Consider the following 57045-nt stretch of genomic DNA (forward strand, 5'->3'; position numbering starts at 1 on the left):
AGCAGGAGAGCCCGGTGACCGACGCGGCCCTGCCGCCCCCGCCGCTGACCACCGAGATGGTGGGCGGCACGGACCCGGCCGCACAGCCCGTCACGCCCGCTCCGGCTCCGGCGGCCACCCCCGCGCCCGGCGCCGCGCCGCAGGGCGCGCCGACGACGTCGCCCACCACGCCCGCACCCGCGACGGCCGCGCCCGCCCAGGCGGACACCAGCCACACGGCGCACGCGGACTCCGGCCATACCGGCCATTGAGCAAAGCGCCTCGCGTGGGGCCAGCGGAGCCGGCGGAGACCAACTCCGCTCACTCCGTCGGCTCCGTGTGAGGCCCATCTTTTCCTGGACTGATGAAGCGAATCTGCGTGTTCTGCGGCTCCAGCCCGGGCGTGCGGCCGGAGTACGCGGACGCGGCCCGGGCCATGGGGCGTGCGCTGGCCGGGCAGGGGATGGGGCTGGTGTACGGCGGCGGCCGCGTGGGATTGATGGGGATCGTCGCGGACGCGGTGATGCAGGCGGGCGGTGAGGCCGTCGGCGTGATTCCCGAGGCGCTGATGCGGCGCGAGGTGGGGCATGCGGCGCTCACCGAACTGCACGTCGTGGGCTCGATGCACGAGCGCAAGGCGCTGATGGCGGACCTCAGCGACGGCTTCGTCGCCATGCCGGGGGGATACGGGACGTTCGAGGAGTTCTGCGAGGTGATCACCTGGTCGCAGCTGGGCATCCATCCCAAGCCCTGTGCCCTGCTGAACGTGGCCGGCTACTACGATGCGCTGCTGGCGATGTTCGACCACGGCGTGGCGGAAGGCTTCATCCGCCCCCAGCACCGCGCCATGGTGCTGACGGAGGCGGACCCAGACCGGCTGCTGGAGCGGATGCGCGGCTTCGTGCCGCCGGACGCGGAAAAGTGGATCCAGCCCGGCGAGCGCTGATCGCCGCACTTGGAGCGCGCGCCCCGACGGAGTAGACTTGTTCCAGCCACCACGTCCCTTCCCTCCCGATCCCATGCGCCTGACTCTGTCCGCCGCCGCGCTGCTGACGATGGTCCCCACGGCCGCCCACGCCATGCCGCCGGCGCTGGCCGGGGCGCTGGGGCTGGCGCCGTGGATGCCCGCGCTGCTGGTGGTCGCGGGGCTGCTGTTCATGGCGGTGGAGGTCTTCCTGATCCCCGGGCACGGCGTGGCGGCGCTGCTGGGGCTGGTGGCGGTGCTGGTGGGGATCGTCCTGTCCATCATGGGGCCGGTGCCCGGGCCCATGGACGTGGCCATCGCCGTGGGCGCGGTGGTCTCGAGCCTTACACTGGTGGGCGTGGCCATCTGGGGCGTGGCGTCGCGGATACGCGCGGGCGACCCGCTGCTGGGCGGCATGCTGCGCCGCGAGGACGGCTACATCGCCGCGCTGCCGCGCCCGGAGCTGGAGGGGGTGGACGGCATCGCGCTCACCGACCTGCGCCCGGCGGGAAAGGCGGAGATCGCGGGCGAGCGGCTGGACGTGGTGAGCGAGGCGGGGTGGATCACCGCCGGCTCGCCCGTGCGCGTGCTGCGCGCGGAAGGCTACCGCCACGTGGTGCGCGCCGTCCCCCTTCCGCCGCCCCCGCCCGCGGACGAGACGCTGCCGGGCTGAAGCTTCGCCCGTTCCGGATCGAGGAGCAGCAGCTACTCGCAACTTCTTCCGCCCCATCCACGTACGACCGATCCGCGCCGGACGGATGTTCGTCTCCGGTGCCGGTTCCGCCCCCTGGCGGGCCCCCGACCCCTGACCCGAGACCGCGACCATGGACCCGATCGCATCCACGCTGTTCCTGATCTTTCTGGCCTTCATCGGCATCATCATCTTTCTGCAATTCGTCCCGCTGGGGCTGTGGATTCAGTCGGTGTCGTCGGGCGTGTACGTGGGGCTTACGCGGCTGTTCGCCATGAAGCTGCGGCGCGTGAACCCGGCGCGCATCGTCCACCCGCTGATCACGGCCCACAAGGCGGACCTGCCGCTGAACGTGACGCAGCTCGAGGCGCACCACCTGGCCGGCGGCAACGTGGAGCGCGTGGTGCAGGCGCTGATCGCCGCGCAGAAGGCCGGCATCACCCTCACCTTTCAGCAGGCGACCGCCATCGACCTGGCCGGGCGCAACGTGCTCGAGGCGGTGCAGACGTCGGTGAACCCCAAGGTCATCAGCACGCCGCGGGTGGCGGCCATGGCCAAGGACGGAATCCAGCTCATCGCCATCGCGCGGGTGACGGTGCGCGCCAACATCAACCGCTTGGTAGGCGGCGCGGGCGAGGAGACCATCCTGGCGCGCGTGGGCGAGGGCATCGTGTCGACGATCGGCTCGGCGGCCAGCCACAAGGCGGTGCTCGAGAACCCCGACAACATCAGCAAGACGGTGCTCAGCAAGGGGCTGGACGCGGGGACGGCGTTCGAGATCCTGTCCATCGACATCGCTGACGTGGACGTCGGCAAGAACATCGGCGCCGAGCTGCAGACGGACCAGGCCGAGGCCGACAAGCGCATTGCCCAGGCCCGCGCCGAGGAGCGCCGCGCCATGGCGGTGGCGCTGGAGCAGGAGAACCGCGCCCGCGTGGAAGAGATGCGCGCCAAGGTGGTGGAGGCCGAGGCGCAGGTGCCGCTGGCCATGGCCGAGGCCTTCCGCAAGGGCAACCTGGGGGTGATGGACTACACCCGCATCCAGAACATGCAGAGCGACACCTCCATGCGGCGCGCGCTGGCGGCGCCGGCGGGCCCGGTGCCGGGCAACGGCGGCGGAGCCTGACGGATGGAGTTCCTGGTCCTCCTGTTCTTTTTCTTCATCATCTTCTCGGTGGTGAAGTCAGAGGCGGGAAAGAAGACGCCCAAGCTGCCGCCCCCGGCGTTCTACGACGTGTCGCAGGTGCCGCCGGAACACGTGCTGCGCGTGGGCGGCGCGCCGGCGGCCACCCTCCCCGCGCGGACCGGCAGCCTGGAAGAAAGCACGTCGGAGCTGATGTGGGACGAGCTGGCGGGCGACGCCGAGCGGGACGCCACGATTGAGACGCCGGTGGAGGTGGTGTCGCTGGAGCGGACGGAGGGGATGTCGGTGGAGGCCCGCCCCATGCCCGAGGCGGCGGTCACGCTGGAGCAGGAGGTGGACTGGGAGGCGGAGCACGACCGCTTTCACAAGCGCTACGTGGACGTGCACTCCACGGGCTCGGCGGCGCGCCACGGGCTGCTGGACGAGCTGCGCGACCCCGCCGCCCTGCGCCGCGCGGTGCTGATGGCCGAGATCCTGGGTCCGCCCAAGTCGCTGCGGAAGTAGCCGTCCCTTATCGAGGAACAACACCGTTAAGAGTACAGAGGAACCGAGTAGACAGAGGAACCACGATGATGTCTCGGCTCGCTTTCTCTGTCTGCCTCTGTTCCTCTGTACGATTATTCTGTTTCAGGATCTGGAATCACGCGGAGACATGGAAGGAAAAGACGAGGACGTGGATGAAGCCTTCATCCGCGTCCTCTCTTCGCTTCCTGCGCGTGGCCGCGTGACGTCAGTGCGCCTCGTCCGCGCCGCCGTGGAAGCCGTAGTCGGCGCCGCGCAGGGCGTACTCGTCATCCCGGCCGTAGCCGGCGGCGGTCTCGCGCGGCAGGACGTAGCCGTCCTGGGGCACGTAGCCGGGGGCGCCGCGCGACGTGTAGTCGTCGCTGCGCATCTCCAGCTCACCGGCGGGAACGTCCAGCCGGTCGCCCGCCATCGGGCGGCCGGCGAACGGAAGGTCGTCCGCGACCCCGTGCACGTCGACGGCCGTGCGGCCGCGACGGCGGACGTTGCTGGCCAGCAGCACGCTCAGCGCGCCCACGGCGGCCAGCGCCAGCGCGGTGCGCGGCGGGTTGAGCGCGGCGCGCGTGTAGGCGCTGGTGCGCATCACGTACCCCTCGTAGTCGCCGTGCAGCCGCCCGTTCTCCAGCGGCGGCTGATAGAGGGTGTCGCGGCGGCCGGGGCGCGCCGGCTCGTCCTTCATCTGCCCCCGGAACATGTTGCGCTCCATCATGCGGTCGGTGAGCCGCGGGGCCAGAATGCCCATCATGGCGTTCATCCGCCCGCCGCCGCCCACGGTCACGGAGCGCCGCGGGTGCTCGGCGCAGTACAGGATGGCGCGCGCCACCGTCTCCGGCCGGTAGACCGGTGGCGGAAAGTCGGGCTCGCGCTCCATGAGGTTGCGCGCGTGCTGGGTGAAGGGGGTGTGGATGGAGCCCGGCTTGACCAGCGTGACGGCGACCGGCGCGCCGTCGTGCTCCAGCTCCATCCGCAGCGCGTCGGTGAACGCCTTGACGGCGTGCTTGCTGGCGCTGTAGTGCCCCTGCAGCGGAATGGCGCGGTCCGAGACGATGCTGCCGATGTTGATGAGCGCGCCGCCGCTCTGCCGCAGGTAGGGGAGCGCGGCCAGGGCCCCGTTCACCATCCCCCAGTAGTTGGTCTGGAACAGCCGCTCCGCGTCTTCTACCGGCACGTCCGTCAGGCGGCCGTAGATGGAGACGCCGGCGTTGTTCACCCAGGTGTCGAACCCGCCGAACTCGCGCAGCGCCGTCTCCACGATGCCGCGCACGTCGGCGGCGTTCCCCACGTCGGCCACGGCGAAGGTCGCCTCGCCGCCCTCACCCCGGATCTCTGCCACGATGCGGCGCAGCGCCTCTTCGTCGCGCGCGGCCAGTACCACCCGCGCGCCGCGGCGGGCGGCGGCGCGCGCGGTGGCCAGCCCGATGCCGCTGGAGGCGCCCGTCACCACCATCACCTGCTCGCGAACCGGCTTCAGCGTGATCTGCATCTTGCGTTCTCCCATGCACTTGAGGCCCGTCTGCAGCAAGCCGGCAGGCGGATGCAAGCGATGGGCCGGAGGGGGACGGAGAGTGCGGGAGTGCGGGAGTGCGGGAGTGCGGGAGTGCGGGAGTGCGAAAGTGCGGCGCTTCGGACGATGCAGCGCGGGCGCCCCCTCCGCTCGCTCAGGCTCGCACCTCCCCCAAGTTTGGGGGAGGTTGGGGTGAGGCGGGGTTTGAGGCGGTCGAACGGCATCCCGCTGCGTCCGCGGGGGGCCTCACCCGCTCGCTTAGGCTCGCACCCTCTCCCACAAGTGGGAGAGGGGTATAGACGGCGCGAATACCTCCGGGTGCGTTCCGCAGTCCAAGCCCCGTTCGGCGAGCGCAAGCGAGCTGAGACGGGGCTTCTGGCCTTTCTAGCCGCGGGCTTTAGCCTGTGGCGGCCGTGCGCACCCGCCGGCGGATCCGGCGCACCCACCCGTTCACCCCTTCACCCGCTCACCCGCTCACTCCATCCCCTCCCGCATCACCTTTGCAGAGGCTAGCTTCCCGGCGAGCCAAGGGAGGCGGATTGATCGCGATGCTGTGGATGGCGGCGGCGCTGCAGGCGGGGAGCCCGCCGGCGCAGGTGCCGGAGATGCTGGTGGAGCGGCGGCTGGCGGAGGCGGTTCCGCTGGCCGTGGGCGACACGGTGCGCGCGCGGGCGCTGGCGGGCACCGGCCCGGCGCGCCCGTTCGTGGTGGCCGGCGTCTTCGAGCGCGAGGCGGACCCCAACCGCATCGCCCGCAACGACTACGAGGTGCGCCTGCACCTGCCGGACCTGGAGGCCATGCTCCCCACGCACGACCGCGTGGACCGCTTCGCCATCGTCCTGGCGCCCGGCGCGGACGCGGACTCGGCGGCGCGGTGGATCGAGGGGGTGGCGTTCGGCACGCGGGCGTACGGGAGCGCGGCGCTGGCGGAGCAGACCAGCGCCACCTTCGCCGTTGTCTCGCGTTTCCACGACGCCATCGGCATCGTCACCATCCTGGCGAGCGCCATCTTTTTGCTCTGCGTGATGGTGATCCGCGTGGACGAGCGAAAGCGCGACATGGGCGTGCTGCGGCTCATCGGCGTCAGCCGCGGCACGGTGTTCCGCGCCATCGTGCTCGAGGCCATCGGCATCGCCATCGTGGGATCGGCGGCGGGGGCGGGGCTGGGGATCCTGGTCGCGAAGGTGGTCAACGCCTACTACGCGCGGGTCTACGACACCACGCTGCGGTTTGCGCTGGTGACGCCGCGCATCGTCCTCCTCGCCGCGCTCCTGGGGCTGGCGCTGGGGGCGGCGGCGGGCGCGCTGGCGGCGTGGCGCGTGGTGCGCGTGGCGCCGCAGAAGCTGGGCGAACGGTGATCGTATCCGCCTTTCTGCGCTCGTTCTTTCGCCGCGGGGGGCGTACGGCGCTGGCGCTGTCGGGGATCGCCGTGAGCGCGGCGCTGCTGCTGGACATGACCATGCTGGCCAGCGGCCTGACCGGCTCGTTCGGCGAGCTGCTGGGGGTGAGCGGATACGCGCTGCGGGTGACGCCGCGCGGCAGCCTGCCCTTCGACAGCGAGGCGGGGATCGTCGCGGGCGACGACGTGGGGCGGCGGATCGCGGCGGTGCCGGGGGTGCGCGCCGTGGCGCCGGTGCTGGGCGCGCAGTTCTACCTGGCGCGCGGCGACAGCGCCGGCGAACCGCTGTTCACCAGCGGCGTCGACCCGGCCTCGCAGTTCCTCTACCGCATCGTGGACGGCCGCGAGCCCGGCGCGGGCGAGGTGGCGGTCAGCGAGCCGCTGGCGCGCGACGAAGGGCTGGAGGTGGGCGACACCCTGCGGCTGGCGGCGGACCTGGACGTGTCGTTGGGGCGCGCGCGGCAGACGCGGGCGTACCGGATCAGCGGCGTGGCGGACTTTCTGTACGACTATGCGGACCAGCGCTCCCTCGCCATGCCCATCGGCGAGGTGCAGCGGGTGACCGGCCGGACCGGCGAGGTCTCGCTCTTTGGCGTGGCCACGGACGAGGGGGTGGACGACGACGCGCTGGCGGACCGGATCACCGCGGCGGTGCCGGAGGTATCCACCTACTCCACGCGCGAGCTGATGGCCGAGATGGACCGCCGCCTGCTCTACTTTCAGCAGCTGGCGACCATCCTGGGAAGCATTGCGCTGGTGGTGACGGCGCTGCTGGTGTCCACCATCATCACCATCGGCGTGCGCGAGCGCTTTGGCGAGATCGCCACGCTGCGGGCGATCGGGGTGGCGCGCGGGCGGGTGCTGCTGGCGATCGTGGTGGAGGGGCTGGTGCTGGCGGGGATCGGGTGCCTGCTGGGGCTGCCGCTGGGGCTGTGGATGGCGGGCCGGCTGGACCGCATTCTCCTGGGGTTTCCCGGCATCCCGGCGAAGATGACCTTCTTTGCCTGGGAGCCCGGCCGCGTGCTGCTCGCAACCGGCATCGTTATCCTCGTCGGCGCGCTCGCCGGCCTGCTGCCGGGGTGGAACGCGGTGCGAACGCCGCTGGGGCGGGCACTGCGCGAGGAGGCGGAGTGAGGGGCTTCGGTGGGGTTCGTCGCGCACGGCAGTCCCCGGGTTGAGCCGCCCCGGGTTGAAACCCGGGGCTAGAAGGGCCATAAGCCCCGCCCAAGGCTCGCAAAGCTCGCCAGGCGGGGCTTCACCCGCTCGGGAGGGCGGGGGCCGGCGCGGGGTAGCGGGATTCGGCCCGTGATTCGCCACGGCAGCGGGAGCGCCACCCATTTCCGCGCACCGGGATCCGTGGCTATTTACGTCTGACGCACTAACGCACTAACGCACTAACGCACTAACGCACTAACGCACTAACGCACTAACGCACTAACGCACTAACGCACTCTCGCACTTCGTCTTGCAGATCATCCAGGCCCGCGGGCTCATCAAGGAATTCCCCTACCAGGGCGACGCCGTGCACGCGCTGCGCGGGGTGGACCTCACCGTGGCGCGCGGAGAGCACGTGGCGGTGGTGGGGCCGTCGGGGTGCGGAAAGAGCACGCTGCTCAACGTGCTGGCCGGCATCGAGCCGCCCACCCGCGGGTCCGTGGAGCTGCTGGGCGAGGCGGTCTACGCGCTGGACGAGGGGCGGCGGTCGGCGCTGCGGCTGCGAAAGGTGGGCTTCATCTTTCAGCGATTCCACCTGCTGGCGGTGCTCACGGCGGCGGAGAACGTGGAGCTGCCCATGGCCGAGGCCGGCGTGCCCCGCGGCGAGCGGCGCCAGCGCGCGCGGGAGCTGCTGGAGTACGTGGGGCTGGGCCACCGCGTCACCCACCGCCCGCCGCACCTGTCCGGCGGCGAGCAGCAGCGCGTCGCCATCGCGCGGGCGCTGGCCAACCGGCCTGAGATCGTCTTTGCCGACGAGCCCACGGGCGAGCTGGACCGCCGCACCGGCGACGAGATCATCACCCTGTTCGAGCGCTTGAACGCGGACGGCACCACGCTGGTCATCGTTACCCACGATCCGCACGTGGCGCAGCGCGCGGGGCGGCGCGTGGAGATGGCGGACGGGCTGGTGGTGCGCGACGGCGGACCGGAAGCCGGCCCCGCATCCCATCCTCCACATCCCGCATGATGCGTTCGATCTCGCGGCGCGCCTCGATGGTCGCGGCGCTGGCCCTTTCGCTCGTTTCCGGCGCGGCCGCGGCGCAGCCGTACTCCATCGACACACGCCCCTTCCACGAGCGGGAGGTGGTGCTGGACGGCGTGCCCCGCGAGTGGGAGGCGGCGCCCTGGATCAGCGGCGGACGCCGGCAGGCGCACCGCCACGGCGGCCTTCCCGCGCATCCGCAGCCCGTCCCCGTGTACCCGCCCCTGCGCGGAATGCAGGTGCGGCACGACGCGGACGCGGTGTACCTGCGCATCCAGCTGGCCCAGGAGGCCGCGCTGCAGAGCCTGCCGGGAACGCTGGTGCTGGTGATGGACGCGGACGGCGATCCGGCGTCCGGGTGGAGGGCGCACGGCGTCGACGGTGTGGACGCGGCGGTGGAGTTCTCGCCGGTGTGGCAGGAGGGGATGCACGCCGGGATCGGGGTGCGGACGCGGAGCGCGGGCGAGGACACGACGCGCCTCGTTCCGGCGTACGCCGCGGGCGTGATAACGGCGCCGTCGCACGCGTCGGAGTTCTTCGAGATGCGCATCGCCCGCGGCGGCGCGGTGCCGTTCGGCGCGCGGATGACGGCGCGGCTGCTGTCGCTGGATTCCGCCGGCGCGGTGGTGGATTCGCTCCGTGCGTTCACGATGGATCTGGCCGATCCCGCGCCGCGACCCGTGACGCGCGGCGAAGGCCCGGCGGACCCGCTGGCGCGGCGGGCGGCGGCGGAGTTCCGCATGGTCTCGTGGAACGTGGGGCGCGAGACGATGTTCGAGCGTCCGGAGGCGTTCGGCGCCGCGCTGCGCGCCCTGAACCCCGACCTGCTGGTGCTGGACGAGGTGGCCGGCGGGCACTCGGCGCGGGAGGTGGAGGCGCTGCTGAACCGCATGGTTCCCGGCGGCCAGCCGTGGCGCGCGGCCTACGGCACCTCCGGCGGCACGCAGCGCGGGGTGATCGCCACCCGCGGGGCGGCGCCGGTGGTGGCGGCGCCGTTCGCCGACATCCTTCCCTATCCCGATTCCGTGCTCGATCTGCTCCCCGCGGACGCCCCGCCCCAGGCGCGGCAGGCGATGGAGCGGCGGCGGGCGGAGGGCGTCCCCGCGCTGGGCGCGGTAGTGCAGGTGGCCGGGCAGCCGCTGCTGGTGGTGACGATGGACCTGGAGAGCGGCGGCACGCCGGGAAGCGCCAGGGACCGGCTGCGGCGGATGGAGGCGCTCGCCATCCGCGAGGCGGTCGTCGCGGCGATGCGCGCGGGCGGGGTGGACGGGCTGGTGATGGCGGGTGACCTGAACCTGGTGGGGAGCCCGGAACCGCTGGAGCTGCTGACGCGGGAGCTGGACGTCGACGACCGCCGGCTCTGGGTGGCGCAGCCGCTGCGGCTGGACGACGTCTCGTCCGCCACCTGGGAGAACCCGGAGGAGCCGTTCGCGCCCAGCCGGCTGGACTACGTGCTGTACAGCCAGGCGTCGGTGGGCTGGGTGGGCGGCTTCGTCTTTCGCTCCGGCGACCTCTCCCCCGAGTGGCAGGCGCGGCACGGGGTGACGGACGACACGTCGCGCGTGACCGACCACCTGCCCGTGGTGACGGACCTGCGCTGGGGCGCGGGGCGCTGATGATCGTTCGCCTTGCCCTGGCGGAGCTGCGCAACCGTCCGGGGCGCGCGCTGTTCCTGCTGGGCGGCTACGCGCTGGGCGTGGCGGTGATGGTGGTGCTGCTCGCGGTGGGTGAGGCGATGCTGGAGCAGGCGCGCGACCGCGAGCTGGTGGGCGGCGGCGACGTGGTGGTGGTCCCCGCCGGCATCAGCGCCGAGATGCTGAAGGCCGGCGGCGTTTCGTCGCTCTTCCTGGGCATCGACCACGCGCGCTTTCTTCAGCGCAACCTGCTGGAGTCGCCGCGTGGGCTGCGCGAGCATGGCATCCGCTCCGCGAGCCCCATCCTGGACGGCAAGCCGGTGGAATTGTTCGCCGGCGAGCGGCGCATCGGCGTCATCGCCACGGGCGAGATCCCGTCGCGCGCCCGGGCGGCGGGCGCATCGCCCAACCTGCTCTCGGGGCGGTGGATGGATTCGGACGCGGACCGCCGCTGGACCGCGCCGGATCGATCCACCCTGCTGCGGGAGATCGACCGCTTCCACGTTCCGCCCGTCCGCGACAGCACCTGGGCGGAGTGGCACTACTTCAACGTGGTGCTGGATGACGCGCGGTGGGTGTACGTAACGCTGATGGTGGCGGGCGAAGTGGGCGTGCCGGGCCGCTGGGGCGGGCGCATTTTGCTGACCGTGCGCGAGCCGGACGGCACGCACCGCTCGCTGACGCGCGACCTCCCCGGCGAGCAGGTGCGGTTCGATACCACGTCGCCTGACCTGCGCTTTGGCGAGCGGGCTTTCGTGCGGCTGGAGGGGGACGCGTACCGGGTGGCGGCGGACGCGGGGGGCGTGCGGGTGGACCTGCGCGTGCAGCCCTCGCCGCGCCGCTACTTTCCGCCCACGGACCTGGGGGGCTCGGAGCTGATCTCGGGGTACGTGGCGCCCGCGCTGCACGCCCGCGCCGAGGGCACCGTCTGCCTCCCCGCGTGCGAGGCCGTGCGCGGCGCGCAGGCGTACCACGACCACAACTGGGGCGTGTGGCGCGACGTCTCGTGGGAGTGGGGATCGGCGTCGGACGCGAACCTGTCGCTGCTGTACGGCGTGGTGCGCGGCGGGGGCACCGCGGCGGCGGAGGGGCTGTTCGCGTACCTGGTGGATGGGGACGGCGTGCGCGGCGTCTATCGCCCCGGCGACATCCAGGTGCTGGAGATGCAGACTGCCACCGCGGAGGGGCGGCGGATCCAGGTGCCCCGCCGCTTCGCCTTCGAGGATGCGCGGCAGGGCCTGCGGGTTACCGTGGACGTGGCCGCCGTGCACGTGACGGACATGAACCGCCCCGCGCGCCGCTGGTTCGTGCAGATGCGCGGCGTGGCCACGGTTCAGGAGCGTGGCCGCACCGTCGGCCGCCTCACCGGCTTCTTCGAGACGTACGTGGACTGACGGCGCAGGCGACGCATTCCAGACAGCGAATCGCGGCCGCCCCCTCCAGGAGCGAATGAATTCGCCGCTGGAAAATCGCGAAATCCGCCTTCGCGGATTGTGGCCGCAGGCCCGTCGCGTCACCGGCAGGCCACGAGCATTCCGACGGTAGATTCCTCAGTCGGCGCCAGAGTATCCCGCGAGAGGACGGATCGGTGCGGCGCCTCCTTCGGAATGACAGATTGGATGCGCGCATGTTCTAGGCGTGGTCATCAATCCACACGGCGCTCAGGTGTGGCTTGAGGTGCCCTCCGTCACCTTCCGGCCGTGCCGCAACGAGATCGCCCCGGCTTCCACGTGGAAGCCGGGGCGATTCTGCGGGAGCCGTTGCAGGCTATTCCCTATTACCTATTCCCTGTCCCCTGTAACCTATCCCCTATTCCCTCTCCTCATCCTCGTTCCGCGCCCCCGAGCCCTGCCACGTAATCGGCATGGACACGGTGGCGCGCACGGGCTGGCCGTCGACGCGCGCGGGGTTGAAGCGCGCGGAGCTGATCGCCGCCTGCGCCGCGGCGCGGAAGGCGGGGTGCGACGCCTGCTCCACGCTGATGGACGAACGCTCCACGCGCCCGTCCGTTCCCACGGTGAACGAGACCAGCGCGTTGCCCCACACGCCGCTGCTGCGCAGGGTCGCGGGATACGTGCGGTTCACGGCGCTGCGGAACGACGAGCCGTTCGCCAGCGACGGCGCCTGGTCCACCTCGCCGCCGCCGTAGACGCGGCTGGCGTCCACCCGCGGACGCGCGGGCGCCGGAGCGGGCGCCGCGGTTTCGGCCGGTGCGGGGGCGGAAACCGCGGGCGCGCGCTGCTCGATCTGCGGCGCGGGCGCCGAGGCGGCGGGGCGGGCGGTGGCCAGCGCCACCTGCTGCGGCGCGATCGGTTGCGCCTGCGCCTGCGACGCCAGCTGCTGTGCGGCGCGAAGCGAGTCGCGCTGGCGCAGCTGCAGGCGGCGTTGCTCCTCCAGCTTTTTGCGCTCCTCGTCCTGCCGCCGCTGCTCTTCGGGCGTAAGCGCCGCGCGCGCGGCCGAATCCACCGGCGGAAGGGGCTGCACGGCGGCCGGATCGGCCACGGCCGGCTGCTGGGGCCGCACCGTGCCGCCCGCACCGGGCATCATCGCCGCGGCGGCGAGCCGCTGGGCGGCGGGCGCCGTGGCATCCGCGCCCGCCAGCACCGTCTTCGCGATCACGCCGCCGCCCACCAGCACCGCCGCGGCGATGCCGGCCGCGATCAGCCCGCGCCGCTGGCTGCCCGCGGGCTGCCCCAGCCTTGCCAGCCCTGGCCTGCGGCGCCGCTCGGCAAACTGGACCACGGCCGTCTCCGCCGTATCCACCGGCACCAGGGCGACGGACTCCGCCGCCGGCAGCACCGTCAGGGTCCTGGCGATCGGGACGAGCGGCGCCTCAATCGCATCATCCAACTCCCGCACCGGCCGAACGGGCGCGGCGATCACCGGCTCCGCCTTCGCCAGCACGGGCTCCGGCTTCGGCGCCTGAGCGGCGGGTGCGGATACGGCAGGTGCGGATACGGCGGGAGTGGAGACGGCCGGCGCGGAGACGACGATGGGCGCGGAGACGGGGGCTTCCACCGGGGTCGCGGGGCGGGGTGCCTCGGAAGCGGCGGCAGCCTTCTGCAGCACGGGCGGGATGTACAGGCTGTCGGCCAGGTCCGTCTTTGCCGCGACGAGCGGCGCGCGGCGGGCCGGCGGCTGGCGGCGCGGTGCGGGCGCCGCGACCGGCTCCGAAACCGGCTCGGCGGCCGCTTCCACGACGGGCGCGGCGGGCACCTCATCCACCACCGACGCGGCGATCGGCTGCGGCTCATCCGCCACCACTGCGACGACGACGGGCGCCGGCTCCGCTACGACGGCGACGACCGGCTCCGGCTCTTCCACCACGGCCGGCTCGACCTCGGCCATCACGGGATCGGCCTGGGCGACGGGCGCGGCGGCTTCCACGCTCTCAGACTGCGCCGCGGCTTCGACCATCTCCGGCTTGGCCGCGGCTTCAACGACCTCGCGCTCGGGCAGGGCCGCGATTTCCACCACTTCGGACGGAGACTCGGCTTCGACAGGCTCCGGCGCGGCCGCGGCTTCCACCCGCTTCGACTGCGCGGCGGCTTCGGAGACGGTGGCGGCGAACGAGGCGGTGGTGACGGGGGCCACCGGGGTCACGGCCGCCACGAGTGCGGGAGCCGGCGCTGCGGCGCTCTCGGCGATCAGGTGGGCGGCCAGCTCGCCGGCGTCGGGCCAGCGCTGGGCGGGGTCGGCCAGCAGGGCGCGGCGCACCGCCTGGGCCACGTGCGCGGGAAGCTCCGGCCGCGCATCGCGCAGCGACGGCGCCATGACGGCCTGCCCGCGCGCCATCGACAGCAGCATCGACGTCCATTCCGCGGGGAGCCCCGCGAACACCTCGTACGCCACCACGCCCAGGCTGAACACGTCCGCCGCCGGCGGCAGCACCTTGCCGCGTCGCAGCCGCTCGGGCGAGGCGTAGCGGGCGGTGGCGCGCGAGGGCGGCGCGCCGCCGGGGTTCAGCCCCAGCCCCAGCACCTGCACGCGCAGACGGCCCTCCTCGCGCGAAAGCCACAGCACGCCGGGGTGCAGGTCGCCGTGCACCAGCCCCGCGCGGTGCGCCGCCGCCATTCCCGCCGCCGCCTCCTGCACGATGCGCGTCGCCAGCGGAAGCGGGGGCATGCCGCGCTGGGCCAGCAGCGCCGCCAGCGACCCGCCCGTGCCCAGGTCCGCCACCACGAACTCCAGCCCCAGCGCCGCATCCAGGCCAAAGTCCAGCACGCGCGCCACGTTGGGGTGCACCAGCCGCGCCGCCGCCTTGCCCTGCTGCGCCCCGTCGGCCGGGGCCAGCGCGCGCAGCCCCACCGCGCGCTCCAGGCGCAGGTCGGTGGCGCGGTACAGCGCGCCGCTCGCTTCGCCGCCCAGGGACTCGTCGATGCGGTAGCGGTCGGCGACGACGGTGCCGGGTTCCATGATTCCGGTGCTGGACATCACTGCGTGACCGGGACAGGGTTGCCGGACGGCGCGTCCATGGCGTCGGGCCGTGGTGCGCTCACCGGAAATCGGGGTGCCGCGGCCCTCCACATCAGAGGACGCAGGCCGTGGATCCATCCATGGAGCCGCTCGGCACGCCGGGCGTGCTGGCGCAAACGAACGGCGAAGTTTGGGGTTGGGGGGCGCAAGCTAGTGCCGTCGTTGGCGTTGGTCAACGTTTTTCGTCCGCATCCCGCCGTAGCAGCCAGACCGTGTGCTGACACCTTTGGGCCGCCGTGCCCGTATTGTCCCACCAGGGCGTCCCACGGACGGTACACATGTCCCAGCGCCCGATTCGCGAGGGTGTGCCCCGCGGCGGCGAATCGTCAGAGATACAAGGGTTTACGCGTTCTTGTACACCGGCCCGCGCGGGGCACGCGGGATGCTTTGGTACAGGGGTGCGCACCCGGTCCCCGGGTGCCGGAAAGGAGTGGATGATGGAGATACTTCGTCGGTTCCTGGAAACCTCGCCCACGCGGTTCGATGCGTACGTGGCGCTGCAGTGTGCCCTGATGCGCCGCTACGTGAACCGAGGCGGCACCACCGAGGAGTTCTGCGAGCGGCTGGCCCCGGTGTATCACCGCCGGTACGCGCCGGTCCTGCTGGATTCGCGTTGAAAGTGCGTGAGTGCGGAAGTGCGTGAGTGCGGAAGTGTGACCAACGAGAGAGCCGCCCCGGTGCATCGGGGCGGCTCTCTTGTAACGAAAGGTTGCAGCGGACAGCTTACAGGATACAGCCTGCGACTTCGAGAATTCCAAACTTCCGCACTCACGCACTCACGCACTCACGCACTCACGCACTCACGCACTCACGCACTTCACTTGGAACGCTGCGCCCTGATCTCGGCGGGCGGCTCGAACTCCGCCGCGGGGATGAGATCGTGGCTGATGGAGCTGACGGTGAGCACCACCTGCTGCCCGCCGGCGGTGACGACGGTCCGCCCCGGCAGCGTAAGCGCGCCGAAGGGGCGGTAGTCGCCGAACGTAATCGTGGTCTGCTCCGGCGCAGTGACGGCGATGGAGAGCAGGTAGCCGTCATCGACGCCGAAGCAGCCGAGCGCCTCGTCGTTCTCCGGCGTAACCATCCGCACCTGCCAGCAGGCGCGCCCGTCCACCTCGGCGCGCCCGATGGTTTCCATCACCGGGTACTCGTCGAACCGCAGGTTGCTGTCGAACTTCGCCTGATTCTGCACCTGCTGCAGCTCCGGCCCCTGCAGCAGACGGGCGCCCTGTCCGGGGAGCACCATCCAGCCGATGGTACCGTCGAAGCCCTGCTCGACGGTCCCCAGGCCGGGGATCTCGCCGCGCATCACCATCTTGTCGGGTCGGGCCTGGATGAAGTTCACCGACATCGTCAGCCCGTCCGTGGTCATCTCTCCGATGGTGCGCCGGAACTGCGGCGCCGACACCGCCTGTACGCCGCCGATCGCGTTCCAGTACCGGGTGACGACCTCCTGCGCAGGCGGCAGCTCCTGTGCGCGAGCCGGCCCCGCGGCCAGCGCGAGCGCGATGCCGGCCAGCGAGAGCCTGCGCGTGCATGTCGTGCGCATCGGGATGGGTGCTCGGCTAGAGTGAATCACGGCCACATACGTGTATCGTCAGGTCGGGAGGCGGGCGATCACCAGCTCCCGCACTCCCGCACTTCCGCACTCCCGCACTTCAGTACGGATTCTCCTCCGTCGTCGCGGCGCTGGGCTCCACGAACTTCGCGGCGATCTTCGCCACGTGCACGTCCAGCTCGCGGGCGCGCACCTTGTCCATGATCTCCAGCACCACGTCGGCCACCGGCAGCACGCGCTGCTCCTTGACCTTGTGGCGGCGGACGGCCGCCGTGCCCTGCTCCTGCTCGCGCTCGCCCACCACCAGGATGTACGGTACCTTCTGCTTTTCGGCCTGGCGGATGCGGTAGTTCAGCGACTCGTACTGCACCATCTCGACCCGCACCCCCGCCTTGCGCAGCCGCGCCGTGACGTCGACGGCGTAGTCCAGGTGCTTTTCGTCGCTGATGGGGAGCACCACCGCCTGCACCGGCGACAGCCACACCGGGAACGCCCCCGCGAAGTGCTCCACGATCACGCCGATGAAGCGCTCGATGCTGCCGAAGATGGCCCGGTGCACCACGATGGGCGTCTGCCGCGTGCCGTCCTGCGCCGTGTACTCCAGCTCGAACCGCTGCGGCAGCTGAAAGTCCAGCTGAATCGTGCCGCACTGCCAGCGGCGGCCCAGGCTGTCCTGGATGCTGATGTCGATCTTGGGGCCGTAGAAGGCGCCGTCGCCCTCGTCGATCGTGTACTCGCGCCCCGCCGCGTCCAGCGACGCCTTGAGCGCCGCCTCGGCCGCGTTCCACTGCTCGATGGCGCCCATGAACTTTTCAGGGCGCGTGCTCAGCTTCATGCTGTACTCCAGCCCGAAGACGGAGTAGAAGCGCTCCACCAGCTCCAGCAGCTGCCGGATCTCGTCCTGCACCTGCTCCGGCGCCAAAAAGATGTGCGCGTCGTCCTGCACGAAGCTGCGCGTGCGCATCAGCCCGTGCAGCGCGCCCGTGACCTCGTTGCGGTGCAGCACCTGGCTCTCGGCCACGCGCAGCGGTAGCTCGCGGTAGCTGTGCGCCTGCGTCTTGTAGTAGAGCATCGTGTCGGGGCAGTTCATCGGCTTCAGCACGAAGTCGGGGTCGCCCGCCTCGTCGCGCACGATGAACATGTCCTCGTGGTAGTGCTCCCAGTGGCCCGACGTGTGGAACAGGTCCGGCTTGTACAGCACGGGGTTCAGGATCTCGACGTACCCGTACTCCGGCTGCAACTCGCGCCAGAAGCGCCCCAGCTCGTTGCGGATGATGAGCCCCTTGGGGTGCCACAGCGCCGACGCCGCCCAGGGGTGAAAGCTGAACAGGTCCAGCGTCTGTCCCAGCACGCGGTGGTCGCGCGCCTTGGCCTCTTCCACGAACGACAGGTAGTTCTTCAGCGCGTCGCGGCTGTCCCACGCCGTGCCGCTAACCCGCTGCAGCGACGGGTTCTGCTCGCCGCGCCAGTGCGCCGGCGACGCCGCCAGCAGCTTTACGTGGTGGCAAAAGCCCGTGTCGGGCACGTGCGGCCCCGCGCACAGGTCCACGAAGTCGCCGTTGCGGTAGAACGTCACCGTCTGGTCCACCAGGCGCTCCAGGATCTCCAGCTTGTACTGCTCGCCCTTGTCGCGAAAGAACTCCACCGCGTCGGCGTGGGGAATGACGGCCACCTCGAAGGGCTGCTTCTCCTTGGCCACCTTCCCCATCCCCTCCTGCACCGCCGCGATCTCTTCGGGCGACAGCGGCGAATCCAGCTTTACGTCGTAGAAAAAGCCGTGCTCCGTGGCCGGCCCGATGGCGAACCGCGCCTCGGGGCGCACGTGGCGCAGCGCCGTGGCCATCACGTGCGCGCTGCTGTGGCGAATGCGGCGCAGCTTCTCGTCCGCCGGAAGGCCGCGGAACTCGTCGGCGGCAACCGGCTGCCACTCGCGTTCCTGCAGCCACTGATCCCAGTCTCTCATGGTCCTTGGTCTCCGTCTATGTGCCGTGAGCCGCGCCGATGGGGCGCGGCGTGTCTTGTCGGTCCGTTGTCCGTGAAAACGTCAGAGTAACGGCGTGCACCGCCCCGCGCCACTGGTCCGCCAACGAAAAAGCCGCCCTCTCGTGGAAGGCGGCTCGTGCGTACGGCGAAGTGGATGCTCACCCTGCCGCTCGGGCGAGCTCCGCCGGGACGGTGCCGGTAGTCGTGGTGGTGACGCCGATCTGCTGCTGCAGCAGACGGACGTACGTATCGGCGATGGCGGGCCAGCCAAAGTGCCCCGCCGTGTACGCCGAGGCCCTGCGAGAGGCCTCCGCCACCAGACCGCGATCTCCTCGATAGCGCATCACCCGCTCCACGAATGCGTCCGCGTCTTCGCTGCGCACCAGGTGCCCGTTCTCACCCTCGCGCACCACGTCGCTGATCCCCTCCAGGTCCGCCGCCAGCACCGGCATCCCGCACATCCCCGCCTCGAGCATCACCACGCCAAAGCCCTCGATGTCACCCTTGACGTGCACGTTGGGCATCACGAACAGGTCGGCGCCGCGGTACAGCCGGACCAGCATGTCCTCGGGCACCTTGCCCAGCATGCGCACGTTGCCGTGCAGCCCGTGCCGGTCGATGGCCTCGCGAATGCGCGGCGTCATGGGCCCCTCGCCCGTGACCAGGTACACCACGTCCTTCGGCAGCCGCGGCATCACCTGGTCCGTGAACCAGGCAAAGCCCTTGCGCTCCTGGTGCCGCCCCACGCTCACCAGGATCAGCGCGTCGTCCGGAATGGTCTCGGACGACTCGCCGATGGAGCGCAGCAGCTCGCGGCGGGTGGCCTTGCGGTCGCGCGGCGCGCTGAACAGCTGGCCGTCCACGCCGCAGGGAACAACGTGCATCCGCGCCGGCGGCAGGCCGCGCTGCAGGCACTCGTGCGCCGTCGCGCGGCTGATGGGGAACACCGCGTCCAGCGAGCGCAGCACCCGCCGCACGTACCACTGGTAGCCGATGGTGGGCAGCGTTACGTCGCGCCCCACGGGAACCGCCGCAACGATCGCGCCCGCCGCGCGGATGGCGCGCGTCATGGTGGGCGTGAGCGACGCCGTCACCATCGACGAGTGCAGGACCACGTCGATCTTCTCGCGCCGGACGATGGCGGGAATCCGCCACAGCAGCCGCGCCATGTAGCCGGGCATGCGGTACGGCGTGGCCTTCCACGACGTCTCCAGCAGCAGTGAATGCATCTCTACCGCCGGGTGCTCGGCGAGCGCGGCGTACTGTCCCTGCGCCAGGCGCTGCATGCCGCCCACGTTGCTGAGCGGGTCGCCGGCGAGCGGGAACGAGTGGGAGACGTAGAGAATGCGCAACAGCGGCTGCTCCGAGGGGGCTCCGAACCGGGGTAACTGGTTGGAAGCCCTAAGTATACACCTTTCGCTGGACGGCTGTCCAGCTTTTCGTGTAGTACGCCCCGGATGGGACGGGAGTTTCGCCGCGTCCGTTCACCCCTTCCGGAGCGGCGGAGGGCTGATCGAACGCAGCGCTCGCGGAGCAGGAGCGGAGAGGACGCGGATGGAGCCCTTATCCGCGCCCTTGTCGTTTTCTTCCTCCGCGTACTCCGCGTTCAGGTCGCCATACGTCCGGAAACGCACTGCCGATCAAGGGAGCCGGGTCAGTCCGCCGCCATCGCGGCGGGGACCGCCTCCACCTCCACCGCGTTGTCGTAGAAGGTGGCGCCGCCGCCCATGTCCGTCACCCGCTGCGAGGTGGTGTCGTTCACCGTGTGCCCGCCTTCGGACCGCATGGCCCAGCGCACGCCGTAGCTCACGGCCACCCCCGGCCGCACGTCGTCGGTCACCACGGCGCGGCCGTAGAAGTGGCCGCGGTCGTTCCAGCAGCGCACCGGGTCGTCCGCGGAAATGCCGCGCACGGCGGCCTCGTTGGGGTGCAGCAGCAGCTTCGTCTCCCCCGCCGCGCGGGCAAGGTGGGGAACGTTCACGAAGGTGCTGTTCATGAACGGATGCTCCGGCGGCGACAGCAGCATCAGCGGAAAGCGCGCGGCGCGCGCCGGGTCCGCGTCCGCGCTCTCCGCCGGCGGGATGTACGCGGGAAGCGGGTCCAGGCCGATCCGCTCCAGCTCCGGCGCCACGATCTGGATCTTTCCCGTGGGCGTGTTGGGACGCGGATCGGCGTAGGGGCGAAAGTCCCGGGGGACGTTCAGCCGCACCCAGCCGTCCTCCACCAGCCGCTCGAAGGTGACGCCCTCCATCCACGGGTGCGACGACCGCAGCGCCTGCCGGATGAGGGTGACGTCGTCGTCGCGGAACGCGGGATCGTCCAGCCCCATCCGCGCCGCCAGCCGCCGGAAGATCTCGGAGTTGGGGAGCGACTCGCCCACCGGCGCGATGGAGGGGCGGTTGAGCGTAAGGTACAGGTGCCCGTACGCCGTGTGGACGTCCCAGTGCTCCAGCTGCGTGGTGGCGGGGAGCACCCAGTCCGCGTAGCGCGCCGTGTCGGTGACGAAGTGCTCCATCACCACGGTGAACAGGTCGTCGCGCAGCAGCCCGCGGCGCACCTGCCCCAGGTCCGGCGCCACTGCGGCCGGGTTGCTGTTGTAGACGACCAGCGCCTGCACCGGCGGCCCACCCACCCCCGCGTCGGGGTGCGTGAGCGCCTCGCCCAGGCGGATCATGTTGATGGTGCGCGTGCCGGGCGGAATCCAGTCGGGCCGCTGCAGCGCCGCGCCGTCGAGCTTGAAGGCGCCGCTGGTGGAAAGGGTGGCGCCGCCGCCCAGCTCGCGCCACGCGCCGGTGACGGCGGGAAGAAGGGAGACGGTCCGCACCGCCATCCCGCCCCCATGGTGCCGCTGCAGCCCGTAGTTCAGGCGGATGAAGCTGGGGCGCGTGGTGGCGTACTCGCGCGCCAGCGTCTCGATGCGCTCCGCCGGCAGCCCCACGGTTTCCGCGGTGCGCGCCGGCGTCCACTCCGCCGCGCGCTCCCGCAGCGCCTCCCATCCCACGGTGTGCTCCCGCAGGTAGTCGGCGTCCTGCAGCCCGTCGCGAAAGATCACGTGCATCATCCCCAGGGCCAGCGCGGCGTCGGTGCCGGGGCGGATGGCCAGGTGCTCGTCGCACTGCGCGGCCGTGCGCGTGCGGATGGGGTCGATGGCGATGATGCGGGCGCCGCCCTCCCGCGCGCGGCGCAGCGCCGGCCACAGGTGCGGGTTGCTGGTAAGCGTGTTGGTGCCCCACAGCAGGATGAAGCGCGCGTGCCCGGCCTCTTCGGGGGTGGGGCCCATGCGGTCGCCGTACGTCACCCCCCAGCCCACGCTTCCCGCCGTCGCGCAGATGGTGCGGTCCAGCAGGCTGGCGCCGATGCGGTGAAAGAAGCGCCGGTCCATGGACTCGTTCTGCACCTTGCCCAGCGTGCCGGAATACGAGTAGGGCAGGATGGCCTGCGGCCCATGCGCGCCGTGTCGAATCTCGTTCAGCCGCCGCGCGATGTCGTCCAGCGCCTGGTCCCAGGTGGCCGGCTCGAAGCGTCCCTCGCCCTTGGGGCCCACGCGGCGCAGCGGCACCGTGAGCCGGTCGGCGTGGTAGGTGCGCTCCACGTACCGGTTCACCTTGGTGCACAGGAAGCCCTGCGTGACCGGGTGGTCCGGGTCGCCCTGCACGCGCACCGCGCGGCCGTCGCGCACGTGCACCAGCATGGCGCAGGTGTCCGGGCAGTCGTGCGGGCACGCCCCGCGCACGATGCCGGTCTGGATCAGGGGCTGCGAGCCGATCTGGATCAATTCGATACCGCTGAGTGAGAGAGCGTTGTCGCCATCATCCACTGATGATCAGGCCGCCACTTGATCCGATTCAGCAGCGTCACTGGACCAAAAACTTCAACCGCTTGCGCCAGTAGCCGGGTCGACGGCTCTGGTGTGAGATCGCGGCAACCAGGATGTGATCCGGCCTGATCACATAATAGATGGTATACGGAAACCGATCGAGGACGTAGCCGCGTACGTCGTCGTCGTACGGTGTGCCAAGATATGGATTCTCTACGAGCAGCGCGGCCGCGCGATCAATCTCTTGCACGAATATCCCGGCACGGCCTGGCCGCTCTTTGTGGATGTGGGCAACTGCCTTCGCAAACTCCCGGTCGGCGGCCGGAAGGTTGATGACCATCACCGCAGCATTGCACGCATCTTCGCGAGCGTCTCCTCCATGGGAATGCCCTCGACTTCGCCGCGGTCGTATTCAGCGACCCGGCGCTTGACCTCCTCCACCCAGCTCTCCTCGATCTCGGGACTCATCCCCCGCCGGACCGCCACGCGATCCATCAGGTCGTCCAGCTGCTCTTCGGGCAGGTCCACGAGAACGGCTTCGATTTCGTCGATGCTCATCTCAGGTTTTCTCTCCTCGGCCATGGGACAGATCTCCAGGAAAGATAATCGCAGCGGAGTGGACACACCAGACACAAATAGGGGCGCGCTTCTTGTGCCAGCCGCGCGCATTCGGATTCGCGCCACCATACACCTTGGTACCACCCTAGTTCAGGCGGAAACGCTCGGTGGGACAAGCGGCTGGCGGAGCTTCTCGGGACCCGGATGCCCCGCTGGCCGGGTGATCTGTACGCGGAGTGGGAGGATCAGCGAGCCTATTCCGCCAGCCGCGCGCCGGTTGTGAGGCCGGTCGTGACGGTGAGGAGCGTGAGAAGAAGGCTGCCGCCCGCGTAGGCCAGCGCCACGCCGTACGCGCGGTCCTGCAGCAGGCTGGCCATCTCGTACCCGAAGGTGCCGAAGGTGGTCAGGCCGGCCGCCGACATGCACCCTGCCTATCCCGGCGCGCCCGACTCCACCGTGACTGGTCCCAGGTGGCCGGCTCGAAGCGCCCCGGCACGATGCCGGTCTGGATCAGGGGCTGCGAGCCGATCTGGATCATGCGTCGTTCATTCGATCGAGCCAGTAGCCCCAGTCACGGCTGAAGTGGGCAACGGCGTAAACGTAGATGTGATCCGGCCGGATCACGTAGTTGATCGAGTACGGGTATCCGTGCAGGAACTTGCGTCGGGTGCCGCGCAGGCTGGGGTGGCCGCTCATGGGGTACTCGAGGATGCTCTGGACCACGCGTTCGGCTTCCGCTTCGAATGCCTCGGCGGCGGATTCCCGATCCAGGTCGTAGAAATCACTGGCTTCCTCGAGCTCGGCCTCCGCTTCAGCGTGAAAGCGAACGCGCATGCCGACGTGCCTTCAGCTTCGCGAACACCTCTTCCGCATCGACCGTCTTCGCCGTACCCGCCTCGATCTCGTCGATCCGGCGGTTCATCTCCGCTTCCCACGCCGGATCATACGTGTGCCCGCCGGTAAGGCTCGAGATGAGCCGGTCCACGAGCCCGGCACGCTCATCGGCCGGAATCTGCAGTGCGACTGTCGCAAGCTCGCGAGCGAACTCCGGATCCGCCAGCGCCTCGTCCGCGTCGACCAGACGCATCTTCCCGGCGCGGACCCCTTCCATGCGCCGCTCGGCCTCCTCGATCCAGGCCTGCCGCACCTCCGGAGCACGCGCTCGCCGGGCACTCAGCCGCTCGATCAGCTCGTCACGATCGCCTTCGGGCAGTTCCAGCGCGGCGGCTTCGATTTCGTCGATGCTCATGGGCTTCCGTTCTCCGGGCATGGGTGCGTTCTCCTGAAGATAACGGAAACAGAGTGAACACTCCAGACACCAATGGGGACGCGCTTAATGTGCCAGCCGCGCGCATTCGGATACGCGCCGCCATACACCCTGGCACCAACCCGTTTTCGTGCAAGGTCGGAGTATCGGACCTTCACGGATCCGGTTCCAGTTCCGCCAGGATCTCCTCTTCGTCAATCCACTCGACCTCGCCGGCGGCGATCAGCTCCATACGACGCCGGATCTCCGCTCGCCATGCAGAATCGATTGTCCGATCCTCTACACGAGCAGCCTGCAGCCGCTGAACGAACTCGTCCCGCTCGTCCAGCGGCAGATCCAGCGCGGCGGCTTCGATTTCGTCGATGCTCATGGGCTTCCGTTCTCCGGGCATGTGGGATTTCTCCTGAAGATAACGGAAACAGAGTGAACACTCCAGACACCAATGGGGACGCGCTCAATGTGCCAGCCGTGCGCCCGTTGCAAGGCCGATGGCGACAGCGAGGAGCGCGAGGAGAAAGCTGCCGCCGGCGTAGGCCAGCGCCACGCCGTACGCGCGGTCCTGCAGCAGGCTCACCGTCTCGTACCCGAAGGTGCTGAAGGTGGTCAGGCCGCCGCAGAAGCCCACGGCCAGCAGCGCGCGCAGGTGGTGCGGGTCGTCGCGCGGCACCAGGGCCACCACCAGCGCCAGGAGCAGCGAGCCGGCGACGTTCACGGCAAAGGTGTGCCACGGAAAGGCGCCCGGCCGCGCCGGGCCCAGCGCCTGCCCCACGGCGTAGCGCAGCACCGAGCCCGCCGCCCCGCCCGCGGCCACCAGAAGCCAGGGCACCTCAGGGCAGGGGCGCGCGGTTGTTGGACCGGTCGTAGTCGATGAGCACCCAGTCCGGGTCCAGCACCGCCTCCGCCGGCCGCGCGTCGGTCACGATCTCCACCGTCTGCCGGCGCTCGCGCGAGCCCAGCGTGCGCGTCTCGCCGCCCACGCGCAGCACCACGGGCATCCACGCCTCGCCGGTGCGCACCACCTCCACGCGGGTGCGCCAGCGGCCGCCGGCCTGCCGGGTGCTCGCCGCGGCGATGCCGTAGTCCAGCCGGTCCGTGCGCTGGATCCACTGCCCGAAGAACCAGTCCAGGTCGCGCCGGCTGACGTCCTCGGCCACGCGCTGAAAGTCGGCGCCGGTCACGTGCCGCAGCCGGTGGCGGCGGTAGAACTCGCGCAGGATCTCGCGAAAGGTCTCGTGCCCCACCATCTCGCGCAGCATGCGGAAGACGGCGGAGGCCTTGGTGTACGTCATGGCGCTGTAGACCTGCGGCGACGAGAAGGCGGCGCCGGGCTGCCCCACCGGTTCGGTGTTTCGCGCCTGCTCCAGCCGCTCCAGCCCCTGCATGGTGCCGCGCCAGACGGCGGTGTCGCCCTTCATCTCGCGGTACCAGGAGGTCATGAACGAGGCGAATCCCTCGTCCATCCACCCCTCGCGCCACTCGTTGTTGGCCAGGATGCCGTGCACGTACTGGTGCGCGGTCTCGTGGACGATGAGGCCTTCGGACGCCGATCCGTTCATGATCAGCATGGGGAACTCGGTGCCGCCGCCCTCCAGCCGGTGCACGTTGGTCAGCTGCGGCCAGGGGTAGGGCCCGAACATCCCCTCCAGCCAGGTGAGCGCGTCCCAGGTGCGGCGGGCGGCGGCGCGCTCGTCCCAGGCGGTGTCGCCGGGGAGGTACAGCACGTGGATGCCGGGCGCGGAGTGGGCGCCGGTGGACTCGTCGATGATGGTGCGCACCACGAAGTCGTGCAGGTACGCCGGGTCCGCGCTCCAGCCGAAGTGGTGCACGCTGTCGGCGTAGAAGCGCACGCGCTTGCGGCCCGGCTCTCCCTCGTCGCGCAGCAGCCCCAGCGCGTCGGCGGCGGGGGGCGGCGGATAGCCGGCGCCCACCACGCGCTCCTGGTAGCCGGGGTCGCCCTCCACCGCCACGCCGGTGCTGCCGATCACCTGGTCGGCGGCCAGGTCCAGGGTCACGTCGTAGCGCGCGAACTCGCCGTAGAACTCGCCCTGCGGCAGCAGCGGCTGGTACGCCCACCCGGTGCGGTCCACCACGGCGATGCGCGGATACCACTGCGCAAAGTCGTAGTGCCTGCCGCGGCGGCCCTGGCGCCGTGGAAGGGTGGAGAGCCGTGCATTCCAGTCCATCACCACCTCCACCGACGCGCCGGGCGCCAGCGGGCGGGCCAGGGGGATGGCCGCCACGGTGGAGTCGGGCGCGCCGGGGTAGGCGGGGCGCACGGCGGCGCCGTCCACCGTCACGCGGGTGAAGCGCTCGAAGGCGTGGTCCGCCGGGCCCAGGTCCGTAAAGCGCCGCTCGCCGTACTGCAGCTCGCGCCGCGCCCAGGCGCTGTTGGGGCGAAAAGCGTTCAGGTGCTGGTGGACGTACAGCGAGTCCAGCGTGCGGGGCGAGCGGTTGGTGTAGCGCAGCCGGGCGCGGCCGTGCAGCACGCCGGTCTGCTCGTCGAGCCGCGCCTCGATGCGGTAGTCCACGCCCTGCTGAAAGTAGGGGGCGTCCTGCGCGGCCAGCGCCGGCGCGAGGGCCGGCGCCGCCAGCAGCGCGGCGGAAAACAGGTTTCGGAGCGTCCGCACGGGTCCTCGCATGGGTCGGGGTGATGCCCGGCAACATGCAGAAGGCGTGCGTGGCGGGCAACCAGAGGGGGATTGGAGATCAGGATGCGGACGGATGACGGGTCGAGAGTCTTGCGTAGCAAGTCATTGCGAGAGCGAATGATGCCCATCGCGATTCTGGCCGGGTATCGTGCAGCCCGCCTCCAGGAGCGAATGAATTCGCCGCTGGAAAGGCGCAAAGTCCGCCTGCGCGGACTCGGCGGCCCGGGTGCGTGCGGCATCTCCAGGCACCTGCGCGTCCGCAGCCAGACGCGCCACGGCACTCCAATCTGTCATTCCGAAGGAGCGCCGCGCGTCGCCTTCCGCCATCGTGATCCCGGCGCGCGACTGAGGAATCTACTGTCGGCCATTTCCGCGTTCGTCGCAGCGCGCCGCACCTGCGGCTACAATCCGCGCAGGCGGATTTTGCGCCTTTCCCGCGGCGCACTATGCCCCATTGCAGATCCGGATCGGCGATCGCCGGGTTGCGGACGCGCAGGTGCTTCGGAGCCGCATATCGCCGGGCCGCCGAGTCCGCGAAGGCGGACTTTGCGATTTTCCAGCGGCGAATTCATTCGCTCCAGCGGGCAGAAGGCACGTTGCCGGACTGGAACTGCAACGAGCATCATTCGCCCTTGCCGCCCCAGCCGGGCCTCGGGGAGACAGCGAAGCCCCGCCCGAGAGGCACGCACGCCTCCCGGACGGGGCTTCCGATCCTGCTCCTCCCGATCCGCTACTTGCGCGGGTCCAGGCCCTGCGCGCCCTGGCCGGGGGCAAAGCCGCCGCGGTTGTAGCCCGCGTAGCCGCGCTCGTCCGTGCGGCCGCCGCGCAGGTCGGGACGTGTCAGCTCGCCCTCGCGGCCGCCGGCGGGGGCCCAGCCGTAGTTGCGGTCGTAGCCGCCGCGCCCGCGCAGCATGGGGCTTTCGCTGTTGTACTGGCGCAGGTACCGGGTGTCGTGGTGCACGCCGCCGTTCTCCACGTGCCGGTAGACGGCGTCGTAGCCGCCACGGGTGAACTCGGCGCTGCGGCCGTGCTGCAGCCGGCCCTCGAAGTACGGGTGGCGGTACACGCCCCCGCGGTCGTACTCGCCCGGCCCCTCGTCGTAGATGCCGTCGAAGCCGCCGTAGCCCTGCAGGTCGCGCTCGTGCGTCTGCCGGTGGTGGCCGTAGGCGCCGTGGCCGGGCTGGCGCTGCATCCGCAGGCCATGGTACTCGCCGTCGGCCCAGTTGGGGTCCATGGGGTGCGGGCGGCCCCACTCCGGCGCCATGGGATATCCGCGGCGGTAGGGATCGTCGTATCTCGGCATCTTTTTCCTCCCGTGTTGGACGCCATGCACTTATCTTGCGCCTTCACAGCGCAAGAAGCTTTCCCAATCACCCTTCAGGGAGGTGGCGATGCGGACGACGACCCAGAAGGCGGCGATGGTGTTCGGCGTGGTGTTCCTGCTCGTGGGGCTGCTGGGGTTGTTCATCCCGCGGGGAATGGGAATGGAATCGGACTCCGACACAGCGCCAAAATTGCTGGGCCTGTTTCCCGTGAACCTGCTCCACAACCTGGTGCACCTGGGCTTCGGCGTGTGGGGGCTGGCGGCGTCGCGCAGCCACGGCGCGGCGCGGGGATACCATCGCGCCGGGGCCATCATCTATCTGGTGCTGGTGGTGCTGGCGTTCGTCGACGATACCACCTTTGGCCTGGTGCCCATCGGCGGCAACGACATCTGGCTGCACGCGCTGCTGGCGGCTGGCCTTGGCTACTTCGGCTTCGTCCACCGCGAGGCGGGGGTGCCGGCCCGCTCCTGATCGGGCGGATGTCGATCAACCGACGACCGATCGCGCCCCGGCGTCCCCCAGCGGACGCCGGGGCGCGCCGCTTTTGCCGCGTCCACGGGGGGTGGATAGATTGCGCGCCTCGTCCGTTCCCATCCCCCGAGAGCCGATCCCCGATTCGCCGATGCCGCAGCCCGTCATCCAGGTAGACGCCTTTACGGACCGCCCGTTCGCCGGCAACCCGGCCGCCGTGTGCATCATGGACGCGCCCGCGGACGAGGGGTGGATGCGCAGCGTGGCGTCGGAGATGAACCTGTCCGAGACGGCGTTTCTGCATCCGCACGCGGACGGGTGGAGCCTGCGCTGGTTCACCCCCGAGGTGGAGGTGGACCTGTGCGGCCACGCCACGCTGGCCAGCGCGCACGTGCTGTGGCAGGACAGCCGCGTGCCGTCGGACGCGGAGGCGCGATTCCACACGCGCAGCGGGCTGCTGACGTGCCGGCGGCGCGAGGAGTGGATCACCATGGACTTTCCCGCCAAGCCGGAGCAGGCCACGGACGCGCCGGAGGGGCTGGAGCGCGCGCTGGGCGTGGCGCCGCGGTACGTGGGGCGCAGCCACTTCGACCTGCTGGTGGAGGTGGATTCAGAAGACGTGGTCCGCGCGCTCAAGCCGGACTTCGGCGTGCTGGCCGGCGTGGAGGCGCGCGGGGTGATCGTGACGGCGCGCGCGGCGGACCCGCGGTTCGACTTCGTGTCGCGCTTCTTTGCGCCGCGCGTGGGGGTGAACGAGGACCCCGTGACGGGCTCCGCGCACTGCGTGCTGGCGCCGTTCTGGTCGGCGCGGCTGGGCAGGAGCGAGATGACGGGGTTTCAGGCCTCGCGCCGCGGCGGCATGGTGCGCGTGCGCGCGGCCCGCGACCGCGTGGAGCTGGCCGGGCAGGCGGTGACGGTGATGCGCGGCGAGCTGGTGGACTGACTTGGGAGGGGGATGATCGATGACGATGGGTGACGACGGCTGGGACCCGCGTCCGCGCGACGTGGTGGTGGACGGAGAGACGCGTGACGTGATCCTTCCGCTGGGGCGGTTCGAAACGGTGGAGGCGGGCGGGCGCAAGCGCATTTCCAGCGGCGGCCCGTGGGAAGAGCGCGTCGGCTACTCGCGCGCGGTGCGGGTGGGGCCGCACGTCTACGTCGCGGGCACCACGGCGACGGACGAGGCCGGCGGTATCGTGGGCCCCGGCGACGCGTACGCGCAGGCGGCCCACGTCTTTCGCAAGATCGAGGCGGCGCTGCGCGTGGCCGGGGCGCAAATGCAGGACGTGGTGCGCACGCGGATGTACGTCACCGACATCGCGCGGTGGGAAGAGGTGGGCCGCGCGCACGGAGACGTCTTCGCCCACGTGCGGCCGTCCGCCACGATGGTGGAGGTGAAGGCGCTGATCGATCCCGCCATGCTGGTGGAGATCGAGGTGGAGGCGTACGTCGACGGATGATTGGCCGGGATCCGCCAGAATCGTCCCCGAATGCGCGGGTGAGGCAGAGGCGTTGTAGCAGCTTGCCGCGATTTCGGCATCGCCCGCCAACAGGCGTTGTGGACGGAAGTCGAAATCCAGCAACGGCTTAGGATTTTGCTGACACGGTAGCAGTTTCAAGGCTCTGGCGCGCGCTCTCCACGGGCACTATCATGTGCCCCGCAAACCCATTCACACTGTGAACGCCGCCCCACCCCGCGCTCCGGGGCCGGCCGAGTGCGTTCCCGGATTTCCCTGATCCTGCGAAGGAGGCGGATCACACCACGGCGGGCAGTACCCCGAAGGAGCGCATCAGCAGGACCTTGCAATCATTCGTCCGTCCCTCCCGGCGCAACGCCCGGGACCCTCATCGAGAAACGGCAAACCCGCCGAAAGGCGGGGACGCAAAGCCCCGAGGCTACCGCAGGGCGTGCCCTGCCATGCCAGTCGAGCCGCCGACTGAGAAACCCCATGTTCCCTCACACCGCTGTTTTCCGCGCCCTGCGAGGCGCCGCGTTCGTGCTGGCCGCCACCGCCGTCGCCGCGCCGCAGAGCGCGCAGGCGCAGCGCCTGCTGGGCCGCCCGGTGGCATCCGCCACGTCGGCCCTGGTCTCTACCCGCTCGCTGGACAGCCGCGAAAGCGCGCTGCTGCCGGTGCCGGTTGAAGGCATTCGCCGCGAGCAGCTGCGCGACACGTACACGCAGAGCCGCTCCGAAGGCCGCACCCACCACGCCATCGACATCCACGCCCCGCGCGGCACGCCGGTCATCGCCGTGGCCGACGGCGTGATCCGCAAGCTGCACAGCGGCGCGCGCGGCGGGCTGGCCATCTACCTGATGGACGACGACGGCACCACGCGCTACTACTACGCGCACCTGGACGGCTACGCCCAGGGCATTCACGAGGGCCAGCGCGTGGAGCGCGGCGAGGTGATTGGCTACGTGGGCGATACGGGGAACGCGCAGCCGGGGGACTACCACCTGCACTTTTCCGTGGCGGTCCTGGACAGCCCCAGCCGCTGGTGGGAGGGCGAGAACCTGAACCCCTTCGACCTGCTGCGGTCGCGCTGAACGCCGCCACCCGATGCAAGCCGCCCCGCCCGACGAATTGTCAGGCGGGGCGGCTTCGTTTTCGGCGGATCGTCGTGCCGACATTCAACACCGGAAAAGAATGATCGTACAGAGGAACAGAGTCAGACAGAGAACGCGAGCTGAAATATCATCCTGGGTCCTCTGTCTGACTCTGTTCCTCTGTACCCATAAAGGTGTTGTTTTCTCGGATTCCGCAGAGCCCGTTGTCGATGGAAGCTCACCTGCCCTTGACCGGGCGGGCGGGCGCCGCAGGTTGAGGGCGGTGGTGCGTCGTTCCCTTGCCGGCCCGTGCTGATGCAGATCGAGAACCTGTCCGCGACCCTTTCGGTGCTGTCGGCGATGGTGACGCCGGCGGTGCTGATCCTGGCCAGCAGCTCGCTGATCCTGGCGACCTCCAACCGCCTTACGCGCGCCGTGGACCGCACGCGCACCATCTCGGAACGCGTGGCGGACCTGGCCGCGGAGGAGGCGGACCGCACGATGCTGGGCGAAGAGCGGACGCTGCTGTTCGACCAGCTGGGCCGCACCGCGCGGCGGGCCAAGCTGCTGACGCGGGCCATGACGCGGCTCTACATGGCGCTGGCCATCTTCATCGCCACCAGCGTAAGCATCGGCGTGGTGGCGGTGACGGGCGTGGCCTACGCGTGGATCGCCTTGGGGCTGGGGTTCATCGGCGCCATCCTGCTGTTCTGGGCCAGCCTGCTGCTGATCCTGGAATCCCGCATCTCGCTGACGGCCGTGTACGACGAGATGGAGTTCGTGCAGGCGCTCGGCCGCCACTACGCCCCCGAAAGTTCCGTCGAACGCCCCGCGCGCCGCCGCTGGCCCAGGTGAGGCCGAAGCGCTGAAACAGAATGGCCTCACACGGAGTCAACGGAGTTAACAGAGGAAGGAGTTCCGCTGATTCCGATACCTTCGTGCGAGCCAAACCCTTCTTGCTGGGGCACGAAAGCCTCGGGACTTCCAACGAAGTCCCGAGGCTTTGAAACGTACCCAGATCCCGGCGCTCTCCTGGCTGGGCGCTACTCCGTGCGCGTCAGCGTGGCGGGCTCCTGGCCGGGGATGCGCACGGTCAGCGTTCGCCCATCTTCCGAGAACTCGAACAGGAATCCCGGCGGATACCCCTCCCAGCGGAACGTCGTGGCGGAGATGGGCAACGCGATCACCGTTGGGCCGTCGCCGAAGGTGGCGCGCAGCACGCCGTCCAGCGCCTCCACCCGCACGTCCATCGGTGGGGGGCCGGCGGTGGCGAAGGCCCCGGTGAAGCGCGCGACGGCGGCGCGGTCGAGGGTGATGGGCTCGGGCTGTTCGATGAGGAACGGAGGCCGGCGCACGTTCGATACGCACGAGGGGTCCAGCCCGCGGACGGACCCCTGGCGGTAGAAGCGGACGACGATGGAGTCCACGCAGGCGGCGCCCTCCATCCCCCCGTACGCATGGCCGGCGTGCGGCACCACCACGTGCAGGTGGTTGGGGAAGGCGGCGGCCGCCATCTCGCCCGAGCGGGGAGGCGTGGCGGGGTCCAGCGCGCCGGAGATCAGCAGGACGGGGACGTCAAAGCGGACGGGCTGGTGGTAGTCCGCGGGCAGGGCGTAGCGGGGCCAGCCGCGGCACGCCTCCACGTGCTGCCGCACGCGGTAGTCGCCGCCGAGCGTCCGCTCGTTCTCCGCCGCCGCCGCGGCCAGATCGATGAAGGGCACGTCCTCGCCGCAGGTGACGGCCAGGAACAGGCCCATGGAGGCGCTCTCCTCCATCATCCGCCGGTCCTGCAGCGCCGCGCTGGCCACGGGGCGGTAGTCGCCCTGATAGGCGCGGTGGACCAGCCAGGGAAGGCTGGCCGCGGCCCAGGGATCGTACAGCATCCGCCGGATGGTCTCAATGAAGGTGCCGCGCGACAGGGTGAGGCGGAGGCGCGCGCCGGAGCGCGGGTCCACGATCTCCGCGGTGCCGGGCCGCGCCTGCAGCCGGTCCGCCACGGCGCGCGCCTCGCCCTCCGGGTCCGGGAACGCGGCGGCGCAGGCGGGCTCCGCGCGGCAGTCCGCCACCAGCCCCGCGAGCGACGCGTCCAGGTCGCGCGCCCACTCTGCGGGCGGCACGGCTTCCGGGGGAATCACCCCCATCAGCAGCACGCTTCGCACGTTCCGCGGATACGTCCGCAGGTACACCAGCGCCGCGCGCGTGCCGTACGATCCGCCGTTCAGGTCCAGCCGCTCGTATCCCAGCGCGGTGCGCACCGCCTCCACGTCGTGCGCCAGCTCCAGGTAGCCGTAGCGCGTCAGCTCCGCTGTGCGCGACAATTCCTGGCGGCAGCGCGCGGCGGCGGCCGGCGGCAGAAAGTCGTCCAGGTACGACTGGGGATTGGCGGAGTCGCGCAGCGCGCACCGCAGTGGAGCGCTGCCGCCGGTGCCGCGCTGGTCGATGAACAGCAGGTCGCGCTCGTCCCGCAGCGGCGCGTACAGGGGCGCCACCCACGGCGCGATCTCCGTCACCGCCTGCCCCGGCCCGCCGCCGAAGAAGGTGATGGCCTCGCGCGCGGGCGTGGCGGAGCGCGCGGGAAGAACGACGACGTTCAGCGCCAGCATCCGCCTGGGCGCGTCGCGGTTCTCCGGCACCCGCACCGTGCCGCAGCGGGCGCCCTCCATCGCTGGCGGGCAGGGGCGCGGCTCGAACGCCGGCGCCTGCGCGGCCGCCCGCACGGTCGAAAGCATCACGCAGGCGACGGCGGCGCGCGCGAGGAAGCGTATCATCCGATCCTCCGGAATGCGTGGGTGCCGGATCATCAACCGCAAAAAGAGGGGCCTCATACCAGATCCGGCAAAACTGTCATTCTAGGGAGGCGCCGCGCGGTGCTCTCTTTTTGCCCAGGAGTGTAGCGCCGACCGAAGAATCTCTCTCTGGGCGGCTGGATCTTTCCGTCACGCGGGGTCCCCGGGCGATGCCCGGGAGAGGGCTCCGTGCGAGGGGAGGGAGATTCTTCGGTCGCGCCAACGGGCTCCGCGACTTTCCCGAGAGCCCAAGGTGGGCGCTCCCTCAGAATGACAGGTTTTCCCTGGGGTTTGAGAAAAAGGGTGTACCAGACCTGGACAAAACTGTCATCCTGAGGGAGGCGCCGCGCGGTGCTTTCTTTCACCCAGGAGCATGGCGCCGACCGAAGAATCTTTGTCGGGAACGGCTGGATCTTTCCGTCACGCGGGGTTCCCGGGCGATGCCTGGAAGAGGGCTCCGCGCGAGGGGAGGGAGATTCTTCGGATCCGTATCGTCCTTTCCTGTTACGGGCGGCGGGTGAAGACGATGGGCGGGTCGCCGGGCTGGCGCATGGTCACGGTGCGCCCGTCGTCCGAGAAGGTGAACGAGAACCCGCGCGGAAAGCCCTCCCAGTTGAACTCGGTGGCGGAGAGCGGCACGGCGATGGTGCTGAACTCGTTGCCGCTGTGCAGGCGTAGCGCGCCATCCAGCGCGTCCACCCGCAGCTCCAGCGCGGGCTGGATGCTGGCGTAGTCGCCCGCCAGACGCCGCAGCACCGCCGCATCCACCGCGACGGCTTCGGGAAGCTCGGTGACGAACGGGGGCGGGCGCAGGCTGCGCAGGCAGGGCGCCGGGTCCAGCCCGCCGACGGAGCCCTCGCGGTAGAACTGGTTCACCAGCGCGTCCACGCACTCCAGGTTCTGCAGCCCGCCGTAGCCGTGGCCGGCGTACGGCACCACCACGTGCAGGCCGTTGGGGAAGGAGGCGGCGGCCTGCTCGCCCCAGCGCGGGGGCGTGACCGGGTCCAGCGCGCCGGAGATCAGCAGCACCGGGACGTCGGAGCGGAACGGCTGGTGGTAGTCCGCGGGGATGGCGTAGGTGGGCCAGCCGCGGCACGCTTCCGCCTGCTGCCGGACACGGTAGTCGCCCAGCAGCGTGCGCCCGTTCTCCGCCGCCGCGGTGGCCTGGTCGATGACGGGCACGTCTTCGCTGCAGGTGATGGACAGGTACAGCCCCCACCCCGCGCCCCGCTCCAGCCCCAGCCGGTCGCGGAACGCGGCGCGCGCCAGCGGCCGGTAGTCGCCTTCGTACGCGCGATGGACGACGTAGGGGACGCTCCGCGCCGGGCCGGCGTTGTACATCATCCGCCGGATGGTCTCCACGAAGGTGCCGCGCGGCACCGACACCCGGATGCGGGCGCCGGATTCCGGGTGCCGGATCTCCGCTTCGGCCGGGGTGGCCTCCAGCCGGTCGGCCACCACCCGCGCCTCGCGCTCCAGGTCCGGGAACGCCGCCGCGCACGCCGCGTCCGCACGGCACTCCGCGGCCAGGCCGGCCAGCGCCGCGTCCAGGTCGCGCGCGTAGCCCGCGGGCTGCAGGTAGCCGGGCGGCACCAGCCCGGTCAGCACCGCGCTGCGCACGCTCCGGGGATAGGTGCGCAGGTACACCAGCGCCGCCCGCGTGCCGTACGATCCGCCGTTCAGGTCGAGCCGCTGGTACCCCAGCGCCCTGCGCACCGCCTCCACGTCGTGTGCGTGCTCCAGCATTCCGTAGCGCGTCAGGTCCGCCACGCGCGCAAGCTGGTCGCGGCACCGCGCCGCCGGCCCCGGCGGCAGAAAATCGACCATGTACGACTGCGGATTGGCCGTGTCGCGCATCACGCACTCCATGGGCGAGCTTCCGCCCACGCCGCGCTGGTCGATGAACAGCAGGTCGCGCTCGTCCAGCACCGGCGTGAACAGGGACGCCACCCACCGCGCGTCCGCCGCGATGGCCTGCCCCGGCCCGCCGCCAAAGAACGCGACCGCTTCCCTGGCGGGCGCCGCCGTGCGCGCCGGGTAAACGACGACGTTCAGCGCCAGCATCCGCCCGGGCGCGTCCCGGTTCTCCGGCACCTGCACCGTGCCGCAGCGGGCGCCGTCCATCCCCGCCGGGCAGGGGCGCGGCTCGAACGCCGGCGTCTGCGCGGCCGCCTGCACAGCCGAAAGCATCACACAGGCGACGGCGGCGTGCGCGAGGGAGCGTATCATCCAGTTCTCCGTAGAGTGGTGTGCCGAGTCAAAGTCAAACCGTAGAACGCGCTGACACGAGTCCGCGGAAACACCTGTCATTCTGAGGAAGCGCCCGCCCCGGACTCCCGGAAAACCGCGGAGCCGGTTGGCGCGGCCGAAGAATCTCCCTGCCCCTCGCGCGGAACCCCGGCCCGGGCATCGCCCGGGAACCCCACGTGACGGAAAGATCCTGCCGCTTCGGATAAAGATTCTTCGGTCGGCGCCATGCTCCGGGGCGAAAGGAAAGCACAGCGCGGCGCCTCCCTCAGAATGACAGGTTCTGGCGGATCTGGTACCAACCCTCATCCCGAATCCGCGGAAACACCTGTCAGTCTGAGGGAGCGCCCGCCCCGGACTTTCGGAAACGCCGCGGAGCTCGTGGCGCGACCGAAGAATCTCCCTCCCTTCGCGCGGAACCCCTCCCGGGCATCGCCCGGAAACCCCGCGTGACGGAAAGATCCTGCCGCCCAGATAGAGATTCTTCGGTCGGCGCCATGCTCCGGGTTGGAAGGAAAGCACTGCGCGGCGCCTCCCTCAGAACGACAGGTTTGTCCAGGTCTGGTATGCGTCAGGCAGAATCTGCGTGACACTCCACCGCTACGGCCTGCGGGTAAAGACGAGCGGTGCCGACTCCCCCGGCTCGCGCATGGTCAGCGTGCGCCCACCTTCCGAAAAGGTGAACGAGAACTCCGGCGGATAGCCTTCCCAGCTGAACCGCGTGGGCGAGAGCGGCGACGCGATCATGCTGAAGTCGTCGCCGATGCGCATGCGCAGCACGCCGTCCAGCGCCTCCACCCGCATCTCCAGCGCCGGCTGCGTGCTCGCGTACACGCCCGCCAGCCGCCGCAGCACCGCCGGGTCCAGCGCGACGGCCTCGGGAAGGTCGATGACGAACGGCGGCGGGCGGATGCCGGCCAGGCATGCCGACGGGTCCAGCCCGCGGACGGAGGCCTGCTGGTAGAAACGAATGACCATCGAGTCCACGCACGCGGTGCCCCGCAGCCCGCCGTAGCCGTGTCCGGCGTGCGGCACGATGACGTGCAGGCTGTTGGAGTGCGCCGCGGCGGCCATGGTGCCCCAGCGCACCGGCGTCACGGGGTCGTGCTCGCCCGAGATCAGCAGGGTGGGCACGTCGGTGGGGAAGGGCTGGTGGTAGTCGGCCGGCACGGAGTACGTGGGCCAGCCGCGGCACGCGTGGGTCTGCTCCCGCACGCGGTAGTCGCCCAGCAGCGTGGTCGCGTTCTCCGCCGCCGCGGCGGCCTGGTCGATGAAGGGCACGTCCTCGGTGCAGGTGATGGACAGCTGCAGCCCCCAGTAGATCCCCTGCGCCAAGCCGCGCCGGTCGGCCAGCGCCCGCCGCATCACCGGCCGGAAGTCTCCCTGGTGCGCGCGATGGACGACGAACGGCATGGTGCGCGCCGAGCCGGGATCGTACATCATCCGCCGGATGGTCTCCACGAAGTCGCCGCGCGAGAGGGTGAGGCGCACCCGCCCGCCGCTCCGCGGATCGATGATCTCCGCCTCGCCCCGGCGGGCGTCCAGCCGCTGCACCACCTCGCGCGCCTCGCGCTCCAGGTGGGGGAACGCCGCGTGGCACGCCGCGTCGGCCCGGCACTCGGCGGCGATCCCGGCGAACGCCGCCTCGGTGTCGCGGGCGTAGTCCGCCGGCTGGTGGAACCCGGGCGGCACCAGCCCCACAAGCACCGCGCTCCCCACGTTGCGCGGATACGTCCGCAGGTACACCAGCGCCCCCCGCGTCCCGTACGACGCGCCGTACAGGTCGAGCCGCTGGTACCCCAGCGCGGTGCGCACCGCGTCCATGTCGTGGGCGTGCTGGATGAAGCCGTAGCGAGTGAGGTCCGCCCCCCGGCGCAGCTCCTCCAGGCAGCGCGCCACCGCGGGGGGCGGCATGTATCCGTCCAGGTACGACTGCGGATTGCCGGGGTCGCGAAACGGGCACTGCAGCGGGGCTGACCCGCCGCTGCCGCGCTGGTCCACGAACAGCAGGTCGCGATCCTCCCGCAGCGGCGCGAACTCCGCGGCCAGCCAGCGCGCCCCCGGCGTGGTGGCCGCGCCCGGGCCGCCCTCGAAGAACGCCAGCGCCCGGCGCGCGGGCGCGGCCGAGCGCGCGGGAATGACGACGACGTTCAGCGCCAGCATCCGCCCGCCGGGCGCGTCGCGGTTCTCCGGCACCCGCACCGTGCCGCAGCGCGCGCCTTCGATGGCGGGCTCGCACGGCCGTTCCTGGAACACGGGCGCCTGCGTGGCGGCCGGAGCGGCGGCCAGCGCCGTACAGAGCGCGAGCCGGCGGGCAGGGGAGCGGATCATCGGCTTCTCCGGGATGTGAAGGTGTGGGCAGTCCATGCGGTCCGATCGGGAACGTGCGGGCGAGCCGGGCGTCCCGCGTGCCGGCTCGTTCTCGTCGTTCTACGGCGTGCGGGCGAGCGTCGCCGTCTCGTCGCCTTCGCCGGTGGGGATGAGGACGGAGCGCCCGTCCTCGGCAAAGCGCAGCACGAAGCGCGGGGGCAGCCCTTCCAGCCGGAACACCGTGGGGGCGATGGGCGACGCGATCACCGTGAATCCGCCGTCGAAGGTGATGCGCAGCACGCCGTCCAGCGCCTCGGCCCGCAGCTGCACCGGCGGCGGGCCGGCCGCGGCGTACGATCCCGCGAAGCGCTGCAGGGCGGCCTGGTCCAGCGCGATCGGCTCGGCGACGGTGATGACGAAGGGCGGGCGGCGGACGTCGCGCACGCACGACGCGTCCAGCCCGCGCACGGAGGCCTGGCGGTAGAAGCGGATCACCAGCGAGTCCACGCACGCCGCGCCCGGCATTCCCTGGTAGGTGTGGCCGGCGGAGGGAACGACCACGTGCAGGGAGCTACGCAGGTAGGCCGCTGCCGCCTCGCCCCCGGACGGCGGGGTGACCGGGTCCAGCTCCCCGGAGATCAGCAGCGTGGGCACGTCGGAGGGGACCGGCTGATGATAGCCGGCGGGGAGCGGATACCGGGGCCAGCCGGCGCACGCCGCCACCTGCTGCCGGGTGCGCCAGTCGCCCAGCAGCGTGCGGCCGTTGTCCCGCGCCTCCGCCGCCGCGTCGACGAACGGAACGTCCTCGGTGCAGGTGATGGCCAGGTTGAGCCCCCAGTACAGCCCCCGCGCGTAGCCGCGCCGGTCCTGCAGGGCCAGGCGCGCCGCCGGCCGGACGTCTCCCTGGTGGGCGCGGTCGACGACGTAGGGGATCTGGGCGGCCGCGTCCGGCGCGTAGAGCATGCGGCGCAGGAGGTCGGCGAAGGTGGCGCGCGTCACCGTCAGGCGCAGGCGCGCGCCCGTCTCGGGATCCACGATCTCCGCCGTCCCCGGGCTCCGCGCCAGCCGGTCCGCCACCGTCCGCGCCTGGCCCGCGACGTCCGGAAACGCCGCGCCGCACGCCGCGTCCGCCCGGCAGTCGCGGGCCAGCCCGGCCAGCGCCGCGTCCATGCTGCGCGCGTACCCGGCGGGCTGCGCGTACCCCGTCGGCACCACGCCCTCCAGCACGGCGCTGCGCACGCTGCGTGGATAGGCCCGCATGTACACCTGCGCCGCGCGCGTACCGTACGAGCCGCCCCACAGGTCCATCCGGTCGTATCCCAGCGCCGTGCGCACCGCCTCCACGTCGTGCGCCAGCTCCAGGTAGCCGTAGCGCGTCAGGTCGGCCCCGCGCGACAGGTCTTCCAGGCAGCGCGCCACCGGCCCGGGGGGCAGGTAGTCGCCCAGGTACGTCTGCGGGTCGGCGGGGTCGCGCAGCGGGCACTGCAGCGGCGCGCTGCGGCCGGTGCCGCGCTGGTCGACGAACAGCAGGTCGCGGTCGTCGCGCAGCGCCGCGAAGCGCACCGCCAGGTAGTCCGCGGATTCCGTGGCCGCCTGCCCCGGCCCGCCCCCGAACGAGGCCAGCGCCTCCCGCGCCGGCGCCGCCGTGCGCGCGGGGAACACCACCACGTTCAGCGCCAGCATCCGCCCGGGGGCGTCGCGGTTCTCCGGCACCTGCACAGTGCCGCAGCGCGCGCCTTCGATGGCGGGCTCACACGGCCGTTCCTGGAACACGGGCGCCTGCGCGGCGGCCGGAGCGGCGGCCAGCGCGGCGCAGAAGGCGAGGCAGCGGGTCGTGGAGCGTGGGAGCACGGGAATCCTCCGGAGCGATGGGTCGATGTGCTCGGCGTGACGGACACGGACACGGTGCGGCACCAGGGATGCCCGGTGCGGAATTGGATGTTTGCTGGCGCGGAATGGTTGAGCGGGTGATTATCACGTCCGGGACCCTCGGAAGCGAGGACACCGCTCCACGCCGGCGGGATCGCGGAATAGAACACGGGCGCGCGGGCACGGCCCGGGCATGACAGAAGGCCTCCCGTCCGCGAAGGCGGCCTTCGGGTCGTCGCTGCAGCGAATGATGCGCGTTGCGGATCTGGTTCGGTGATCGCCGCGTCGCGGACGCGCAGGTGCTTTGGACGCCGTAGATAGCCCGGCCGCCGAGTCCGCGAAGGCGGACTTTGCGATTTTCCAGCGGCGAATTCATTCGCCCCTGCCACGTCCCGGACGCGGAACCGCCTGCGCCGTCCCGCGCACCGGTTGCTGAGAAAGGCGCGGCGCGAAAATTGTTTGGTGCCGCCTGGCCGTCCTGTTGCCGGTACCGCCACCTTTCCACCCGCTGATGACGCAGACGGACGGTTCCATCCCCCAGGACGGCGCTCCGGAGCGCTCCGAATCCGCGTTCGCGCAGCTTCCCCTTGCCTCGGTGGAGTGGGATGCCGAGGGGCGCGTGGCGCGGTGGAGCCCCGAGGCCGAGTCGCTGTTCGGCTGGCGCGTCGACGAGGTCAAGGGAAAGCGCGCCGCCGAGTGGCCGTTCGTGCACCCGGGCGACGACGCGCAGGTGCGGCGCGTGGCGTCGGACCTGCTGGAGGGGCGCGCCCGGCAGACGTTCTCGGCCAACCGCAACCTTACGCGCGACGGCCGCGTGCTGCACTGCGAGTGGTACAACACCGCCGTGGCGGACTCGACGGGGCGCATGCTGGGCCAGCTGTCGCTGGTGCTGGACGTGACCGAGCGGGTGATGGCCGAGCAGCGGGCCGAGCGCGCCGCCGCCCGCACCCGCCGGCTGCAGGCCGTCACCGAGGCGCTGTCGGAGGCGCTGACGCCCGCGCAGGTGGTGGCGGCGGTGATGGACCACGGCATCGGCGCGCTGGAGGCGGACGCCGGCGTGATGGTGCTGATGGACGGCGACGGCGAGCACCTGCAGCTGGTGGAGCAGCGCGGCTACCCGGCTGGGGTGGCGGAGGAATGGGACCGCTTTCCGCTGGCCGCCCCCGTCCCCATCGCCGACGCGGTGAGCCGGGGTGAGATCGTGATCGTCGGCTCGCCGGCGGAGCGGGACCGCATGTACCCGCAGCTCGCCGGGGTCGAGGTGGTGTATCCCGTCTCCCTTTCCGTGCCCCTGCTGGTGGAAGGGGAGCGGATGGGGGCCATGGGGCTGGGGTTCCGCGACACGCGCACCTTCTCGGACAACGACCGCGCGCTGATGCTGGCACTGGCGCGGCAGTGCGCGCAGGCCATCCGCCGCGCGCGCCTGTACCAAGCCGAGCGCGCCGCGCGAAAGGCCGCGGAGGCGAGCGAGCGGCAGTTCCGCACCATGGCCGAGTCCATCCCCCAGCTGGCCTGGATGGCGGACGAGACCGGCTCCATCTTCTGGTACAACCAGCGGTGGTACGACTTTACGGGCACCACCCTGGAAACCATGCAGGGGTGGGGATGGCGCGCCGTGCACCACCCCGACTTCGTGGAGGGGGTGACGGAGCGCTTCTGGCGCGCCGTGCAGGCCGGGGAGCCGTGGGAAGACACCTTTCCCCTGCGGGACCGCGACGGCCGCTTTCGCCGCTTCCTTTCCCGCGCGCTCCCCATGCGCGACGACGAGGGGCGCGTGGTGCGCTGGTTCGGCACCAACACCGACGTCGAGGAGCGGCTGCGGGCCGAGGAGGGGCGGGCCCGGGCCCTGGAAGAGGCGCAGGCCGCGCGCACCGCGGCGGAGGAGGCCAACCGCGCCAAGTCGGTGTTCCTGGCCACCATGAGCCACGAGATCCGCACTCCCATCAACGCGGTGATCGGCTACGCGGACCTGCTGGACATGGGGCTGCAGGGGCCGCTGAACGACGGGCAGCGCGGTTACCTGGACCGGGTGCGCGCCAGCAGCCAGCACCTGCTGGGGCTGGTGAACGACGTGCTTGACTTCGCCAAGATCGAGGCGGGGGAGATGGGCTTTACCGCGCGACGCGTGGAGCTGCGCGACTCCGCGGCCGAGGCCGTGGCCATGGTGCTGCCGCAGGCCGACGCGCGCGGCGTGGCGCTGCGCGAGGAGCCCTGCCCCGCCGGTGCCGCCTACCTGGCGGACCCCGACCGGGTGCGGCAGATCTTGCTGAACCTGCTTTCCAACGGCGTCAAGTTCACCCGCCCCGGCGGCGAGATCCGCGTGCGCTGCAGCCCGGCCGCCGACCCGCCGCCCGAGGCGCGCACGACGGGCGCCGGCCCCTGGGCGTGCATCCAGGTGCAGGACACGGGGATCGGGATCGCGCCCGAGCAGCTGGCGCGCATCTTCGAGCCGTTCACGCAGGTGGACGACACGCACACCCGCGAGACGGGGGGCACGGGGCTGGGGCTGGCCATCAGCCGCCGCTTTGCCCGCCTGATGGGCGGCGAGCTCACCGCCCACAGCACCCCGGGCGAGGGATCGTCGTTCTCCCTCTGGCTTCCCGCCGCGCCGGCGGAGGCGGAGGCGCACCCGGATTCCGGACCGGCGGGCGCGGGGCCGCGCTGGACGGTGGGCGCGGGCGAGGTGCAGGGGCTGGCGGCGGCGGGGCGGCTGCTCGAGGAGCGCGCGGAGGGGGTGCTGGAGGCGTGGGCGCGGCGGATGATGCGCGACCCCGGCGTTCCGCACGCGCACACGCTGGACCGGGCGCGGCTGGAGGACCACACCAGCACCTTCATCCTGGAGATCGGGCGCGCGCTCACCATCCTCGAGACCACGGCCGGCGCGCCGCTGATGATGCGCGACGGCGAGAACATCCAGCGCACCATCGCGGGGCTGCACGGGCTGCAGCGCGCGCGGCTGGGGTTTCACCCGGACGAGATCCGCCGCGAGTACCAGATGCTGGGCGAGGAGGTGGAGTCGCTGCTGCGCGCCGAGCTCCCCTCACGCGCCGGCGCGGACCCCAAGCCCGTGCTGGAGCTGATCCAGCGCCTGCTGGACCGCGCCGTCCGCATCGCCCTGGAGAGCCACGCCTCGCTCCCCGGCAGCGAGCGGCAGGGAATAGGGGAAGGCTGAGAGGGGATTCGAGGGGATTCGAGGGGATCGCTAGAGTTGTGGATCCACCGCCGCAAGGGCGAATGAATTCGCTGCAACAACGACACGAAGGCCGCCTTCGCGGACTGGCGGCTGCCTGCAACTCCCAACTGTGGTGGTCGCCCGGGCCTCTTGGTGGCATCCGGTAAGGGTCCGGAGTGGAGCAAGGAGTCCGGGGCCGGGCCAGGATCGTGATCACAAGCCTGGGCGCGCACTCTGCCGGCCGGATGCACCACACCGTACAGCCCGCGAAGGCGGACTTCGTGTGTTCGTTGCAGCGAATTCATTCGCCCACGTGGGCCCGGTATCTGCAGCGCCGTGCGGCTCATGGATTGTCTTTCCGGCGTGCTTGACATCGCACGGCCCCGAAGGCACCCTGTGCCTCCTTGTCACGGTCCGGCATGAACGGCGGGTGCCCGGGATGGCCGCCGCCCTACCTCTTCCCTCCAGCTGAGCCGATGACCGAAACCCCGACCCCCGCCGGCGCCGCGTCCGCCCTGCTGCTGGGCGCCACCGGCCTGGTGGGCGGACAGGTGCTGGACCTGTTGCTGAACGACCCGGCGTACGGCCGGGTTGTCGTGCTTGGCCGCCGCCCGGTAGACCGGCAGCATCCCAAGCTGCATCAGCAGGTGGCCGACCTGGGCCGGCTGGACGAGCACGCGCCGCTGTTCGCCGTGCACGACGTGTTCTGCTGCCTGGGGACCACCATCCGGGCGGCCGGCTCGCGGGAAGCCTTTCGGCGCGTGGACCACGACTACGTGGTGAGCTCGGCGCGCGTGGCTGCGGCGGCGGGCGCGCGGCGCTATCTTCTGGTCACCGCCGCCGGGGCCGACGCGGGGTCGCGCATCTTCTACAACCGCGTAAAGGGCGAGGCGGAGGCGGGGGTGCGCGCGCAGCAGCCGTTCGAGGGCGTGGTCATCCTGCGCCCGTCGCTCATCCTGGGTCCGCGCGCGGAGCGGCGTACGGCGGAGGCGCTGGCGCAGAAGCTGGCGCCCGCGCTGGGGGTGCTGATGGTGGGTCCGCTGCGGCGCTACCGCGCGGTGGAAGCCGTCACCATCGCCCGGGCGATGGTGCGGATGGCGAAGCAGCGGCCGCGGGGCGTGCGGATCGTGGAGTCCGAAGAGATCCAGGAACAGGGCGGAGCGTAGATGGCGGAGCCGGAAGGGACGCGGGGGGCGGGTGGGGATGACGAGTGGACGGACCTGCCGCCGGGGACGAAGCCCATTCCGCCGGAGTACTACAAGCGCCCGGGCGGGTGCGGGTTCACCGGCTGCATGTACGCGGCGATGATCTTTGCCGCCCTCGCCATCGTCCTGCTGGTGATCGGCCTGCTGACCCGCGAGTGGATCGTCCCGCCCGTCTCGCCCCGCTGATGTAAGAGACGGTTCCGTCGATCGGCGTGCGGCGGAGGTTCGGCACAGGCTCGTCAGCCCGCGTGCTGCGCCAGCCAGACGGTGTGGCCGCCGCAGCCGGGGTCTTCGGCCACGTGCCGGACCACGCCGCGCGAAACCGTTCCGTGCTTGAGCTTGAGAGGGTGTTGCCAAACCTCCCGGCGTGATTGACTTCCTGAGGGAGGCGCCGCCCCAGGACTCGCTTGTACACTGCACCCTGGCGCCGACCGAAGGACCCTCGCCAGCAGAACGACGGGGCTGGTCCCGTGCCCTGATCTGGCCCCTGCGCCACCGGGACGAGGGCCTTCGGTCGCGCGCAACCTGTATTGTGACTTCTGGTTACACGTGATGCGCTCCCTCAGGAAGTCACCGCTTCGTTATGGATTTGAGGTTTAGCAACACCCTCTGAGAGTGTGTTTTAAGAATCCCCTGCGCTCGCCCCGTATGTCATTTCGAAGGAGGCGCCACACCGCACCATCGGCTCGCACGAAATCCTGCGCGCCGACTGAGAAATCTACTGTCTGCTGCTGGTGCCCGGTCGCACCGCTCCGGCACTGGCCCTGTCCACCCCTGTCGTAGCCGCGAAGCAGGCACGGGCTACCGCGTCTGCCCTCCAGCAAATCCGACAGCAGACTCCTCGGCCCTGCAACCTCTGGTGTGAAAGCAGACTACGGCGTGGCGGGCCTCGGAATGACAGCGCTGGTGGATCTGCCTGGATGTGCAGCGTCGGATTCTTAAACACACTCCGAGGGCCATCGCCGATCAAAGAATCGGCCGGCTGGTGCACGGTCCCGTCCGCTACGCCGGGTTCGTCGCGAGGGGCCCCGCGTTCCCGACAAAGATTCTTCGGTCGGCGCGACGGGCGGTGGTGCATCTGGAAGGAATTGAGCGCGCGCCTTCCTCAGAATGACACCGTGGGCCAGGCCCGGCATCACACCTTCCAGTACCACCCGCGCCGGTGCATCGCCCAGACAATGGCGGTCCACAGGGCCACGAAGCAGAGCGCGAACGCCAGCGACGCATCGTGCGTGGGAAGCCATGAATCGAACGCGCTGGTAAAGATCACGTCCTTGATCGTCTGGCCGTCGATCTTCACCATGTACAGCAGGCGCGCCATCACGCCGGAAAGAAAGAAGGCGAAGATGGCGTTCATCCCGAACCAGGCGAAGGGCATGGCCCAGCGGCGGCGGCCCCGCACGTCCACCAGCCAGTAGCACACCGCCAGCGTGTGCAGCGCCATCCCCGCCGTGAACACCACGTACGAGCTGGTCCACAGGTTCTTGTTGATGGGGAACGCCGCGTCCCAGATCAACCCGATCACCAGCGCCGCGTTGCCGGCCAGGAACAGCCCCACCAGCCGCTCCGCGGGTGATCGATGGGACCGCAGCCACCGCCCCGCGAACACGCCCAGCAACACCGTCGCCACGGCGGGAAGCGTGCTCATCAGCCCCTCCGGGTCCCACGTCTTGGCGGACGCCCACAGGTGGTTGGTGCCCAGGAGCGAGCGGTCCACGTACGCGGCCAGGTTGCCCTCCTTGCTCAAGTTCCCCGCGCCGTAGCCGGGAACGGGGATCAGCGTCATCGCCGCCCAGTAGCCCAGCAGCAGCGCCGCCGCCACCGCGGCCTGCGCGCGCGGGCGAAGGAACAGCACCGTCGCCGCCGCCAGCGTGAACGCCAGGCCAATGCGCTGCAGCACGCCGGGAATGCGCAGGTTCGACAGGTCCAGGTTGTAGTAGGGAAAGGCCTGCAGCAGCAGCCCCAGCCCCACCAGGATGGCCCCGCGCCGGGCCGCCCGGCCGAACAGCCGCCCCGGTGCCTCCCCCCGCTCCAGCCGCGGGACGATGGAAAACGCCATCGCCGCGCCGACTATGAAGAGGAAGAAGGGAAAGACCAGGTCCGTGGGCGTCCAGCCGTGCCACGCCGCGTGCTCCAGCGGGTCGTAGACGGCGCTCCACGTTCCCGGGTTGTTCACCAGGAGCATGGCGGCTACCGTCAGCCCGCGGAACACGTCCAGCGACAGCAGCCGCTCCGCCCCCGCGGCCGGCACCGCCGGCTCCACCTCGGACGCCAGGGGCTGTGCGCCGGTGAATGTGTCGGTCATTCAGGTCTCGGGTCGGATTCGGGAGCAGGACGCGTCGTCGTGCAGGCGTCGCAGAGCCGTGGATCAGATGCGCTCGGGTGTCATCCTGGGGTGTTGCCATACCCCAGCCACAACGAAACTGACTTCCTGAGGGAGCGCACCACGTGCAACCGGAAGTCACACAACCGATTGCGCGCGACCGAAGGACCTTCTCTCGGGCCGCGAGGGGCAGGCTCCGCGACAGGGTTCCAGCCCCTCGGTTCTGCCGGCGAGGTCCTTCGGTCGGCGCCAAAGTCCATCGTATCAGCAGGTGGTGGAGCGGCGCCTCCCTCAGGAAGTCAACCGCGGGTTTGGCGATACGCTCTCAGGCATGGACCCCGTCTATCCTGTCGGATCGGGCGAAGCGGGGCAAGGCTCCCCACTGTCCTTGAACCTTCCCGGCGCGGCGCACGTAGAAGGTGCCCGCACGGAGCCGGCGGGAGTGCAGAATAGAAACCGGAGGTGTTTTGATGCGTCCCGAGGTCACGATGATGCTCTTTTTCTTCTTCGGCATCTCCACCCTGTTCTGGGGCACCGTCGCGCTGGGGCTGTGGGTGTGGCGCCGCAAACGGCCGCGCGTCACCGGCACGCTGGCCCTCTCGTCCGCGATCATCGTCGTCATCAGCGTGGTGTCGGCGGCGCCGGGGTACAGCGCAAAGGAGCAGGCGCGGATCGACGAGATGCACCGGGCGTTCGCCCCCGCGCTGGAGCGGCACCGGCAGGCGCACGGCGAGTATCCGCCCACGCTGCAGGCCGTCGGCGTAACGCCGCCGCGGACGAAGTACGGGCCCCTGGAGTACCACGCCGGCTGGTCGGAGAAGGGCGCCCCGTACTACTGGCTGGGCTTTGGCGACGCCCAGATGCATGGCTTTGCGGCCTCGTGGGACAGCCAGTCGCGCGAGTGGATGCGGACCGACTTCGACTTTTGAGGCACCCGGCCTGTCCAGCGGTCTTCGACTGAATCGGGCACGGACGGCGGGGCGGCGGTGGCAATCGGTGGTTCGAGGACGGAACGATGGGAGGTGTTCGATGGAAGGGCTGGTTCTGCTGGTGTTCTTTGGCCTGGCGGGGATCTTCTGGACCCTCCTGACGGCCGCGGTGTGGGTGCGGCGGCGCAGCCTTCCGCTCATCCCCGGCGGACTGGCGGCGACGTGCACCGTCTTCATCGCCATCCTCCTGGTGGCCGGCGAGCCGGGGTACAGCGTCGAGACGGGGACGTCGGAGTACAGCGCCGAGACGACGGAGTACGGCGGCGAGACGGGGACGCCGGCGTACAGCCTCGAGGTGCAGACGCAGGGGGATATGGAGGACGCGCGGGCGTGGTCGCGCACCGCCCGGGAGCGGGCTCGCGTGGACCAGTTGCGCCGGGAGTTCGCTCCCGCCCTGGAGCGCTACCGGCAGGCGAACGGCCAGTATCCCTCCACGCTGGAAGAGGCGGGCGTCAGGACTGTGTATACGTCATACGGCTCCCTTTACTACTACGGCAGCGGGCCGGTGCCCCCGCAGTGGTACCTGATCTCGTTCGGTGATCCCTCACGGGACGGTTTTACGGCGGATTGGGACAGCAGGACGCAGAAGTGGACCGTTACGGCGTTCCAGTTGTGATCCCGCGCGGAATTCCAGCCCGGCTGCACTGCGTGGACAGCGTCTGCAGGGAGAGCGGATGGACCCGATGATGGCGATGGGGATCGGCGCGACGGCAGGCCTGGTGGCGCTGCTGGCGGGTGCGCTGGCGATCTCCATCTGGATCAGGAAGCGGCGGATTGCCTGGCTTTCCGGCGGCATCTCGGCCGCCGCCGCGGCGGTGGCGTTCGGCTGCATGGTGGCCATGCCGCCCGGCTACCAGCCGGCCGAGCAGGAGCGCGTGGAGCGCCTGCACGCGCAGTTCGCGCCCGCGCTGGAGCAGTATCGCCGGCAGCACGGCGCATATCCGCCCACGCTCGAAGCCGCCGGCATCCAGACGCCGCAGACCCGCTACGGGCCGCTGCGATACCAGGCATCGCGTACCGGGGAGGCGTACTACGAGATCTCGTTCGGCAACTACACCGAGAACGGCTTCACCTCGTTCTTCAATAGCCGGCACGGGAAGTGGCAGCTGGACACTTGATTGCAGCGGGAATTTGCGGATGATCAATCGAACGGTGGTCGGCCTGGTGGCGTTGTTCGGGATGGGCCTGGCGGCGGGATGGGGCGCGCGCGCCACCCCCATCGAGCCCGAACCCGTGTACGCGCCGCCGCCACAGCAGCTGTACCTTCCCCCCGCCCCGGTTGCCACGCCGGCGCCGCCCCTGCTTCCCCCGGTGGAGGACGCCGAGGCCAGCGAGCATCCGTCGTATCCCATCCCCGAACCGCCCGCGGACGAGGGGCTGGGCGAGTATCCCGCCTGGAACGGCTACGACCTGGACTGCCCCGACGTGGGCCATCCCGTCCGCGTCCCCGGCCGCGACCCGCACCGCCTGGATCGCGACGGCGACGGCGTGGGGTGCGAGAGCTCGTAGTCCTTCTGCCTGACGGCCGCTCTGCCAGCCCCGCAAACAGAAGCAGGGGTACAGAGGAACAGAAAAAGGCCAGAGGAACAGAGGACGAATGGGGTTTCCTCTGTTCCTCCGGCTTTTCTCCGTTCCTCTGTACCCCAACGCCGTTTCTGTTCGTCGTTCGGGAACGTCAGCGCTGGATCACGCCTGCTGGGGACAGCCCCAGGCGCGGCCCACGTACTCCATCATCGGGCGCATGGCGGACATGTCCATGCCCTGCACGGTGCTCTCGTTCTGGTACAGGTTGCCCAGGCTCTGCCGGATGCCTTCGTTGCCGCCGGTGAACTCCTCGACCAGCCCCTTCCAGCGGCGCGCCAGCTCCTGCACGCGCGGGTCGCACGGGTCGGTGCCGGCCTCCATCTCGGCGCGCACCTGGTCCATCAGGCGCGGCCACTCGGCCTCCACCTCCTTGATGCGCCCCTCGCCCACCTGCTCGCGGCGCTCCTTGAGGTAGTCCATCTGCTCGGGCGTGTAGTATTTGTCGAACATCGTAATCTCCTCGATGGTCTGGATCAGTTCGTCGGCGGAGACCGTCTCCGCCTCCCGCAGCCCGGCGGCCAGCGCGTCCAGCCGCTCCACCAGGCGCTGCTGCGATTTTACCTGCTGGCGCAGGCGGTCGGCGTGAAGCTGCACCACCTGCAGCGGCGACATGCGCTGGCCGTTCAGCACGTCGCGGATCTCCTCCAGGGGAAATCCCAGGCTGCGCAGCGAGGTCACCTGCTGCAGCCGCGCCACGTCATCCTCCACGTACAGCCGGTGCCCCGCCGCCGTCCGGTGCGACGGCGAAAGCAGCCCGATCTGGTCGTAGTGGTGCAGCGTGCGCACGGTAAGCCCCGTCCGCTTCGCCAGCTCGCCCACCTTCCAGGTCTGCATCTTCACTCCCTGTTCACTCACGTTCCGTGGCCACGGCGACTATGCTAATCCCTCACGTTACGTCAGGTGCAAGGGTTTTCTTTCGAGGAGTTTTGGCGGAGCGGTGGGATGATGGAGTAAAGCGTTGCGTGGGAAGGGGATAGAGGATTTTGGGCGGGTGGAGGATTTTGGCGCGACCCGCGGGGGCGCCCCCTCCGGGCTCGCATTACTCGCCCACCTCCCCCAAAACTGCTGGGGGAGGTTGGGACGATCCGAGAGGGTGGAGTCGCCCACCTGCTCCTCCGATTCCGCCGCACCCACCCAATCCGCGCAGGCGGATTTCGTGTGGTTGTTGCAGCGAATTCATTCGCCCGTGCTCCAGCAAAGCGGCTGAACTGAAGGCGACCAGGCGAAATGAGCGGACCTGCCGGATACGGCCGGAGCCGGCGGGGTGTCTCCGCCGGCTCCGGTCACGTCCGCGCGCTGCCGGGTCTGGCGCCTACGGGACAAACTGGATCTGGTCGACGTAGAAGGTGGGCTGCGCCCCGCCTGCATCGTCCTGGATCACCAGGTCGGTAATGGCGTTGGACGTTACGCCAAGCGCGGAGAGCGGAATGCTCACCTTGCGCCACGCGCCGGCCGCCACCGATCCGCCCGTGACGTACGAATCCAGCACCACAATGGGCAGCGACCCGCCCGTGTCGCCCAGGTACAGGGCGAGCTGCTGCCCGCCCGCCGTGCCGCCGTGCACCTGGAACTCCAGCTTCGACAGCCCGGACGGGCTCACCCCCGTGTTGCTGTGCAGGTACAGGCCGCCCCACGCGGCCGTGTACGTGACGGCGATGGACTTGCTGCCCAGGTGCACCGGCGAGGTGGCGGCATAGTCGACGGTGGCGCCCCACGACCAGTTGGCCCACCCCGAGCCCCGCGCGTCGTCGTACACCACCTTCGTGGCGTTCATCACGTCGTGGATGGCGCTCAGCAGGCTGATGGCCGCCAGCGAGGTGTCCTGCGTGATCTCCCAGATCCCCACCCCCGACGCCCGCTGCAGGCTCAGCGTGGTCTTGTCCTTCATCGTCTGCAGGCCGTTGTAGTCGTAGCCGCCGCTGGAGTCCTTGTACGGCGCCTGCGCGTCGGCCGCCACGATCTTCCTGTACGCCTTCTGCCTGGTGTCGGCCGAGTCGCCGTAGAACGGCACGCCCAGCACCGTCTTGGACTGCGGAAGCCCCCGCGTGTCGCGCCAGTAGTCGAGCGACGACACCGCCAGCGAGTACGGCGAGTGCGGAGGCGAGTCCTCGTACGCCATCAGGAACAGAAAGTCCACGTTGTTGAACACCTGCGACTTGATGGAGTCTCCGTAGTATGCGTCGGCGGGCACCGCGGCGGTGAGCAGCTTGCCGCGGCTGTGCATCGCGGTGTCCAGGTCGGCCATCAGGGTGGCGTAGCTGCTGGATTCGGCGCTGGTGTTGGGGAACTCCCAGTCGATGTCCACCCCATCCAGCCCGTAGTTGCTGATGAAGGTGACGACGTTGCTCACGAAGGTGGCGCGCGCGGTGGAACTGGCCGACATCTGCCGGAAGCCGGAGTCGTCCCCGCCGTTCCACCCGCCGATGGAAATGAGCACCTTTGTGTTGGCGGCGTGCGCCCGCTGCACCACGCCGGCCAGCTTCGTGTTGCCGCTCATGGGCACGCCCGTCAGCGCCCCGGTGCTGGTGGGGACCACGAACGCGTACATCAGGTGCGTGAACTTGTCGTACCGGATGGAGTCCAGCGAGCCCGCGTACCATTCGGGCAGGTAGCCCACCACCCGCGCCGAGGAGGCGTTCATCGCCAGCGGCGGCGCCAGCCCGCCCGGCGGCTCCGTCGCCGGAACCGCGGAAGTGGGCACGTCGCTGCAGGCGGCAAGGGCCACGCATAGCGCGGTCGAGGCCAGGGGCAGGTTCCAGCGCATGGGACCCCCAACGAGAAGGTGACACCGTTCGGGACGAACTCCGTCCCGGGTGGCCCGCTCCGGGCAACATGCGTGCTACTGGATTTGGGATAAGATCAAAAAGAGCAGCGTGTTGCGGGAGCGTCCGGAAACAGTTGAGGAAAGCCGTGAGACGCTGCCTGCGCGGCGTCCGCGGGGCCTCACCGCTCGCTTAGGCTCGCACCCACTCCCGCAAGCGGGAGAGGGTATAAACGTCACAAATGCCTGTGGGTGCGTTCCCGCGGGCGGGGGGGGGAGTGAAGGCCACGCCCCGAAACGAGCCGAAGCGCGATCGAACTCTCCCCTTTCTCCCGCGGCGCGGGGAGAGGGGCCGTGGGGAGAGGGGGCCCTGGCGGGCGCCAGTTGGATGCCTGTCGCCGGGCCACCCGCCCAGCGGCAACCCCAACCTCCCCCAGCAGTTTTGGGGGAGGTGGCGAGCCTGGGCGAGCCGGAGGGGGCGCCTTCCGAAGCGCGATCGAATTCTCCCCTCTCCGTGAGGAACGAACGGGGAGGGGCCGGGGGAGGGGCCCCCGCTGGCGCAGCGCAGTCTTTGGGGACTACTGCGCCAGCGGCAGCCGTACCGTGAAGGTGCTGCCGTCGCCGGGGGTGCTGGCGGCGTGGATGTCGCCGCCCAGCAGCCCGGCCAGCCGCCGCGCGATGCTCAACCCCAGCCCGCTTCCCCCCGCGCGGCGGATGAGCGGGTGCTCGGCCTGCCAGAACGGGTCCCAGATCTTTTCCAGGTGCGACTCGTCGATGCCGATCCCCGTATCCGCCACCGCCACCGCCACCCACCCCGGCTCGCTGCGCACCGACACCTCCACCCGGCCGGATTCGGTGAACTTGGCCGCGTTGCTGAGCACCGCCCGCAGCAGCTCGCGGCAGCGGCGCGGGTCCGTCTCGGCGCAGGCGTCCTCCTCGGCGATCACCTGGAACTCCACCCCGCGGCGCCCCAGCGTGCCGGCGAACTCGCGCGCCACCTCGTTGACCACGGCGCACAGGTCCACGCGCTCCAGGGTGATGCCGCTTTCGCCGGAGTCCAGCCGCGTGTAGCCCAGCACGTCCTCGATCATCCCCTGCAGCTGGCCCGAGTTGCCGCGGATGCGGTCCAGGTGCTTGCGCTGCAGGTCGCTCAGCGCGCCCGCCTCGCCGTCCAGCAGCAGCTCCGAAAAGTTGACGATGGCGTTCAGCGGGGTGCGCAGCTCGTGGCTGACGACGGCCAGGAAGTCCGTCTTGGCGCGGTTGGCGGCCTCGGCCTCGGCGCGGGCAATGCGCTCGCGCAGCAGCAGCGAGTCGCGCTCCGCCGCCGCGCGCCGCCGCTCGGTGATGTCCTCGGCGATGCAGTACACGCCGAGGATGCCGCCGCCGACGACGATGGGCACCAGGGTTACGCGCACGTCCACCCGCCGCCCGTTCTGGTGCACCAGCACCGTCTCGGCCCCCTGCGGCTCGCCGGCGGCCGTGCGGCCGAACAGGCCGCGCATGCGCTCGCGGTCGTCGGGCGAGACCAGCGACCAGAAGGTGGCCGAGCGCAGGTCGTCGGCGTCGTAGCCGATCAGCGACTCGGCGGCGGGGTTGGCGGTGCGCAGGGTGCCGTCCAGGTCGAACGAGCACACGCCGTCGGGGTTGTTGTCGAACAGCGACCGGTAGCGCTGGCGGCTTTCCTCGTACCGCTCGGCCACCTCCTTGCGCTCGGTCAGGTCGCGGGTTATCTGCCCCAGGCCGATGAGCTTTCCCGCGGCGTCGTGGATGGCCGTAAGCACCACGCTGGCCCACAGGCGCGAGCCGTCGCGCCGCACGCGCCAGGCGACGGTCTCGCAGCGGCCGTCGCGGATGGCGGTGTGCAGGTCGCGCACGGGCGCGTCGCGGTCGGCGTCGTCGGGGGGAAAGAAGACGGCCAGCGGCTGCCCCAGGATCTCCTCCTCGTCGTAGCCGAACATCCGCCCCGCGCCCTCGGTCCAGGTGGTGACCCGGCCCTCGGGGCTCAGCAGGATGATGGCGTAGTCGGTGACGTTCTCCACCAGCAGGCGGTACAGCTCGTCCCTGCCGGGAAGCGCCGAGGCGCGGGGTCGGGTGCGGTGCGGCATGGAGTCGGGGTTCGCGAAAGCGCTCGGTTCTGCGCGGGGCGAAGGCGGACACTCTGCAAATTGTCCGCCGGAGCCCCGCCACCGCCCGACCGCTTTGCGTGGCGGGGCACGGGACAGGCGATTGCGGGGCACACCACGGGCGCATGATCGGTATCAGACAGCCGGCCGCGGCCCGCGGCCAAGACGGACGATTCAAGGAGAAGCCCATGATCCGGATCGGCGTGACCGGAACGGACACCGCGGTCGGCAAGACGTACCTCTCTACCGTGCTGCTTGGGCTGCTGCGCCGCAAGGGGCTGCGCGTGGCCGCCATGAAGCCGGTGGAGACGGGGGTCAAGGCCGACGACCCCGCCAGCGACGCCGCGCGCCTGCGCGACGCCGCCGGCGCCGACGACCCGCTGGAGCAGGTGCGCCCCATCCTGATCTCGGAGCCGCTGGCGCCGTGGGTTGCGCTGGCCCGGGCGGGGGGCACGGTGGATCTGAACGCGCTCGACTCCGCCTACCACGCGCTCTCCGAAGACCGCGACGCCATCCTGGTGGAGGGCGCCGGCGGGCTGCTGGTGCCGCTTACGCGCGACCTGGCGTACGACGGGCTGTTCGTGGGATGGGGGCTGGACCTGATCGTGGTGGCGGGAAACCGGCGCGGCACGCTGAACCACACCATGCTCACCGTCCGCGCCGCGCACGACGCGGGACTGCGGGTGCGCGGGGTGATCCTGAACGCGCTGGGCCCCGACCGCAACGGCATCGCCGAGCGCACCAACCTGGAGGCGCTCACCGACCTGCTGGAGCCCGTCCCCGTGATCCCCTTTCCCTGGATCCGCAAGGACCGCCCGCTGGAGTACGCCATGGAGATCGCCGAGGAGAACGGCTTCGACCGGCTGATCGGCGACCGCGTGGCACCCAGCCTGGATCCGCAGCCGGAAAGCGCGTAGGCGCCGATCCCCGCTGCTTGATCCGCAGCGCAAAAAGATAAGTCGCACGCAGAGGCCGCAGAGGGAGGCTCCAAGGCCTCTGCGTGCGACAATTTCTTTTTTCTGGACCTGATACCAAAATCCTGAAAAGAATAATCGTACAGAGGAACAGAGTCAGACAGAGAAAGCGAGCTGAGATAATATTTTTCTTCCTCTGTCTGACTCTGTTCCTCTGTACCCATAAAGCTGTTTTCCCGGCTTCGGGATGAGGCTGAACGAGCGCGCCGGGCTGCCACGTAGAACGCAGCGTCTCGAACCGATCCGAATCCGCCGCCGTGGAGCATCTTTTCTCCGAAGTCGCGGCGTGAAATAGTTCTTGTATGTGACGGTGTAGCAGATTATCCTATTGGCCTCCGGTGAGACACCCGTTCTCACCGGAATCCGGGACGCCCCCTCCTGTCCCGGGCCATTCCACACGCACTGGCGGCGGGTGCAGACCGGCACCGCGATCCGCCGGCATGAGCAGCGGCGGCTTCTTCCGCCCGTACACGGGAGGAAACCCCTCCCCCGATCCCGCGAGGTGGACGGATGTCCCACACCAAGAGCGACGATCTTTCCCCGCAAGCCACCACCGAGGCGCCGGTGAACCCGGAACGCCGCGCGTTCCTGGGCAAGGGCGCGGTCATGGCCGCCGCCGCCGTGGGCGCGCCCGCGCTGCTGGCCGCCTGCGACGCGGACGCCGCCACGCCCACCGAGGCGCGTCCCACGGCCGGCTCCGCCGCGCCGTCGGCGGTGGCGGGCACCATCGGCTCGTGCGTGGTGCACGTGAGCCCGCAGCCGTGGTGGGCCGTGCACTACACGGTGGCCGGCACCATCGGCAGCACCACCTACGTCAGGGTGCCCACGCTGGAAAAGAGCACCTACGGCTACGTCCAGCGCGTGATCACCGACGACTCGCGCATCGGCACGGCGCTGGCGACCATCCTGCGCAGGGACTACAAGTGGGACCGCGGCGCGCTTACGCTGATCGTGCAGGACAGCCGGGGCAAGGCGTGGCCGCGCCGCAGCATCGGCAGCAACGCCGACCTGGCGTACGCCATGAAGGACGCGCTGTCCACCAACTCGCTGGCGTACGGCGTGCTGCGCGCCAGCCTGGAAAAGGGCAGCAAGGTGGTCGCCATCGTCAAGAGCTCCGTCATCCAGTACCAGGACTCGGTGGCCAGCGACTACTGGGGCAACCGGCTCAAGCCGTCGCACTGCGCCTTCTCGGGCATCTTCAACAGCGCCGTCAGCGACATCGCCATCACCACGACGATCTACGACCGCACCCGCTGCTGATCCGCCGCGGCTGGACGTAGAAGAGAGCCCTCCCGGCCGCGCGCCGGGAGGGCTCTTCTGCATCGATGAAAGACATTCGTCCCTGATCCGCAAAATCAATCCGCATCATCTCATACGGGAAAAGCGGGGGTACAGAGGGACAGACAAACGCCAGAGGAGCAGAGGACGACCAATCTTCCTCTGTTCCTCTGGCTGTTCTCTGCTCCTCTGTACTCCCGATGTTGCTTTTACGTTTTCCGCATGCGCAAACCGCGGATTCGCAACAGGCCCTTCCTTATCAGCCGCCGCGGTCCCGGACGGCGCGCACGACCAGGTGCACGTGGGGCTCGTGCAGGATGGTGCCGTGGTCGCCGGTCACGGGGACGACCGTGACGCTCTCCGCGCGCGAGCCCCAGAACGCGTCCGCCGAAGACTGCAGCGCCGCCGCGGCCGAGCCCTCGGTGCGAAAGTAGGTCAGGTGCCCCTCGTACGGGCGCAGGTCGTACGCGGCCTGCGCCTGCAGGTTGGCGCTGCGCACGCGGGTAAGCGCCACGAGCAGCTCCGCGCGGTCCTCGGGAAGGAGCCGCGGGTCGTTCACCTGGCGGATCATCGCGCGCGCCATCTCCAGGGGAGGCAGGTGGCGCGCCGCTTCCACGTCGATGCGTTCCGCCGCCATCCACCCCGCGTAGCCGCCGATGGTCTGCATCATCACCTCCGCCGGGTCGCGCGGGTCGGCTTCGATGGCCTCGTCCGTCAGCGGCGAGGTGTCCAGCAGCG

Annotated in this window: 50 protein-coding genes and 1 riboswitch (2 of these 51 running past the window's edge); of the genes, 25 read left to right on the plus strand and 25 right to left on the minus strand. The window is 70.7% G+C overall.

Features of this window, described 5'->3' with window-relative positions; genetic code table 11:
* From VGC13_RS15455 to VGC13_RS15475, 5 genes are all read left to right on the plus strand, one after another.
* A protein-coding gene (locus VGC13_RS15455; protein WP_331126164.1) for a hypothetical protein crosses the window boundary here: on the plus strand, positions 1-251 show its 3' portion. The gene continues 73 nt to the left of window position 1, outside the view; only the last 251 of its 324 coding nucleotides appear in the window; its start codon lies off the left edge, out of view; its stop codon occupies positions 249-251.
* A gap of 92 nt (positions 252-343) precedes the next feature.
* On the plus strand, positions 344-925 hold the full coding sequence (locus tag VGC13_RS15460; protein ID WP_331126165.1) for a TIGR00730 family Rossman fold protein: 582 nt from the start codon (positions 344-346) through the stop codon (positions 923-925).
* Between the two features lie 73 nt (positions 926-998).
* The gene (locus VGC13_RS15465; protein ID WP_331126166.1) at positions 999-1616 is read left to right on the plus strand and encodes an NfeD family protein; all 618 of its coding nucleotides are present in this window, start codon (positions 999-1001) and stop codon (positions 1614-1616) included.
* 151 nt (positions 1617-1767) lie between these two features.
* Positions 1768-2760 carry a flotillin-like protein FloA gene (gene floA, locus VGC13_RS15470; protein ID WP_331126167.1) on the plus strand — a complete coding sequence of 331 codons (993 nt, stop codon included), beginning with the start codon at positions 1768-1770 and terminating at the stop codon, positions 2758-2760.
* A 3-nt stretch (positions 2761-2763) separates the two neighbouring features.
* Entirely contained in the window at positions 2764-3282 is a 519-nt protein-coding gene (locus tag VGC13_RS15475) for a hypothetical protein (protein WP_331126168.1), read from the plus strand.
* A 226-nt stretch (positions 3283-3508) separates the two neighbouring features.
* Here VGC13_RS15475 and VGC13_RS15480 read toward each other — a convergent pair whose 3' ends face one another.
* Positions 3509-4783, minus strand: a complete 1275-nt coding sequence (locus VGC13_RS15480) for an SDR family oxidoreductase (RefSeq protein ID WP_331126169.1) — start codon at positions 4781-4783, stop codon at positions 3509-3511.
* Between the two features lie 569 nt (positions 4784-5352).
* Here VGC13_RS15480 and VGC13_RS15485 point away from each other — a divergent pair.
* From VGC13_RS15485 to VGC13_RS15505, 5 genes are all read left to right on the plus strand, one after another.
* Positions 5353-6162, plus strand: coding sequence for an ABC transporter permease (locus VGC13_RS15485; RefSeq protein ID WP_331126218.1), 810 nt, complete (start codon positions 5353-5355; stop codon positions 6160-6162).
* Positions 6159-7337, plus strand: a complete 1179-nt coding sequence (locus VGC13_RS15490; RefSeq protein WP_331126170.1) for an ABC transporter permease — start codon at positions 6159-6161, stop codon at positions 7335-7337. The genes VGC13_RS15485 and VGC13_RS15490 overlap by 4 nt, the downstream gene beginning before the upstream one ends.
* A gap of 331 nt (positions 7338-7668) precedes the next feature.
* A complete protein-coding gene (locus VGC13_RS15495) occupies positions 7669-8385 on the plus strand; it encodes an ABC transporter ATP-binding protein (RefSeq protein WP_331126171.1) in 717 nt (238 codons plus the stop codon).
* Positions 8382-10016, plus strand: a complete 1635-nt coding sequence (locus VGC13_RS15500) for an endonuclease/exonuclease/phosphatase family protein (protein ID WP_331126172.1) — start codon at positions 8382-8384, stop codon at positions 10014-10016. Before VGC13_RS15495 ends, VGC13_RS15500 begins: the two co-directional genes overlap by 4 nt.
* A complete protein-coding gene (locus VGC13_RS15505) occupies positions 10016-11428 on the plus strand; it encodes a hypothetical protein (RefSeq protein ID WP_331126173.1) in 1413 nt (470 codons plus the stop codon). The genes VGC13_RS15500 and VGC13_RS15505 overlap by 1 nt, the downstream gene beginning before the upstream one ends.
* 415 nt (positions 11429-11843) lie before the next feature.
* Here the strand turns inward: VGC13_RS15505 and VGC13_RS15510 are convergent, their stop codons facing one another.
* A complete protein-coding gene (locus VGC13_RS15510; protein ID WP_331126174.1) occupies positions 11844-14468 on the minus strand; it encodes a TonB family protein in 2625 nt (874 codons plus the stop codon).
* A gap of 479 nt (positions 14469-14947) precedes the next feature.
* Between VGC13_RS15510 and VGC13_RS15515 the strand changes: the two genes are divergently transcribed.
* Complete coding sequence (locus tag VGC13_RS15515; RefSeq protein WP_331126175.1) at positions 14948-15127, plus strand: hypothetical protein; 180 nt, start codon at positions 14948-14950, stop codon at positions 15125-15127.
* Positions 15128-15327: 200 nt separating this feature from the next.
* On the opposite strand, the gene VGC13_RS15520 is transcribed toward VGC13_RS15515, so the two are convergent.
* The 14 genes from VGC13_RS15520 to VGC13_RS15585 all read right to left on the minus strand — a co-directional run bounded on the left by VGC13_RS15520 (position 15328) and on the right by VGC13_RS15585 (position 27644).
* Positions 15328-16059 (minus strand): hypothetical protein, encoded by a 732-nt coding sequence (locus VGC13_RS15520; RefSeq protein WP_331126176.1) that lies wholly within the window; start codon positions 16057-16059, stop codon positions 15328-15330.
* A 109-nt stretch (positions 16060-16168) separates the two neighbouring features.
* On the minus strand, positions 16169-18031 hold the full coding sequence (gene thrS, locus VGC13_RS15525) for a threonine--tRNA ligase (protein ID WP_331126177.1): 1863 nt from the start codon (positions 18029-18031) through the stop codon (positions 16169-16171).
* A gap of 178 nt (positions 18032-18209) precedes the next feature.
* Positions 18210-19403, minus strand: a complete 1194-nt coding sequence (locus tag VGC13_RS15530; RefSeq protein WP_331126178.1) for a glycosyltransferase family 4 protein — start codon at positions 19401-19403, stop codon at positions 18210-18212.
* A 302-nt stretch (positions 19404-19705) separates the two neighbouring features.
* The gene (locus tag VGC13_RS15535) at positions 19706-21799 is read right to left on the minus strand and encodes a molybdopterin oxidoreductase family protein (protein ID WP_349264220.1); all 2094 of its coding nucleotides are present in this window, start codon (positions 21797-21799) and stop codon (positions 19706-19708) included.
* 106 nt (positions 21800-21905) lie between these two features.
* The gene (locus VGC13_RS15540; RefSeq protein ID WP_331126219.1) at positions 21906-22208 is read right to left on the minus strand and encodes a type II toxin-antitoxin system RelE/ParE family toxin; all 303 of its coding nucleotides are present in this window, start codon (positions 22206-22208) and stop codon (positions 21906-21908) included.
* Positions 22208-22426: an addiction module protein gene (locus VGC13_RS15545; protein ID WP_331126180.1), complete on the minus strand. Its 219-nt coding sequence runs from the start codon at positions 22424-22426 to the stop codon at positions 22208-22210. The genes VGC13_RS15540 and VGC13_RS15545 overlap by 1 nt, the downstream gene beginning before the upstream one ends.
* A 254-nt stretch (positions 22427-22680) precedes the next feature.
* Positions 22681-22848, minus strand: coding sequence for a hypothetical protein (locus tag VGC13_RS15550; RefSeq protein ID WP_331126181.1), 168 nt, complete (start codon positions 22846-22848; stop codon positions 22681-22683).
* A 112-nt stretch (positions 22849-22960) separates the two neighbouring features.
* Entirely contained in the window at positions 22961-23260 is a 300-nt protein-coding gene (locus VGC13_RS15555) for a type II toxin-antitoxin system RelE/ParE family toxin (RefSeq protein ID WP_331126182.1), read from the minus strand.
* Positions 23238-23675, minus strand: a complete 438-nt coding sequence (locus tag VGC13_RS15560; RefSeq protein ID WP_331126183.1) for an addiction module protein — start codon at positions 23673-23675, stop codon at positions 23238-23240. Before VGC13_RS15560 ends, VGC13_RS15555 begins: the two co-directional genes overlap by 23 nt.
* Positions 23676-23847: 172 nt before the next feature.
* A complete protein-coding gene (locus tag VGC13_RS15565) occupies positions 23848-24063 on the minus strand; it encodes an addiction module protein (RefSeq protein ID WP_331126184.1) in 216 nt (71 codons plus the stop codon).
* An 84-nt stretch (positions 24064-24147) separates the two neighbouring features.
* Positions 24148-24519, minus strand: coding sequence for a fluoride efflux transporter CrcB (gene crcB, locus VGC13_RS15570; protein WP_331126185.1), 372 nt, complete (start codon positions 24517-24519; stop codon positions 24148-24150).
* 1 nt (position 24520) lies between these two features.
* Complete coding sequence (locus tag VGC13_RS15575) at positions 24521-26320, minus strand: M1 family metallopeptidase (protein WP_331126186.1); 1800 nt, start codon at positions 26318-26320, stop codon at positions 24521-24523.
* Between the two features lie 123 nt (positions 26321-26443).
* Complete coding sequence (locus VGC13_RS15580) at positions 26444-26668, minus strand: hypothetical protein (protein ID WP_331126187.1); 225 nt, start codon at positions 26666-26668, stop codon at positions 26444-26446.
* A 403-nt stretch (positions 26669-27071) separates the two neighbouring features.
* Positions 27072-27644, minus strand: coding sequence for a hypothetical protein (locus VGC13_RS15585; RefSeq protein WP_331126188.1), 573 nt, complete (start codon positions 27642-27644; stop codon positions 27072-27074).
* Positions 27645-27732: 88 nt separating this feature from the next.
* Between VGC13_RS15585 and VGC13_RS15590 the strand changes: the two genes are divergently transcribed.
* The 5 genes from VGC13_RS15590 to VGC13_RS15610 all read left to right on the plus strand — a co-directional run bounded on the left by VGC13_RS15590 (position 27733) and on the right by VGC13_RS15610 (position 31541).
* Positions 27733-28137, plus strand: coding sequence for a DUF4383 domain-containing protein (locus VGC13_RS15590; protein WP_331126189.1), 405 nt, complete (start codon positions 27733-27735; stop codon positions 28135-28137).
* 151 nt (positions 28138-28288) lie between these two features.
* Positions 28289-29080 carry a PhzF family phenazine biosynthesis protein gene (locus VGC13_RS15595; RefSeq protein WP_331126190.1) on the plus strand — a complete coding sequence of 264 codons (792 nt, stop codon included), beginning with the start codon at positions 28289-28291 and terminating at the stop codon, positions 29078-29080.
* A gap of 118 nt (positions 29081-29198) precedes the next feature.
* On the plus strand, positions 29199-29597 hold the full coding sequence (locus VGC13_RS15600) for a RidA family protein (RefSeq protein ID WP_349264221.1): 399 nt from the start codon (positions 29199-29201) through the stop codon (positions 29595-29597).
* 387 nt (positions 29598-29984) lie between these two features.
* Positions 29985-30075: riboswitch (cyclic di-GMP riboswitch) on the plus strand.
* A gap of 11 nt (positions 30076-30086) precedes the next feature.
* Positions 30087-30686: a M23 family metallopeptidase gene (locus VGC13_RS15605; protein WP_331126192.1), complete on the plus strand. Its 600-nt coding sequence runs from the start codon at positions 30087-30089 to the stop codon at positions 30684-30686.
* Positions 30687-31001: 315 nt separating this feature from the next.
* The gene (locus VGC13_RS15610; protein ID WP_331126193.1) at positions 31002-31541 is read left to right on the plus strand and encodes a DUF2721 domain-containing protein; all 540 of its coding nucleotides are present in this window, start codon (positions 31002-31004) and stop codon (positions 31539-31541) included.
* Between the two features lie 188 nt (positions 31542-31729).
* Here VGC13_RS15610 and VGC13_RS15615 read toward each other — a convergent pair whose 3' ends face one another.
* From VGC13_RS15615 to VGC13_RS15630, 4 genes are all read right to left on the minus strand, one after another.
* Positions 31730-33454: an alpha/beta hydrolase gene (locus tag VGC13_RS15615; RefSeq protein WP_331126194.1), complete on the minus strand. Its 1725-nt coding sequence runs from the start codon at positions 33452-33454 to the stop codon at positions 31730-31732.
* Positions 33455-33976: 522 nt separating this feature from the next.
* Positions 33977-35701: an alpha/beta hydrolase gene (locus tag VGC13_RS15620; RefSeq protein ID WP_331126195.1), complete on the minus strand. Its 1725-nt coding sequence runs from the start codon at positions 35699-35701 to the stop codon at positions 33977-33979.
* 618 nt (positions 35702-36319) lie between these two features.
* Positions 36320-38050: an alpha/beta fold hydrolase gene (locus VGC13_RS15625; RefSeq protein ID WP_331126196.1), complete on the minus strand. Its 1731-nt coding sequence runs from the start codon at positions 38048-38050 to the stop codon at positions 36320-36322.
* A 99-nt stretch (positions 38051-38149) separates the two neighbouring features.
* The gene (locus tag VGC13_RS15630; protein WP_331126197.1) at positions 38150-39880 is read right to left on the minus strand and encodes an alpha/beta hydrolase; all 1731 of its coding nucleotides are present in this window, start codon (positions 39878-39880) and stop codon (positions 38150-38152) included.
* Positions 39881-40409: 529 nt separating this feature from the next.
* On the opposite strand from VGC13_RS15630, the gene VGC13_RS15635 reads away from it, so the two are divergent.
* The 3 genes from VGC13_RS15635 to VGC13_RS15645 all read left to right on the plus strand — a co-directional run bounded on the left by VGC13_RS15635 (position 40410) and on the right by VGC13_RS15645 (position 44461).
* The gene (locus tag VGC13_RS15635) at positions 40410-43070 is read left to right on the plus strand and encodes a PAS domain S-box protein (RefSeq protein WP_331126198.1); all 2661 of its coding nucleotides are present in this window, start codon (positions 40410-40412) and stop codon (positions 43068-43070) included.
* Between the two features lie 476 nt (positions 43071-43546).
* Positions 43547-44236 carry an NAD(P)H-binding protein gene (locus tag VGC13_RS15640; protein WP_331126199.1) on the plus strand — a complete coding sequence of 230 codons (690 nt, stop codon included), beginning with the start codon at positions 43547-43549 and terminating at the stop codon, positions 44234-44236.
* Positions 44237-44461 (plus strand): hypothetical protein, encoded by a 225-nt coding sequence (locus tag VGC13_RS15645; RefSeq protein WP_331126200.1) that lies wholly within the window; start codon positions 44237-44239, stop codon positions 44459-44461.
* A gap of 949 nt (positions 44462-45410) precedes the next feature.
* Here VGC13_RS15645 and VGC13_RS15650 read toward each other — a convergent pair.
* A complete protein-coding gene (locus VGC13_RS15650; RefSeq protein ID WP_331126201.1) occupies positions 45411-46580 on the minus strand; it encodes a DUF5009 domain-containing protein in 1170 nt (389 codons plus the stop codon).
* Positions 46581-47068: 488 nt separating this feature from the next.
* On the opposite strand from VGC13_RS15650, the gene VGC13_RS15655 reads away from it, so the two are divergent.
* The 4 genes from VGC13_RS15655 (at position 47069) to VGC13_RS15670 (ending at position 49096) form a co-directional block, all read left to right on the plus strand.
* Complete coding sequence (locus VGC13_RS15655; RefSeq protein ID WP_331126202.1) at positions 47069-47527, plus strand: hypothetical protein; 459 nt, start codon at positions 47069-47071, stop codon at positions 47525-47527.
* 100 nt (positions 47528-47627) lie between these two features.
* A complete protein-coding gene (locus VGC13_RS15660) occupies positions 47628-48203 on the plus strand; it encodes a hypothetical protein (RefSeq protein WP_331126203.1) in 576 nt (191 codons plus the stop codon).
* Positions 48204-48261: 58 nt separating this feature from the next.
* Positions 48262-48705, plus strand: coding sequence for a type IV pilin protein (locus VGC13_RS15665; protein WP_331126204.1), 444 nt, complete (start codon positions 48262-48264; stop codon positions 48703-48705).
* Positions 48706-48724: 19 nt separating this feature from the next.
* Complete coding sequence (locus tag VGC13_RS15670; RefSeq protein ID WP_331126205.1) at positions 48725-49096, plus strand: excalibur calcium-binding domain-containing protein; 372 nt, start codon at positions 48725-48727, stop codon at positions 49094-49096.
* Positions 49097-49273: 177 nt separating this feature from the next.
* On the opposite strand, the gene VGC13_RS15675 is transcribed toward VGC13_RS15670, so the two are convergent.
* The 3 genes from VGC13_RS15675 to VGC13_RS15685 all read right to left on the minus strand — a co-directional run bounded on the left by VGC13_RS15675 (position 49274) and on the right by VGC13_RS15685 (position 54037).
* Positions 49274-50005 carry a MerR family transcriptional regulator gene (locus VGC13_RS15675; protein WP_331126206.1) on the minus strand — a complete coding sequence of 244 codons (732 nt, stop codon included), beginning with the start codon at positions 50003-50005 and terminating at the stop codon, positions 49274-49276.
* A 478-nt stretch (positions 50006-50483) separates the two neighbouring features.
* Positions 50484-51935, minus strand: a complete 1452-nt coding sequence (locus VGC13_RS15680; protein ID WP_331126207.1) for a glycosyl hydrolase family 18 protein — start codon at positions 51933-51935, stop codon at positions 50484-50486.
* A 575-nt stretch (positions 51936-52510) separates the two neighbouring features.
* Positions 52511-54037 carry a PAS domain-containing sensor histidine kinase gene (locus VGC13_RS15685; RefSeq protein WP_331126208.1) on the minus strand — a complete coding sequence of 509 codons (1527 nt, stop codon included), beginning with the start codon at positions 54035-54037 and terminating at the stop codon, positions 52511-52513.
* Positions 54038-54243: 206 nt separating this feature from the next.
* Between VGC13_RS15685 and bioD the strand changes: the two genes are divergently transcribed.
* Both bioD and VGC13_RS15695 read left to right on the plus strand, forming a co-directional pair.
* Positions 54244-54972: a dethiobiotin synthase gene (gene bioD, locus VGC13_RS15690; RefSeq protein WP_331126209.1), complete on the plus strand. Its 729-nt coding sequence runs from the start codon at positions 54244-54246 to the stop codon at positions 54970-54972.
* Between the two features lie 567 nt (positions 54973-55539).
* Positions 55540-56289, plus strand: coding sequence for a hypothetical protein (locus VGC13_RS15695; protein ID WP_331126210.1), 750 nt, complete (start codon positions 55540-55542; stop codon positions 56287-56289).
* 277 nt (positions 56290-56566) lie between these two features.
* Here VGC13_RS15695 and VGC13_RS15700 read toward each other — a convergent pair whose 3' ends face one another.
* Positions 56567-57045, minus strand: partial view of an amino acid adenylation domain-containing protein gene (locus VGC13_RS15700; protein WP_331126211.1) — the final stretch only. 3511 nt of this gene lie beyond the right edge of the window; 479 of the gene's 3990 nt are visible here — the last part of the coding sequence; its start codon lies off the right edge, out of view — the gene reads right to left on this strand; its stop codon occupies positions 56567-56569.

It is taken from the genome of Longimicrobium sp., assembly GCF_036399255.1.
In the GTDB taxonomy this organism is placed as follows: domain Bacteria; phylum Gemmatimonadota; class Gemmatimonadetes; order Longimicrobiales; family Longimicrobiaceae; genus Longimicrobium.

Bases quoted from the DNA above. Each gene is read 5' to 3' on its own strand.
- VGC13_RS15680 (WP_331126207.1), bottom strand. From the start codon at position 51,935: ATGCGCTGGAACCTGCCCCTGGCCTCGACCGCGCTATGCGTGGCCCTT.
- VGC13_RS15665 (WP_331126204.1), top strand. From the start codon at position 48,262: ATGGACCCGATGATGGCGATGGGGATCGGCGCGACGGCAGGCCTGGTG.
- VGC13_RS15555 (WP_331126182.1), bottom strand. From the start codon at position 23,260: ATGCGCGTTCGCTTTCACGCTGAAGCGGAGGCCGAGCTCGAGGAAGCC.
- VGC13_RS15580 (WP_331126187.1), bottom strand. From the start codon at position 26,668: ATGGCGGAAGGCGACGCGCGGCGCTCCTTCGGAATGACAGATTGGAGT.
- thrS (WP_331126177.1), bottom strand. From the start codon at position 18,031: ATGAGAGACTGGGATCAGTGGCTGCAGGAACGCGAGTGGCAGCCGGTT.
- VGC13_RS15695 (WP_331126210.1), top strand. From the start codon at position 55,540: ATGTCCCACACCAAGAGCGACGATCTTTCCCCGCAAGCCACCACCGAG.
- VGC13_RS15620 (WP_331126195.1), bottom strand. From the start codon at position 35,701: ATGATACGCTCCCTCGCGCACGCCGCCGTCGCCTGTGTGATGCTTTCG.
- VGC13_RS15685 (WP_331126208.1), bottom strand. From the start codon at position 54,037: ATGCCGCACCGCACCCGACCCCGCGCCTCGGCGCTTCCCGGCAGGGAC.
- VGC13_RS15520 (WP_331126176.1), bottom strand. From the start codon at position 16,059: ATGCGCACGACATGCACGCGCAGGCTCTCGCTGGCCGGCATCGCGCTC.
- VGC13_RS15615 (WP_331126194.1), bottom strand. From the start codon at position 33,454: ATGATACGCTTCCTCGCGCGCGCCGCCGTCGCCTGCGTGATGCTTTCG.
- VGC13_RS15595 (WP_331126190.1), top strand. From the start codon at position 28,289: ATGCCGCAGCCCGTCATCCAGGTAGACGCCTTTACGGACCGCCCGTTC.
- floA (WP_331126167.1), top strand. From the start codon at position 1,768: ATGGACCCGATCGCATCCACGCTGTTCCTGATCTTTCTGGCCTTCATC.
- VGC13_RS15675 (WP_331126206.1), bottom strand. From the start codon at position 50,005: ATGCAGACCTGGAAGGTGGGCGAGCTGGCGAAGCGGACGGGGCTTACC.
- VGC13_RS15480 (WP_331126169.1), bottom strand. From the start codon at position 4,783: ATGCAGATCACGCTGAAGCCGGTTCGCGAGCAGGTGATGGTGGTGACG.
- VGC13_RS15660 (WP_331126203.1), top strand. From the start codon at position 47,628: ATGGAAGGGCTGGTTCTGCTGGTGTTCTTTGGCCTGGCGGGGATCTTC.
- VGC13_RS15550 (WP_331126181.1), bottom strand. From the start codon at position 22,848: ATGTCGGCGGCCGGCCTGACCACCTTCGGCACCTTCGGGTACGAGATG.
- VGC13_RS15590 (WP_331126189.1), top strand. From the start codon at position 27,733: ATGCGGACGACGACCCAGAAGGCGGCGATGGTGTTCGGCGTGGTGTTC.
- VGC13_RS15560 (WP_331126183.1), bottom strand. From the start codon at position 23,675: ATGAGCATCGACGAAATCGAAGCCGCCGCGCTGGAACTGCCCGAAGGC.
- VGC13_RS15510 (WP_331126174.1), bottom strand. From the start codon at position 14,468: ATGTCCAGCACCGGAATCATGGAACCCGGCACCGTCGTCGCCGACCGC.
- VGC13_RS15485 (WP_331126218.1), top strand. From the start codon at position 5,353: ATGCTGTGGATGGCGGCGGCGCTGCAGGCGGGGAGCCCGCCGGCGCAG.
- VGC13_RS15585 (WP_331126188.1), bottom strand. From the start codon at position 27,644: ATGCCGAGATACGACGATCCCTACCGCCGCGGATATCCCATGGCGCCG.
- VGC13_RS15540 (WP_331126219.1), bottom strand. From the start codon at position 22,208: ATGGTCATCAACCTTCCGGCCGCCGACCGGGAGTTTGCGAAGGCAGTT.
- VGC13_RS15500 (WP_331126172.1), top strand. From the start codon at position 8,382: ATGATGCGTTCGATCTCGCGGCGCGCCTCGATGGTCGCGGCGCTGGCC.
- VGC13_RS15565 (WP_331126184.1), bottom strand. From the start codon at position 24,063: ATGAGCATCGACGAAATCGAAGCCGCCGCGCTGGATCTGCCGCTGGAC.
- VGC13_RS15465 (WP_331126166.1), top strand. From the start codon at position 999: ATGCGCCTGACTCTGTCCGCCGCCGCGCTGCTGACGATGGTCCCCACG.
- bioD (WP_331126209.1), top strand. From the start codon at position 54,244: ATGATCCGGATCGGCGTGACCGGAACGGACACCGCGGTCGGCAAGACG.
- VGC13_RS15505 (WP_331126173.1), top strand. From the start codon at position 10,016: ATGATCGTTCGCCTTGCCCTGGCGGAGCTGCGCAACCGTCCGGGGCGC.
- VGC13_RS15605 (WP_331126192.1), top strand. From the start codon at position 30,087: ATGTTCCCTCACACCGCTGTTTTCCGCGCCCTGCGAGGCGCCGCGTTC.
- VGC13_RS15650 (WP_331126201.1), bottom strand. From the start codon at position 46,580: ATGACCGACACATTCACCGGCGCACAGCCCCTGGCGTCCGAGGTGGAG.
- VGC13_RS15640 (WP_331126199.1), top strand. From the start codon at position 43,547: ATGACCGAAACCCCGACCCCCGCCGGCGCCGCGTCCGCCCTGCTGCTG.
- VGC13_RS15625 (WP_331126196.1), bottom strand. From the start codon at position 38,050: ATGATCCGCTCCCCTGCCCGCCGGCTCGCGCTCTGTACGGCGCTGGCC.
- VGC13_RS15475 (WP_331126168.1), top strand. From the start codon at position 2,764: ATGGAGTTCCTGGTCCTCCTGTTCTTTTTCTTCATCATCTTCTCGGTG.
- VGC13_RS15670 (WP_331126205.1), top strand. From the start codon at position 48,725: ATGATCAATCGAACGGTGGTCGGCCTGGTGGCGTTGTTCGGGATGGGC.
- VGC13_RS15610 (WP_331126193.1), top strand. From the start codon at position 31,002: ATGCAGATCGAGAACCTGTCCGCGACCCTTTCGGTGCTGTCGGCGATG.
- VGC13_RS15655 (WP_331126202.1), top strand. From the start codon at position 47,069: ATGCGTCCCGAGGTCACGATGATGCTCTTTTTCTTCTTCGGCATCTCC.
- VGC13_RS15635 (WP_331126198.1), top strand. From the start codon at position 40,410: ATGACGCAGACGGACGGTTCCATCCCCCAGGACGGCGCTCCGGAGCGC.
- VGC13_RS15460 (WP_331126165.1), top strand. From the start codon at position 344: ATGAAGCGAATCTGCGTGTTCTGCGGCTCCAGCCCGGGCGTGCGGCCG.
- VGC13_RS15545 (WP_331126180.1), bottom strand. From the start codon at position 22,426: ATGAGCATCGACGAAATCGAAGCCGTTCTCGTGGACCTGCCCGAAGAG.
- VGC13_RS15515 (WP_331126175.1), top strand. From the start codon at position 14,948: ATGGAGATACTTCGTCGGTTCCTGGAAACCTCGCCCACGCGGTTCGAT.
- VGC13_RS15645 (WP_331126200.1), top strand. From the start codon at position 44,237: ATGGCGGAGCCGGAAGGGACGCGGGGGGCGGGTGGGGATGACGAGTGG.